Annotated in this window: 49 protein-coding genes, 2 pseudogenes and 1 riboswitch (1 of these 52 running past the window's edge); of the genes and pseudogenes, 37 read left to right on the forward strand and 14 right to left on the reverse strand. The window is 71.9% G+C overall.

Annotation, left to right across the window (positions count from 1 at the left end):
- From ACWD01_RS27730 to gcvT, 3 genes and pseudogenes are all read right to left on the reverse strand, one after another.
- Window positions 1-170, reverse strand: a pseudogene (locus ACWD01_RS27730) (serine hydroxymethyltransferase); the annotation flags it as partial.
- A gap of 59 nt (window positions 171-229) precedes the next feature.
- Complete coding sequence (gene gcvH, locus ACWD01_RS27735) at window positions 230-604, reverse strand: glycine cleavage system protein GcvH (protein ID WP_356892811.1); 375 nt, start codon at window positions 602-604, stop codon at window positions 230-232.
- 78 nt (window positions 605-682) lie between these two features.
- On the reverse strand, window positions 683-1,807 hold the full coding sequence (gene gcvT / locus ACWD01_RS27740) for a glycine cleavage system aminomethyltransferase GcvT (protein ID WP_451165528.1): 1,125 nt from the start codon (window positions 1,805-1,807) through the stop codon (window positions 683-685).
- Window positions 1,808-1,955: 148 nt separating this feature from the next.
- Window positions 1,956-2,052: riboswitch (glycine riboswitch) on the reverse strand.
- 144 nt (window positions 2,053-2,196) lie between these two features.
- Here gcvT and ACWD01_RS27745 point away from each other — a divergent pair.
- The 10 genes from ACWD01_RS27745 (at window position 2,197) to ACWD01_RS27790 (ending at window position 12,711) form a co-directional block, all read left to right on the forward strand.
- Complete coding sequence (locus ACWD01_RS27745) at window positions 2,197-2,886, forward strand: AAA family ATPase (protein ID WP_451165529.1); 690 nt, start codon at window positions 2,197-2,199, stop codon at window positions 2,884-2,886.
- Window positions 2,887-3,161: 275 nt separating this feature from the next.
- Window positions 3,162-3,941 (forward strand): enhanced serine sensitivity protein SseB, encoded by a 780-nt coding sequence (locus ACWD01_RS27750; RefSeq protein WP_451165530.1) that lies wholly within the window; start codon window positions 3,162-3,164, stop codon window positions 3,939-3,941.
- 162 nt (window positions 3,942-4,103) lie between these two features.
- Entirely contained in the window at window positions 4,104-4,895 is a 792-nt protein-coding gene (locus ACWD01_RS27755) for an enhanced serine sensitivity protein SseB C-terminal domain-containing protein (protein WP_451165531.1), read from the forward strand.
- A 212-nt stretch (window positions 4,896-5,107) separates the two neighbouring features.
- A complete protein-coding gene (locus ACWD01_RS27760) occupies window positions 5,108-6,775 on the forward strand; it encodes an ABC transporter substrate-binding protein (protein ID WP_451165532.1) in 1,668 nt (555 codons plus the stop codon).
- Window positions 6,776-6,861: 86 nt separating this feature from the next.
- Complete coding sequence (locus tag ACWD01_RS27765) at window positions 6,862-7,866, forward strand: ABC transporter permease (protein ID WP_451165533.1); 1,005 nt, start codon at window positions 6,862-6,864, stop codon at window positions 7,864-7,866.
- 10 nt (window positions 7,867-7,876) lie between these two features.
- The gene (locus tag ACWD01_RS27770) at window positions 7,877-8,830 is read left to right on the forward strand and encodes an ABC transporter permease (protein WP_356892957.1); all 954 of its coding nucleotides are present in this window, start codon (window positions 7,877-7,879) and stop codon (window positions 8,828-8,830) included.
- A 6-nt stretch (window positions 8,831-8,836) separates the two neighbouring features.
- Entirely contained in the window at window positions 8,837-9,835 is a 999-nt protein-coding gene (locus ACWD01_RS27775; protein WP_451165534.1) for an ABC transporter ATP-binding protein, read from the forward strand.
- Window positions 9,832-11,115 carry an ABC transporter ATP-binding protein gene (locus ACWD01_RS27780; protein ID WP_451165535.1) on the forward strand — a complete coding sequence of 428 codons (1,284 nt, stop codon included), beginning with the start codon at window positions 9,832-9,834 and terminating at the stop codon, window positions 11,113-11,115. The genes ACWD01_RS27775 and ACWD01_RS27780 overlap by 4 nt, the downstream gene beginning before the upstream one ends.
- Window positions 11,116-11,161: 46 nt before the next feature.
- Window positions 11,162-11,836 (forward strand): trimeric intracellular cation channel family protein, encoded by a 675-nt coding sequence (locus ACWD01_RS27785; protein ID WP_451165536.1) that lies wholly within the window; start codon window positions 11,162-11,164, stop codon window positions 11,834-11,836.
- A gap of 26 nt (window positions 11,837-11,862) precedes the next feature.
- The gene (locus tag ACWD01_RS27790) at window positions 11,863-12,711 is read left to right on the forward strand and encodes a thioesterase family protein (RefSeq protein ID WP_451165537.1); all 849 of its coding nucleotides are present in this window, start codon (window positions 11,863-11,865) and stop codon (window positions 12,709-12,711) included.
- Between the two features lie 51 nt (window positions 12,712-12,762).
- Here the strand turns inward: ACWD01_RS27790 and ACWD01_RS27795 are convergent, their stop codons facing one another.
- Window positions 12,763-13,335 carry a TIGR03086 family metal-binding protein gene (locus tag ACWD01_RS27795; RefSeq protein ID WP_451165538.1) on the reverse strand — a complete coding sequence of 191 codons (573 nt, stop codon included), beginning with the start codon at window positions 13,333-13,335 and terminating at the stop codon, window positions 12,763-12,765.
- A gap of 163 nt (window positions 13,336-13,498) precedes the next feature.
- On the opposite strand from ACWD01_RS27795, the gene ACWD01_RS27800 reads away from it, so the two are divergent.
- Window positions 13,499-14,530: a helix-turn-helix transcriptional regulator gene (locus ACWD01_RS27800; RefSeq protein ID WP_451165539.1), complete on the forward strand. Its 1,032-nt coding sequence runs from the start codon at window positions 13,499-13,501 to the stop codon at window positions 14,528-14,530.
- Here the strand turns inward: ACWD01_RS27800 and ACWD01_RS27805 are convergent.
- On the reverse strand, window positions 14,489-15,103 hold the full coding sequence (locus ACWD01_RS27805; protein WP_451165540.1) for a TetR family transcriptional regulator: 615 nt from the start codon (window positions 15,101-15,103) through the stop codon (window positions 14,489-14,491). The genes ACWD01_RS27800 and ACWD01_RS27805 overlap by 42 nt on opposite strands.
- Window positions 15,104-15,209: 106 nt before the next feature.
- Between ACWD01_RS27805 and ACWD01_RS27810 the strand changes: the two genes are divergently transcribed.
- The 3 genes from ACWD01_RS27810 to ACWD01_RS27820 all read left to right on the forward strand — a co-directional run bounded on the left by ACWD01_RS27810 (window position 15,210) and on the right by ACWD01_RS27820 (window position 17,091).
- A complete protein-coding gene (locus tag ACWD01_RS27810; RefSeq protein WP_356892837.1) occupies window positions 15,210-15,365 on the forward strand; it encodes a hypothetical protein in 156 nt (51 codons plus the stop codon).
- Between the two features lie 44 nt (window positions 15,366-15,409).
- Window positions 15,410-15,817: a hypothetical protein gene (locus ACWD01_RS27815; RefSeq protein WP_451165541.1), complete on the forward strand. Its 408-nt coding sequence runs from the start codon at window positions 15,410-15,412 to the stop codon at window positions 15,815-15,817.
- 110 nt (window positions 15,818-15,927) lie between these two features.
- Window positions 15,928-17,091 carry a cysteine desulfurase family protein gene (locus tag ACWD01_RS27820; RefSeq protein WP_451165542.1) on the forward strand — a complete coding sequence of 388 codons (1,164 nt, stop codon included), beginning with the start codon at window positions 15,928-15,930 and terminating at the stop codon, window positions 17,089-17,091.
- 63 nt (window positions 17,092-17,154) lie between these two features.
- Here the strand turns inward: ACWD01_RS27820 and ACWD01_RS27825 are convergent, their stop codons facing one another.
- Window positions 17,155-17,817 (reverse strand): DUF1326 domain-containing protein, encoded by a 663-nt coding sequence (locus ACWD01_RS27825; protein ID WP_451165543.1) that lies wholly within the window; start codon window positions 17,815-17,817, stop codon window positions 17,155-17,157.
- 177 nt (window positions 17,818-17,994) lie between these two features.
- Between ACWD01_RS27825 and ACWD01_RS27830 the strand changes: the two genes are divergently transcribed.
- Entirely contained in the window at window positions 17,995-18,801 is an 807-nt protein-coding gene (locus ACWD01_RS27830; RefSeq protein ID WP_451165595.1) for a DUF2182 domain-containing protein, read from the forward strand.
- 15 nt (window positions 18,802-18,816) lie between these two features.
- On the opposite strand, the gene ACWD01_RS27835 is transcribed toward ACWD01_RS27830, so the two are convergent.
- Window positions 18,817-19,512 (reverse strand): N-acetylmuramoyl-L-alanine amidase, encoded by a 696-nt coding sequence (locus ACWD01_RS27835; protein ID WP_451165544.1) that lies wholly within the window; start codon window positions 19,510-19,512, stop codon window positions 18,817-18,819.
- A 61-nt stretch (window positions 19,513-19,573) separates the two neighbouring features.
- Here ACWD01_RS27835 and mnmA point away from each other — a divergent pair, with 61 nt between their 5' ends.
- Entirely contained in the window at window positions 19,574-20,701 is a 1,128-nt protein-coding gene (gene mnmA, locus ACWD01_RS27840; protein ID WP_451165545.1) for a tRNA 2-thiouridine(34) synthase MnmA, read from the forward strand.
- A 28-nt stretch (window positions 20,702-20,729) separates the two neighbouring features.
- On the opposite strand, the gene ACWD01_RS27845 is transcribed toward mnmA, so the two are convergent.
- Both ACWD01_RS27845 and ACWD01_RS27850 read right to left on the reverse strand, forming a co-directional pair.
- On the reverse strand, window positions 20,730-22,544 hold the full coding sequence (locus tag ACWD01_RS27845; protein WP_451165546.1) for a hypothetical protein: 1,815 nt from the start codon (window positions 22,542-22,544) through the stop codon (window positions 20,730-20,732).
- Window positions 22,545-22,650: 106 nt separating this feature from the next.
- Window positions 22,651-23,446: pseudogene (locus ACWD01_RS27850) on the reverse strand (alpha/beta fold hydrolase).
- A gap of 90 nt (window positions 23,447-23,536) precedes the next feature.
- On the opposite strand from ACWD01_RS27850, the gene ACWD01_RS27855 reads away from it, so the two are divergent.
- From ACWD01_RS27855 to ACWD01_RS27900, 10 genes are all read left to right on the forward strand, one after another.
- Window positions 23,537-24,076, forward strand: coding sequence for an LOG family protein (locus ACWD01_RS27855; protein ID WP_451165547.1), 540 nt, complete (start codon window positions 23,537-23,539; stop codon window positions 24,074-24,076).
- 16 nt (window positions 24,077-24,092) lie between these two features.
- Window positions 24,093-24,782, forward strand: a complete 690-nt coding sequence (locus ACWD01_RS27860; protein WP_451165548.1) for an SDR family oxidoreductase — start codon at window positions 24,093-24,095, stop codon at window positions 24,780-24,782.
- 516 nt (window positions 24,783-25,298) lie between these two features.
- A complete protein-coding gene (locus tag ACWD01_RS27865) occupies window positions 25,299-26,312 on the forward strand; it encodes a methionine synthase (RefSeq protein ID WP_451165549.1) in 1,014 nt (337 codons plus the stop codon).
- Window positions 26,313-26,342: 30 nt separating this feature from the next.
- Window positions 26,343-28,523, forward strand: coding sequence for an NAD-dependent DNA ligase LigA (gene ligA / locus ACWD01_RS27870; RefSeq protein WP_451165550.1), 2,181 nt, complete (start codon window positions 26,343-26,345; stop codon window positions 28,521-28,523).
- A gap of 315 nt (window positions 28,524-28,838) precedes the next feature.
- Window positions 28,839-30,965 (forward strand): putative bifunctional diguanylate cyclase/phosphodiesterase, encoded by a 2,127-nt coding sequence (locus tag ACWD01_RS27875; RefSeq protein ID WP_451165551.1) that lies wholly within the window; start codon window positions 28,839-28,841, stop codon window positions 30,963-30,965.
- A gap of 280 nt (window positions 30,966-31,245) precedes the next feature.
- Window positions 31,246-31,542: an Asp-tRNA(Asn)/Glu-tRNA(Gln) amidotransferase subunit GatC gene (gene gatC, locus ACWD01_RS27880; RefSeq protein WP_356892861.1), complete on the forward strand. Its 297-nt coding sequence runs from the start codon at window positions 31,246-31,248 to the stop codon at window positions 31,540-31,542.
- A gap of 6 nt (window positions 31,543-31,548) precedes the next feature.
- Entirely contained in the window at window positions 31,549-33,045 is a 1,497-nt protein-coding gene (gatA, locus tag ACWD01_RS27885; protein WP_451165552.1) for an Asp-tRNA(Asn)/Glu-tRNA(Gln) amidotransferase subunit GatA, read from the forward strand.
- Window positions 33,042-33,284 (forward strand): hypothetical protein, encoded by a 243-nt coding sequence (locus ACWD01_RS27890; protein ID WP_451165553.1) that lies wholly within the window; start codon window positions 33,042-33,044, stop codon window positions 33,282-33,284. Before gatA ends, ACWD01_RS27890 begins: the two co-directional genes overlap by 4 nt.
- 16 nt (window positions 33,285-33,300) lie before the next feature.
- Window positions 33,301-34,812: an Asp-tRNA(Asn)/Glu-tRNA(Gln) amidotransferase subunit GatB gene (gene gatB, locus ACWD01_RS27895; RefSeq protein WP_451165554.1), complete on the forward strand. Its 1,512-nt coding sequence runs from the start codon at window positions 33,301-33,303 to the stop codon at window positions 34,810-34,812.
- Window positions 34,813-34,943: 131 nt separating this feature from the next.
- A complete protein-coding gene (locus ACWD01_RS27900) occupies window positions 34,944-35,228 on the forward strand; it encodes a hypothetical protein (RefSeq protein WP_451165555.1) in 285 nt (94 codons plus the stop codon).
- A 663-nt stretch (window positions 35,229-35,891) separates the two neighbouring features.
- On the opposite strand, the gene ACWD01_RS27905 is transcribed toward ACWD01_RS27900, so the two are convergent.
- Entirely contained in the window at window positions 35,892-36,791 is a 900-nt protein-coding gene (locus tag ACWD01_RS27905; protein ID WP_451165556.1) for a hypothetical protein, read from the reverse strand.
- Between the two features lie 324 nt (window positions 36,792-37,115).
- Between ACWD01_RS27905 and ACWD01_RS27910 the strand changes: the two genes are divergently transcribed.
- The 4 genes from ACWD01_RS27910 to ACWD01_RS27925 all read left to right on the forward strand — a co-directional run bounded on the left by ACWD01_RS27910 (window position 37,116) and on the right by ACWD01_RS27925 (window position 43,144).
- Entirely contained in the window at window positions 37,116-39,272 is a 2,157-nt protein-coding gene (locus tag ACWD01_RS27910) for a phosphocholine-specific phospholipase C (protein ID WP_451165557.1), read from the forward strand.
- 161 nt (window positions 39,273-39,433) lie between these two features.
- Complete coding sequence (locus ACWD01_RS27915; RefSeq protein ID WP_451165558.1) at window positions 39,434-41,644, forward strand: MMPL family transporter; 2,211 nt, start codon at window positions 39,434-39,436, stop codon at window positions 41,642-41,644.
- 27 nt (window positions 41,645-41,671) lie between these two features.
- On the forward strand, window positions 41,672-42,232 hold the full coding sequence (locus ACWD01_RS27920) for a GNAT family N-acetyltransferase (protein WP_451165559.1): 561 nt from the start codon (window positions 41,672-41,674) through the stop codon (window positions 42,230-42,232).
- A 144-nt stretch (window positions 42,233-42,376) separates the two neighbouring features.
- Window positions 42,377-43,144 carry a GNAT family N-acetyltransferase gene (locus ACWD01_RS27925; RefSeq protein WP_451165560.1) on the forward strand — a complete coding sequence of 256 codons (768 nt, stop codon included), beginning with the start codon at window positions 42,377-42,379 and terminating at the stop codon, window positions 43,142-43,144.
- Here the strand turns inward: ACWD01_RS27925 and ACWD01_RS27930 are convergent.
- Entirely contained in the window at window positions 43,132-44,160 is a 1,029-nt protein-coding gene (locus ACWD01_RS27930) for an ArsR/SmtB family transcription factor (RefSeq protein ID WP_451165561.1), read from the reverse strand. The genes ACWD01_RS27925 and ACWD01_RS27930 overlap by 13 nt on opposite strands.
- Window positions 44,161-44,221: 61 nt before the next feature.
- Here ACWD01_RS27930 and ACWD01_RS27935 point away from each other — a divergent pair, with 61 nt between their 5' ends.
- Window positions 44,222-45,481 carry an MFS transporter gene (locus tag ACWD01_RS27935; RefSeq protein ID WP_451165562.1) on the forward strand — a complete coding sequence of 420 codons (1,260 nt, stop codon included), beginning with the start codon at window positions 44,222-44,224 and terminating at the stop codon, window positions 45,479-45,481.
- Between the two features lie 261 nt (window positions 45,482-45,742).
- Here ACWD01_RS27935 and ACWD01_RS27940 read toward each other — a convergent pair whose 3' ends face one another.
- From ACWD01_RS27940 to ACWD01_RS27950, 3 genes are all read right to left on the reverse strand, one after another.
- Window positions 45,743-46,072 carry a DUF6191 domain-containing protein gene (locus tag ACWD01_RS27940; RefSeq protein ID WP_451165563.1) on the reverse strand — a complete coding sequence of 110 codons (330 nt, stop codon included), beginning with the start codon at window positions 46,070-46,072 and terminating at the stop codon, window positions 45,743-45,745.
- 14 nt (window positions 46,073-46,086) lie between these two features.
- Window positions 46,087-47,226, reverse strand: a complete 1,140-nt coding sequence (locus ACWD01_RS27945) for a PQQ-dependent sugar dehydrogenase (protein ID WP_451165596.1) — start codon at window positions 47,224-47,226, stop codon at window positions 46,087-46,089.
- 195 nt (window positions 47,227-47,421) lie between these two features.
- Entirely contained in the window at window positions 47,422-48,420 is a 999-nt protein-coding gene (locus ACWD01_RS27950) for an aldo/keto reductase (RefSeq protein WP_451165564.1), read from the reverse strand.
- Window positions 48,421-48,507: 87 nt separating this feature from the next.
- Between ACWD01_RS27950 and ACWD01_RS27955 the strand changes: the two genes are divergently transcribed.
- The 6 genes from ACWD01_RS27955 to serA all read left to right on the forward strand — a co-directional run.
- Window positions 48,508-49,446: a 2-hydroxyacid dehydrogenase gene (locus tag ACWD01_RS27955; protein WP_451165597.1), complete on the forward strand. Its 939-nt coding sequence runs from the start codon at window positions 48,508-48,510 to the stop codon at window positions 49,444-49,446.
- A gap of 463 nt (window positions 49,447-49,909) precedes the next feature.
- Entirely contained in the window at window positions 49,910-52,720 is a 2,811-nt protein-coding gene (locus ACWD01_RS27960) for a putative bifunctional diguanylate cyclase/phosphodiesterase (protein ID WP_451165598.1), read from the forward strand.
- Window positions 52,721-52,939: 219 nt separating this feature from the next.
- On the forward strand, window positions 52,940-54,793 hold the full coding sequence (locus ACWD01_RS27965; protein ID WP_356892885.1) for an acetolactate synthase large subunit: 1,854 nt from the start codon (window positions 52,940-52,942) through the stop codon (window positions 54,791-54,793).
- A gap of 18 nt (window positions 54,794-54,811) precedes the next feature.
- Window positions 54,812-55,336 carry an acetolactate synthase small subunit gene (ilvN, locus tag ACWD01_RS27970; protein ID WP_100109313.1) on the forward strand — a complete coding sequence of 175 codons (525 nt, stop codon included), beginning with the start codon at window positions 54,812-54,814 and terminating at the stop codon, window positions 55,334-55,336.
- A 66-nt stretch (window positions 55,337-55,402) separates the two neighbouring features.
- Window positions 55,403-56,455, forward strand: a complete 1,053-nt coding sequence (ilvC, locus tag ACWD01_RS27975; RefSeq protein WP_451165565.1) for a ketol-acid reductoisomerase — start codon at window positions 55,403-55,405, stop codon at window positions 56,453-56,455.
- A 239-nt stretch (window positions 56,456-56,694) separates the two neighbouring features.
- Window positions 56,695-57,374, forward strand: the beginning of a protein-coding gene (gene serA, locus ACWD01_RS27980) for a phosphoglycerate dehydrogenase (protein ID WP_451165566.1). Its footprint extends 913 nt past the window's final position; the window shows 680 of its 1,593 coding nt (coding positions 1-680); the start codon lies at window positions 56,695-56,697; its stop codon lies beyond the right edge, outside the window.

Consider the following 57,374-nt stretch of genomic DNA (forward strand, 5'->3'; position numbering starts at 1 on the left):
TCGGCGTACTTGTTGGTGAGGACGGAGCCCTGGGCCTCCATGACCGCGACCGGAGCGAAGTTCTCCGAGGCGATCATCTCGAGGGTGGACTGCTGGCGGTGGAGCTCGGCGTCGACAGCGGCGGCGACGTCCGGGTCCAGCTCGTGGAGAGGGGTGTTGAGAAGCGACATCACTCGGTCCCTAAGGTCTTAGGTCAGCGCGTGGGTCAGTGCCTGGGGCGGCGCTTGGGTCAGCCGGCGAATTCGGTGTACTCGTCCGCGGAGAGCAGGTCGTCCTGCTCCTCGCTGACACGCACCTTGAAGAGCCAGCCGCCCTCGAACGGGGCGGAGTTCACCAGCGACGGGTCGTTCACGACGTCCTCGTTGGCCTCGGTGACCTCACCGCTGACCGGGGAGTACAGATCGCTGACCGACTTGGTGGACTCGAGCTCGCCGCAGGTCTCGCCCGCGGTCACGGTGGCACCGACCTCGGGGAGCTGGACGTACACCACGTCGCCGAGCGCGTTCGCCGCGTGCTCCGTGATGCCGACCGTCGACACGCCGTCCTCGGCGGCCGACAGCCACTCGTGCTCCTTGCTGTAGCGCAGCTGCTGGGGGTTGCTCATGACCTGAATTCTCCTGTACGCGGGGGAGTGCTGGTGAACGGGGAGAGGGTGCGGACGATCACTTCCGGACCCGGATGATCACTTCTGGCGCTTGTAGAACGGCAGCGCGACGACGTCGTACGGCTCGTGGGTGCCGCGGATGTCGACGGCCACGCCCTCGGTGCCGGGCGCGGCGTGGGCCGCGTCGACGTACGCCATCGCGATCGGCTTGCCGAGGGTGGGGCTCGGGGCGCCCGAGGTGACCTCGCCGATCACCGTGCCGTCCGCCACCACCGGCATACCGGCACGGGGGACGCGGCGGCCCTGGGCGATGAGGCCCACGAGCTTGCGCGGCGGCGCCGTCTCGGCGCGCTTCGCGGCGGCCGTGAGTGCCTCACGGCCGACGAAGTCGCCCTCCTTCTCGAACTTCACGACCCGGCCGAGGCCGGCGTCGAACGGGGTGAGCGCGGTGGTCAGCTCGTGCCCGTACAGCGGCATGCCCGCCTCCAGGCGCAGCGTGTCGCGGCAGGAGAGGCCGCAGGGGATCAGACCGGCGGGCGCGCCCGCCTCCGTCAGCGCCTGCCAGAGCTTCTCGGCGTGCTGCGGCTCGACGAACAGCTCGAAGCCGTCCTCGCCGGTGTAGCCGGTACGGGCGATCAGCGCCGGGACGCCCGCGACCGTGCCGGGCAGGCCCGCGTAGTACTTCAGACCGTCCAGGTCGGCGTCGGTCAGCGACTGGAGGGTGCCGGGGGACTCGGGGCCCTGGACGGCGATCAGCGCGTACGCGTCACGGTCGTCGCGGACGGTGGCGTCGAAGCCCTCGGCGCGCTCGGTGAGGGCGTCGAGCACGATCTGGGCGTTGCCGGCGTTGGCGACGACCATGTAGTCGGGGGTCTCGCTCTCGCCGAGGCGGTAGACGATCAGGTCGTCGAGGATGCCGCCGTCGGCCCGGCAGATCATCGTGTACCGGGCGCGGCCGGGGCCGACCGTGGAGATGTTGCCGACCAGCGCGTAGTTCAGCAGGTCGACCGCCTGCGGGCCGGTGACGGTGATCTCTCCCATGTGGGAGAGGTCGAAGAGGCCGGCCTTGGTGCGGACCGCGGTGTGCTCGTCGCGCTCACTGCCGTAGCGCAGCGGCATGTCCCAGCCGGCGAAATCGGTCATGGTCGCGCCCAGCGACCTGTGCAGGGCGTCGAGTGCGGTCAGACGGGGGACGTTGCTCATAGGTGTGGCTCCCAGGGCATGGCTGCGAGGACAATCCTCCCCATCTGTCATCGGAACCTGAGAGGTTCGCCCCGACCACGCGTACGGGTAGTCGTGACTTGCACCTTGGGTGGAGTCCGCTCGACGCGGCTCGCTTTTCAGATCTGCCTCGTCGCGCGCGGTACGGGGCCTGAGAGATTCAAGGGAGGAACTTGCTCCTTCGGCGCCCGCCACACAGGTGGCAGGGACTCTCCCGCGCGGATTCAAGCGGCCGGTATGGAGTTGGCGCGCACATCATTGCACGCATCGGGGAAGAGTGGAGCGAGAGGCGCCCTGAAATCGCTTGAGCCGTATTACCAGTTCTTTACACTTCATGGGCAAGGGTGTGGGATGACCCGAAGGGGGAGGGGATGACGTTGCCGCCGACCGGTGCATACGCCGCCACGACCGCGGGGGTGCCGGCGCCGCCGGGTATGTCCGCCGTCCCGTCCCAGGCGGGGGCCGCGCTGCCCCTCGCGCCCGCCGCGCCGCCCGTCCTGCGCGATCTGCGCGAGCGCGCCGGGCGCAGTCCGCACAGCCTGGTCTTCGCCGCCGGCGACGTGGTCGTCGTCTCCGGCCTCCCGGGCAGCGGCAAATCCACGCTGATGCGGCGCGCGGCGCAGGGCCTCGGCATCGACTCCCAGGACACCCGCGACCGGTGGGACGCCCGTGCGCCCCGCTTCCTGCCGTACGCCGTCTACCGCCCGCTCGTCCGGCTGGCCCACTACGCCGGGCTGTGGCACGCGCTGCGGTCCGGCGAGAGCGTCGTCGTGCACGACTGCGGTACGCAGGCGTGGGTCCGGCGCTGGATCGCGCGCGAGACGCGGCGGCGGGGCACGTCGCTGCACCTGGTGCTGCTGGACGTGACCCCGCAGGTCGCGAGAGCGGGCCAGCGGGAGCGGGGGCGCGGCGTCTCGGGTTACGCCTTCGCCCGCCACCGCCGCGCCGTGTCCCGCCTGGTCGTGGACGCGGAGGCGGGGCGGCTGCCGTGGGGGTGCGCGTCGGCGGTCCTGCTGGACCGGGAGGCGGCGGGGGTGTTGGGGCGGCTGGGGTTCGAGTGACGGTGGGTGGGCGGCGGGTGGCCGCTGCCCGGACCCGGTACCGCGCTCCGCGCGGTGGCCTCAAACGCCGGCCGGGCTGGATTCTCCAGCCTCGCCGGCGTTGAGGCGCGGGGGTCCGGGGGCGGAGCCCCCACGCGGCGGAGCCGCAAATCCGGTACAGCGGGAAGGGGCGGGTAGGGGACAAGCCCGCCGCAGGCGCACCCGCACACGTGCCGGCCACGCGCCCGGCGCTAAGGTCGGGCCCGGCGTACCGCACCGTACGAAGGACGACCCGCATGGAGACACCCGCCCCCGCCTGGCCCGCCAACGAGCTCGAAGAGGTGCTCGCCGCCTCGCTCGGCAACCCCGCGGCCGGTGGCCGCCTCGTCGAGGTGCTCGGGCGCAGCCCGGTATGGATTCCGCTTCCGAACGGCGGCGGGCCCGACAGCCGTGACCTCGATCTGCCGACCATGGACATCGGCGGCGCCGCCTTCGTCCCGGTCTTCAGTTCGGAGCAGCAGTTCCTCCAGTGCGTCGGCGCGCACATGTCGTTCACCGTCGCCCCCGCCAGGGACTTCGCCCGCGGTCTGCCGCCGCAGCTCGGCATCGCCGTCAACCCGGGCGGCGCCGTCGGCGTGCCGCTGCCGCCGCCCGCCGTCGCCGAACTGTGCCGGGCCGGGCGGACGCCGCTTGGGGGCACCTCCCATGCCGGAGGCTATGGGGGAGGTACGGCGTCCGGCGGCCGGGTCCGGCTCTTCGAGCCGGACTGGAAGGAGGAGCCGGTCGATTTCCTCTCCGCCGCCGCGGGCGAGTTCGAGAGCACCGGCGTCGTCGTGACCGCCCGCCGCGCGCTCGCCTCCGTCGAGGGCGACGCGCCGGCGCTGTTCATCGGCGTCCAGCTCTCGTCGTGGGAGGGCGCCGACCGCAACGCTCCCATGGACGCGCTCGGCCGGGCCCTCGGCCGGGTCCAGCTCCCGTGGCCCGTCAACCTGGTGCTTCTCGACGTTGCGCAGGACCCGGTGGGCGACTGGATGCTGGAGCGCGTACGGCCGTTCTACGAGCGACAGCACGCGTAGTGGCCAAGTCTTTGCCGACGCGGCCGATTAAGCTGGTTTGATGGCCTGACCAGCCTGACAGCGGCCGTGCGAAACGGTGCGTGAGCCGGCGCGTGAACCGGTGGGCGGGACAGCAGTCGGGACGGTGGGCGAAACGGTGGGAACGAAGAGGGGCGGAACAGGGTGAGTGCGTCAGGCACCGCGGCGGCCGGGCAGGTCGAGCACATGCTGCGCCAGGTGACTCCGGGCCGCTACGACGCGTACGAGGCGCTGCTGCATGCCCTCGCCGACCCCTCGGGCGGCCGGATCTGGATGCTGCTGTGGCACGGGGAGCCGGGCTCGCCGGACGCCCAGTACGGGAACATGGAGGTCGACGGCGTCTGCTACGCGCCGTGCGTCACCTCCGCCCAGGAACTCGCCGTCTCCGGCTGGAACCGCGCGCACGAGGTCACCAGCGGCCGCGACATCGCCCGCGCCCTCTACCCGGACCGCTGGGGGATCTGGCTCAACCCGCACGCGCCCGGCGGCGGCGTCGGCATCCCGTGGCTGGATCTGCGCCGTATCGCCACGGGCCTGGACCGGATGCCCGCCGGACCGCTGCGGCTGACCGAGCCGGCGATCGAGATCCCGCAGTTCTACGCCCTGCTGACGCAGAACGCGCACCGCACCTCCGCCGTCCGCTCCCTGCGGCGCGCCTGGGTGCAGCCGTCGATCGGGCCCGCGTACCTCGCGATCGGCCTGGACCTCTACGACGCCGCCCCGCAGTCGGTCGACGCGGTGCGCGCGATGATGCGGCAGTCCGTCGCCGCGGTCCCGGACGGCCTGCCGGTGTCGACGGTGGCCATGTCCGACGAGTACGACCCGGTCACCATGTGGATGCGGGTCAACGCGCGCCCCTTCTACGACCGCGACGCCCACGCAGGCGCCCCGGCGGCCGGCGGCGGCTACGGCTATCCGCCGCCGCACACCCGCTGAGCTGCGACGCGGCGGCGGATGTCGGTCAAGAACTCCGTCCGATGTCAAGGGTGTTAACTCGCCGAGTGAGGATGTCCCGTATCTGCCCGGTTTGTTGAGTGTCCGGGTCTCGAGTAGGTATCACCGTTATCCGGACTGTTCTCCCAGGTGTCTCCCGTCTGTAGTGTTCGGCCGTCAAGACCTCTCCCACGGCGGAACCTCGGGGTGGACCCATGCGAATATTCAAGTCCGGAGCTGTCCGGGCGATCACGGCGGCGGTGGCCGTCGGCCTGATCGCCACCGGCTGCGCCAGCGAGCGGAGCGAAGGGGACAAGGGGGGCGACAAGGACACCTTCGTGTTCGCGGGCGCCGGTGACCCCGGTTCCCTCGATCCCGCCCTCGCGGCTGACGGTGAGACCTTCAGGGTCACCCGTCAGGCCTTCGAGGCGCTGCTCGAGCACGAGTCGGGAGGCAGCGAGCTCACCGGCGGCCTCGCCGAGAAGTGGTCGAGCAACCCCGAAGGCACTGTCTGGACGTTCAACCTGCGCAAGGGTGTGAAGTTCCACGACGGAGAGGCGTTCAACGCCGACGCTGTCTGCGCGAACTACGACCACTGGTTCAACTGGAAGGGCACCTACCAGTCGAGCGCGGTCTCCTATTACTGGCAGGCCATCATGGGCGGCTTCGCCAAGAACGAGGACAAGGAAGCCCCCAAGCCGAACTACAAGTCCTGCACGGCCAAGGACGAGAACACGGCGGTCATCGAGGTCAACGAGCCCTCGGCGAACCTGCCCGGCGGCTTCTCCCTCCAGGCGCTGGCGATCCACTCGCCGAAGGCCATCAAGGAGTACGAGAAGCAGGACGCGACCGCCAAGGGCGACGCGATCACGTACCCCAAGTACAGCCAGGAGGCCGGCACGGTCGCCGGCACCGGCCCGTACAAGATCGTGAAGTGGAACAAGGGCAACAAGGAAGTCACCCTTGAGCGCTTCGACGACTACTGGGGCGAGAAGGCCCACATCAAGAATCTGGTCTTCCGCACGATCGACACCGACTCCGGCCGCCGCCAGGCGCTGCAGGCCGGGGACATCGACGGCTACGACCTGGTCGCGCCCGCCGATGTGAAGACGCTCGAGGACGCGGGCTTCGAGGTCCCGACCCGTGACGTCTTCAACATCTTCTACGTCGGTATGACGCAGTCGGCCAACCCGGCGCTGAAGAAGCTCGAGGTCCGGCAGGCCATCTCGCACGCCATCGACCGTGAGGGCATCGTCAAGACGCAGCTGCCCGAGGGCGGCAAGGTCGCGACCCAGTTCATGCCCGACACGGTCGCCGGCTTCTCCGACAAGGTGAAGACCTACCCGTTCGACACGAACAAGGCGAAGGACCTCCTCAAGAAGGCCGGTGAGGAGAAGCTCAAGATCGAGTTCTGCTACCCGACCGAGGTCACCCGCCCGTACATGCCCGCCCCGCAGGACATGTTCGAGCGCATGAAGGCCGACCTGGAGAAGGCCGGCATCACGGTCACGCCGAAGTCCATGAAGTGGGCCCCGGACTACATCGACGCCACCGAGGCCGGCTCCTGCGCCCTGCACATGCTCGGCTGGACCGGTGACTTCAACGACGGCTACAACTTCATCGGCACCTGGTTCGCCGGGCACGACACGCAGTGGGGCTTCAAGGACAAGAAGGTCTTCGACGCGGTGAACGCCGCCTCGAAGATCACCGACCCCGCGGGTCGCACGGACGCCTACAAGAAGGCCAACGAGGTGATCATGGAGTTCGTCCCGGGTGTCCCGATCTCGTCCTCCCCGCCGGCCATCGCGTTCGCCAAGAACGTGAACCCGCCGAAGGTCTCCCCGCTGACGCAGGAGAACTTCGCCGAGGTCTCCTTCAAGTAATCGAAACCCCTGCGGGTCCGCCCGGCCACAGAACCTCGGTGGCCGGGCGGACCCGCATCGACGCACGTGAGAAAGGGGCATGCGGGGTGCTGCGACTCGTCGTACGAAGACTGCTACAGCTCATACCCACCCTGCTCGGCCTGTCGGTTCTGCTCTTCCTCTGGCTGAACCGGCTGCCCGGCGGACCCGCCTCAGCGATCCTGGGCGAGCGGGCGACCGAAGCCGAAGTGGCACGCATCAACCGGGCCCTCGGGCTCGACGAACCCGTCTACGTCCAGTACTGGCGCTTCATCAAGCGCATCTTCGAACTGGACCTGGGAACCTCGGTCCAGACCGGTCAGCCGGTGTGGGAGGAATTCACGACGCGGTTCCCCGCCACAGTGGAACTCAGCATCGCCGCGATCCTCATTGCCATCGTTGTCGGCATCCCGCTCGGCTACCTCGCGGCCAGGCGCCGCGGCGGCTGGCTCGACGTCGCCGCGGTCTCCGGATCGCTGATCGGCATCTGTATCCCGGTGTTCTTCCTCGCGCTGATGCTCAAGGCCGTCTTCGCCGTGGAACTGGGCATCTTCCCCAGCTACGGGCGGCTGTCGACCGGTCTCAACGCCACCGACATCACCGGATTCGCCATCCTGGACGGTCTGCTGACGGGTGAACTCGACGCCGTCTGGGACGCGATCACCCACCTGATCCTGCCCGCCATCGCACTCGCCTCCATCCCGCTCGCCGTCATCGTCCGCATGACCCGCGCCAGCGTCCTGGAAGTGCTCGGCGAGGACTACGTCCGCACCGCCGAGTCCAAGGGCCTCCACAAGAGCGTCGTCCGCGGCCGGCACGTGCTGCGCAACGCGCTGCTGCCGGTGGTCACCGCCGTCGGTCTGCTGACCGGAAGTCTGCTGTCCGGTGCGGTGCTGACCGAGTCGGTCTTCTCCTTCAACGGCATCGGCAATTTCATCCGCACCTCGATCGACGCCCGCGATTACCCGGTGCTCGTCGGGTTCATCCTCTTCATCGCGATGGTGTACGTCCTCATCAACCTGCTGGTCGACCTCGCGTACAGCATCATCGACCCGAGAGTGCGGGTGCACTGACGTGACGACCATGACGAAGAAGGCCGACAAGATCGATCGGCTCGCGGAGTTGATGCAGACGTCGGAGGTCACCAGCGGCGCGAGCCTGTGGCGCGAGGCCATGCGGCGGCTGCGCGCCAGCAAGATGGCGATCATCGGCGCCGTCATCATCGCGCTGTTCGTACTGCTGGCGCTCATCGGACCGTGGCTCGCCCCGCACAGCCCGTCCGCCCAGCTGTGGCGCAGTGAAGTCTTCGCCAACAAGGGCGAGTTCGTCGGCGCGCGCGGCGAGAACTGGTTCGGCCTCGACCACCTCGGCCGGGACATGTTCTCCCGGATCCTGGTCGGCGCCCGGCAGACCCTGCTGGTCGGCATCGTGTCGATGCTCATCGGTCTGATCGTCGGCGCCCTCGTCGGCGTGCTCTCCGGCGCCGCCGCGACCCTCGGCGGCCGGACCGGGCAGCGCATCGACACCGTGGTCATGCGCTTCACCGATATCATGCTGTCGCTGCCGTCGCTGCTGCTGGCGGTCTCGATCGCCGCGGTGATGGGCCAGTCGCTGACCACCGTGATGATCGCCGTCGGTGTCGTACAGATCCCGATCTTCGCGCGACTGCTGCGCGGTTCGATGCTGGTGCAGGGCGGGAGCGACTACGTCCTCGCGGCCAAGGCGCTCGGCATCCGCAAGAAGCGGATCGTGCTGACGCAGATCCTGCCGAACTCGCTCAGCCCGGTGATCGTCCAGGCGACGCTCAGCCTCGCCACCGCGATCATCGAGGCCGCGGCCCTGTCCTACCTGGGCCTTGGCAACCCCGACCCGGCGACCCCGGAGTGGGGCGTCATGCTCGCCCAGGCCGAACGGTTCTTCGACAACGAGCCCATGATGGCGGCCTACCCCGCCATCGGCATCATCATCACCGCCCTCGGCTTCACCCTGCTCGGCGAGGCCATGCGCGAAGCCCTCGACCCGAAGCTGCGAGGCTGAAGTCCCATGGCACTGCTCTCAGTTGAAGAACTCAGCGTCACCTTCACCGCGAAGGGCCGCAAGGACGCGACGGCCGTGGACGGCGTCTCCTTCGACGTCGACCAGGGACAGGTCGTGGGCCTCGTCGGCGAGTCCGGCTGCGGCAAGTCCGTCACGTCGCTCGCCCTGATGGGGCTGCTCCCGCGCAAGGGCGTGAAGATCGGCGGACGTGCCGACTTCGACGGCCAGGACCTGCTCGGCATGAACGAGCGCAAGTTGCGCGACATGCGCGGCAGCCAGCTCGCGATGATCTTCCAGGACCCGCTGTCCTCGCTGAACCCGGTCATCCCCATCGGGATCCAGGTCACCGAGATCCTCGAGCGGCACCGCGGCATGAAGGGAGAGGCCGCCCGCAAGGAGGCCGTCACCCTGCTGGACCGGGTCGGCATCCCCGACCCGGACCGCCGGCTCAAGGAGTACCCGCACCAGCTGTCCGGCGGTATGCGCCAGCGCGCGCTCATCGCCATGGCGGTCGCCTGCGCGCCCCGGCTGCTGATCGCGGACGAGCCGACGACCGCGCTGGACGTGACCATCCAGGCGCAGATCCTCGAACTCCTCAAGGAACTGGTCGACCAGGAGGGCACCGCCCTGCTGATGATCACCCACGACCTGGGTGTCGTGGCCGGCCTCTGCGACCAGGTCAACGTCCTGTACGCGGGCCGGGCCGTGGAGTCCGCGGGCCGCCGCGAGCTGTTCGCGCACCCCACCCACCCGTACGCGCACGGACTGCTCGGCTCCATCCCGAGGCTCGACGCGCCGCGCGGTGAGGTGCTCACTCCCATCCGCGGATCCATCAACGACCGGATCGCCTGGGCCGACGGCTGCGCCTTCGCGCCCCGCTGCGACCGGTACACGATGGAGTGCCTGACCGGCACACCCGAACTGACCGAACCACGCGCGGCCGGACACCAGGTCCGGTGCGTCAACCCGGTCCTTCCCAAGTCCAAGGCGGAGGTCTCGGCATGAGTCTGCTCGAACTCGACGGCGTGAAGGTCCACTTCCCCGTCAAGAAGGGCATCATCTTCGACCGCACGGTCGGCCACGTCTACGCGGTCGACGGCGTCTCGCTCAAGGTCGAGGCCGGCCAGACGTACGGGCTGGTGGGCGAGTCGGGCTGCGGCAAGACGACGCTCGGCCGCAGCGTGCTGCGGCTGGTGGACATCACCGACGGCGAGGTCGTCTTCGACGGGACCGACCTGGCGAAGCTGCCCGAGGAGGAGATGCGCCGGTTCCGCCGGCGGCTGCAGATGGTCTTCCAGGACCCGCTCGGCAGCCTCAACCCGCGGCAGAACATCGAGTCGATCCTCAGCGAGGGCATGGCCGCGCACGGGATCGGCAAGGACCAGGACGAGCGCCGGGAGAAGATCAAGGCGATCCTCGCCAAGGTCGGCCTGCCCACCAACGCGCTCTCCCGCTACCCGCACGAGTTCTCCGGCGGTCAGCGCCAGCGCATCGGCATCGCCCGCGCGCTGGTCCTCGAGCCCGACGTGATCATCTGCGACGAGCCGGTCTCCGCGCTCGACGTGTCGGTGCAGGCGCAGGTGATCAACCTGCTGGAGGAGCTCCAGGAGTCGCTGGGCCTGACCTACCTCGTCATCGCCCACGACCTCGCCGTCGTCCGCCACATCTCGGACGTCATCGGCGTCATGTACCTGGGCTCGCTGGTGGAGGAGGCACCGAGCGACGCGCTGTACGCGGGGCCGAAGCACCCGTACACCAAGGCGCTGATGTCGGCGGTGCCGGTGCCCGACCCGGAGGTCGAGGACCGGCGCGAGCGCATCCTGCTCCAGGGTGACCTGCCCTCCCCGGCGAACCCGCCGACGGGCTGCCGCTTCCACACCCGCTGCCCCTGGGCGCAGGACAAGTGCGCGGTCGAGCGTCCCGTGCTGACGGACGTCGGCGACGGGCACAAGGTGGCCTGCCACTTCACGGCCGAGATCGAGGCCGGCACGATCGGGATGACGCGGGAGACCGGTATCGAGGCCGTCACGCGGACCGAGGAGGTCGCGGCGGAAGGCCCCGACGAGCCGAAGGCGGAGGTGCCGGCGCAGGCGTCCGGCGAGGACGCGTCGGCGACGGCGTCGGTGGCCGCTTCGGACGAGGACAGGGCCGAGGCCGAGGAGACCGCTCAGGCGGCCGCTTCCGACGAGGACAAGGCCGAGGTCGAGGTCGATGAGCCGGCAGCGGCGGACGACGACGCTCCGCAGTCGGACGCCTCCGTCAAGGAGTCGAGCACGACCGCCTGACGGACCGCCGCGCAGCTTGGAGCACCGGGCGTTGTAGAACTGTCCGGTGCTCCAAGAACTGTTCACGCCCTCCGTCCAGCATGCTCTCGAGATCGTCGGAATCTTCGTCTTCGCGATCTCGGGAGCGCTGCTCGCCGTACGGAAGAACTTCGACGTCTTCGGCATGGCCGTCCTCGCCGAGGTCACGGCGCTCGGCGGCGGTCTGCTGCGTGACCTGATCATCGGGGCCGTACCGCCCGCCGCCTTCACCGATCTCGGGTACTTCGTCACGCCGCTGGTCGCGACGGGCCTGGTGTTCTTCCTCCATCCGCACGTCGAGCGGATCCAGGTGGCCGTCAACGTCTTCGACGCGGCCGGCCTCGGCCTGTTCTGCGTCTCGGGCGCGACCAAGGCGCACCAGTACGGCCTCGGGCTCACCGCTTCGGCGACCCTGGGACTCGCCACGGCCGTCGGCGGTGGCGTACTGCGCGACGTGCTCGCCAACGAGGTGCCGTCGCTGCTGCGCTGGGACCGCGATCTGTACGCGGTGCCCGCGATGGTGGGCGCGACGATGGTGGTGCTGTGCATCCGGTTCGACGTGCTGAACCCGGCGACGAGCGGACTGGCCGCGGCGACCGCCTTTCTGCTGCGGCTGCTGGCCATGCGCTACCACTGGCGGGCGCCGAGGGCGTGGAACCGGCGCTCGGAGGCCAGTGACGACGAGCACAAAGCTACCGCTTAGTAGTTGCCTGTTGTACCGTGTCGCCCATGGCAGAAGCATTGGTTCGGGCGACCGTCGGCAACAGTGAGTTCGACCGCGACACGGCGGTCTCCCTGCGTGAGACGGGTGTCTACGACGCGGAGCTCTCGGCGGGCTGGACGATCATCCACGCCGTCAACGGCGGCTATCTGCTGGCGCTCATGGGCCGGGCGCTCGGCGACGCGCTGCCGCACCCCGACCCGTTCTCGGTGTCGGCGCACTACCTCACCGCCTCGCAGCCCGGGCCCGCCGTCATCCGCACGGAGACGATACGCACCGGCCGCACGCTCTCCACCGGCCAGGCGTCCCTCTTCCAGTACGCGGAGGACGGCACCGAGGTCGAGCGCATCCGGGTGCTCGCGACGTACGGCGATCTCGACGCCCTCCCGGACGACGTCCGCACCACCGCCGAGCCGCCGGCGATCCCGCCGATCGAGCGCTGCCTCGGGCCGGCCGACGGGCAGCCGCAGATCCCCGGCAGCTCAGCGATCACCGAGCGGCTGGACATCAAGCTGGACCCGGCGACGGTCGGCTGGGCGGTCGGCGCACCGTCGGGCAAGGGCGAGATGCGCGGCTGGTTCGGTCTGGCGGACGGCCGTGACGCGGACCCGCTGTCGCTGCTGCTGACGGTGGACGCCCTGCCGCCGACCTCGTTCGAGCTGGGCCTCTCCGGCTGGACCCCGACCGTCGAGCTGACCACTCACATCCGCTGCCGCCCGGCGCCGGGCCCGCTGCGCGTCTCGATCACGACACGGAACCTGGCGGGCGGCTTCCTGGAGGAGGACGCGGACGTCTGGGACTCCGCGGACCGCCTGGTCGCCCAGTCCCGCCAGCTGGCCAAGGCTCCCCGGAGCTGACGAGTCCCGCCCCGGGGCGCCGTACCCGACGGCCCGCACTGCCGGGCCGGCTCACACGTCGCGCCCCAGCCACGCCGCCAGCCGGTCGTAGGCGTCCGCGTCCGCGGGGGCCTCGCGCACGGCCGCGAACGGCACCTCCTCGCCACGGCGGTCCGCGGGCAGCGCCTGGGCGGCCAGCGGCAGGACGGCGAGCGCCAGCTCCTCGTCCAGCGGCTTGCGGTGCCCGAGCGCCTTGGACAGGTCCCAGGTGTGGGCCAGTGTCTCCATGACGTACCCGCCGACCACCGCACCGCCCGGTACGCGGCCCCACGGCACCGTGTACTCCCCGGCGAGTTTCGCGTCGTCCGCCCAGGCCGCGGTCGCCTGCCGCAGGACGTCCTCGAAGGCGGCGCTCCAGCCGTCGTCCGCCACGCCGTCCCCGCGGAGGGGTACCGCCATGCCGTCGCCGCCCTCCCCGACCACGGCGAACCGGCGGGTGACGCCCACGACATGGGAGATCAGCTGCCGTACGTCGTACTCGGTGCACGGCGTCGGCAGGACCAGCTCGTCGGGGGTGACGGTCCCCAGCAGGCCCGCGAACTGGGCGGCGGTGCGGGCGTACAGGGGGCGTGGGTCGTTGGTCATGTGCGACTCCTTCGGTCCGGGCGGGGTCCGTGCGACGGCTGCGTACGACGGTTCCGCGTGACGATTGCGTACGACGGTTCCGTGCGGCGTTTCCGTGCGACGGTGACGGGCGGCACGATGCCCGGATAACCTGACATCCCCCGTCAGGTTTACCGGAGGGCCCGTGAAGTCCGACCGGCTGCTGTCGATCCTGCTGCTCCTGCAGACCCGCGGCCTCGTCCCCGCCTCCGAACTCGCCGAGCGGCTCGAGGTGTCCGTACGCACGGTGTACCGGGACGTCGAGGCGCTGTCGGCCGCCGGCGTCCCCGTGTACGCCGAGCGCGGCCGGCACGGCGGCATCGCGCTGCTGCCCGGTTACCGCACCGATGTCACCGGGCTGACGGCGGACGAGTCGCGGGCGCTGTTCGTCCTCGCCGCCCAGGGTGCCCACCGCGCCCTCGGGCTCGACGAGGCGCTGGGCTCCGCGCTGCGCAAGGTCATGGCGGCGCTGCCGGAACCGCACCGGCCCGCCGCCGAGTTGACCAGCCGTCGCGTCCTCGTCGACCCGGACCGGTGGATGGTGGCCCCCGGCGCGGCGGTCGAACTGGACACGCTCAGCGCCGCCGTCTTCGCCGACCGCCGCCTGGTGCTGCGCTACCGGCACAGCGGCACCACCCGGCCGCGCGGGTACACCGTCGACCCGTACGGCCTCGTGGTGAAGGCGGGAGTCTGGTATCTGGTGGCGGATCACCGGGGCGCGCCGCGGCTGTTCCGTGCCGACCGGGTGCGCTCCGCGCGGATGACCGACGGGTCCGTGCGCCGTCGGCCCGGGTGCGAACTGGCCGATGTGTGGGAGGTGTTGCGCCGCCAGGTCGAGGAGCGTCCGGCCGGGATGCGGGTCACCGTGCTGGTGCGGGACGACTGGCTGGACCTGTTCCTGCGCATCCAGGCGGCCCAGGTGGCGGGCGCCCCCCAGCCGCGCGGCGACGGCTGGTCGAAGGTGCCGCTGCGGCTGCCCGCCGAGGGGGCGGTGCGGTCCCTGCTCGCGTTCGGCGAGAGCGTCGAGGTGCTGGAACCGGCAGGGGCGCGCGAGACCCTCGCGACGGCGGCCGCCGCCGTCGTGGACCTGTACCGGGGCGGTGGGGGCGGGGCCGTGCCGCCGGACGCCCGGCGGTCAGTCCAGCCAGTGGCGGCGCCCCAGGCTGATCAGCCGTAGCTGGCGCCGCGCGGTGCGGGCCACCCGCTCCTCGCCCTCCGGGCCGGCCTCCAGGAAGGCGTAGCCCGCGGCCATCATGTGGTCGACGTACACGCCGGCCAGCATCCGCAGGTCCTCCTCCGCCCAGCCGGCCGACTCGGGCTCGTCGGCGAAGGCCTGTGTCACCTCGTCGGTGAACCGCCGCAGCTGCTCGGCTATCGCCGCACGCACCGGGGCGACACCGCCGTGCCGTTCGCGCGCGACGAAGCGCACATGGAGCGGCGAGGTGTGGACCAGTTCGGCGATCAGGCCGACCGCGTGGTCGATGCGCTGCTCGTCGCCGTCCTCGTGGAGCGCCCGGCCGATCGGTACGTGGAGACTGCCGAGCGTCTCGTCCACCAGGGCCACCCCGAGGTCGGCCATGTCCCTGAAGTGCCGGTAGAACGCGGTCGGGGCGACGCCCACGGCCCGGGTGACCTCCCGCAGCCCCAGGCTGCTCAGGCTCTGGTCCTCCAGCAGCCGGAGCGCCGCATCGAGCAGGGCCTGGCGGGTCTTCTGCTTCTGGGCCTGCCGGACGCCCACCGTGTGACTCATGACATTCAGTAAACAACCGTTCTCCGGAGAAGGGAAGAGTAGACTCAACGGTCAGTGAACACTCGTACCGACAAGTGTTCACCGAGAAGTCGCCGAAAGGATGACGATGATCGCCCTCGTAGCAGCGCTTCTTCTGATGGGAATCATGCTGGGCGCCGTGGTCCAACTTCCCACGTCCGTCTCGCTGGTGGCCGCGTCCGCCATCGGCTGCTGGCTGCTCGTCTTCGCCGTGCGCGAGCGTGGCCGCGCCCGCCGCGACTGAACCGCCCGCACGATCCCCGTACCGGCACCGGAAGGAGAGACGTCATGCAACTCGCCGAACTCGTATGTCCACCGCGCCGCGGTGGCGACCGCACAGCAGCCGCGTCCCGCACCGAGAACCCCGACGGGACGCCCGCTGCCGCGCACGGCCGGGCCGACCGCCCGGCGAAGGACCGCACCGCGACCGGCGCGGTGAGCAGCGCCGCGGAGGTACGGCGCAAGGACGCCGACGGCATGGCCGTCGCCGCGTTCGTGCTCGGCCTCGTCGGGCTGCTCGTGATGAACATCGTGCTCGGCCCGGCCGCCGTCGTGCTCGCGGCCCTCGCCCTGCGGCGCGGCACCACCCGCCGTGGCCGCGCCCTGTTCGGCCTCGCCCTCGGCGTCGCCGATCTCGTCGTGCTCGCCGTGCTCGTGACCGTCAACGGGGCGGTCGTCTGGAGCTTCGGCGGCTGACTTGGCCGACGCCCGCCGGGACCGAGCCGCTCCCGGCGCACCCCGGGCGCGCGTGTGCACCCCTGCGCCGCCTCCGTGCCCCCACCGGGCCTCGTAGAATCGGGGCCACCATGGCTTACCTCGACCACGCCGCGACGACTCCGATGCTGCCGGAGGCGATCGAGGCGATGACCGCCCAGCTCGCCGTCACCGGCAACGCCTCCTCCCTGCACGCCGCCGGGCGCCGGGCCCGCCGTACCGTCGAGGAGGCTCGCGAAGCCCTCGCGGAAGCCCTCGGCGCCAGGCCCAGCGAGGTGGTCTTCACCTCGGGCGGCACCGAGGCCGACAACCTCGCCGTCAAGGGCCTGTACTGGGCCCGCCGCGACGCCGACCCCGCCCGGACCCGCGTCCTGGCCTCCCCCGTCGAACACCACGCCGTCCTCGACGCGGTGGACTGGCTCGGCGAACACGAGGGCGCGACCGTCGAGTACCTGCCGGTCGACTCCTACGGCCGGGTCCACCCCGAGGCGCTGCGCGAGGCCGTCGCACGGAACCCGGACGACGTCGCCCTCGCCACCGTCATGTGGGCCAACAACGAGATCGGCACGGTCCTGCCGGTCCGTGAACTCGCCGACGTAGCCGCCGAGTTCGGCGTCCCGCTGCACGCCGACGCGGTCCAGGCGTTCGGCCAGACCGACGTCGGCTTCGCCGCGTCGGGGCTCGCCGCGATGACCGTGTCCAGCCACAAGATCGGCGGCCCGTACGGCATCGGCGCCCTGCTGCTCGGCCGCCAGTACAGCCCGGTCCCGGTGCTGCACGGCGGCGGCCAGGAACGCCACGTACGCTCCGGCACCCTCGACGCGCCGGCCATAGCCGCCTTCGCGGTGGCCGGCCGGCTGGCCGCCGAGCGCCGGGAGGACTTCGCCCGCGACATCGGCGGCCTGCGCGACGACCTCGTACGCGCCGTGCTCACCGCCGTCCCCGACGCGATCCTCGGCGGCGACCCGGTCGACCGGCTGCCCGCCAACGCGCACTTCACCTTCCCCGGCTGCGAGGGCGACTCCCTGCTCCTGCTGCTCGACGCGCAGGGCATCGAGTGCTCCACCGGCTCCGCGTGCACCGCGGGCGTCGCCCAGCCGAGCCACGTCCTCCTCGCCACCGGCACCCCGCCCGACCTCGCCCGCGGCACCCTGCGCTTCAGCCTCGGCCACACCTCCACCAAGGCCGACGTGGACGCCGTCGCCCAGGCCATCGGCCCGGCGGTCGAACGGGCGCGTACGGCGGGCCTGAGCTAGCGGCGCCCCGGCCCGCGCCCTGTCCCGGGCCGGGTGCACCGCGCCCTGTCCCGGGCCGGATGTTCAGTCGGGCCCCGCCCAGTCGAAGGTGATGTGCTTGCTGGACTGCCCCTCGCGGCTCCACTGGAACCCGTAGGCGTCGGCCCGGTCGGCCGTCGCGCGGCCCCAGGTCGAGACCTGGCCCGGCCCCGTCTCGGAGCCCGGCAGGTTCGTGGTCTGGACGCGCGCACCCTCCGGGGTGGTCGGGCCGGTGAGCGCCTCCGCGCGAGCCTCGACGCGGCCGGGCACACCGGCGCTCCAGGAGCCCAGGTCGTCGTCGATCCGGAATTCGACGGGGGCGAACTCCATGCCTCGCATCTCCATGCCGGCGACCTTCACGAATTCGCTGGGCCAGCCGCCCGCCTGGCCACCGAAAATGGTCCCGATGGCTTCGCGCTGCCCGTCGTCCGCCCGCTCGTCGACGAAGATCGCGGCGTACGCGTCGGAGTGCTCGCCCCAGACGTTGCCGACGAATGAGCCGAGCATCAGTACGTTGAGGCCGTCGAGCGAGACGTCTCCGTAGCTGCCCTCACGAATGTGCCAGACCAGGACTCCGTCGCAGTCGCCGAACGTGGGCGGCTGCGCGAAGGAGCACGGGCACGGGATGTTGCACTTGCAGGTGTCGAACCAGTCGCCCGCGAGATGCCAACGGGGAACGGTCTGCGGTGTCTGGGCCGTGTCAGTCATGTTCGGACCTCCTCCACCTCCTTTCCATCGTGCACCCGCCCTTGCTTCCGGGCCAGGGCGGCAGGTGCAGCGCACGCGGTGCCGTGCTGTCCTGGAAGGAGACCTCCTGTCCAGGCGGCCCCGCCGTGGAGGAGCCTCGTGAACCGCTCTCGGACGACCACCGCGCACCACCGGCGGATGCCCGCCGTGCCGCCGCTGCGCAGGGGGAACCTGCTGCCGCCCCGGGTGCTCGTGACCGCATGGTCCCTGCTCGTGCTGATCGCCGTCCTCGCATGGGTGCTCACCGTCGGGCAGGCGGGCGGCATGGGGATCGAGCCGGGAACGATGGGGCTGGGCATCCCGCTGTTCCTGCTGCTGTGGCTGGTGATGATGGCCGCCATGATGCTGCCGTCGGTCGCTCCGGTGGCGATCACCTGGGCGCGGTGGATCGGCCGGCGCTCGACGGGCGTGGCACGCGCGGCACGGACGGCCGCGTTCACCGGGGGCTACCTGTTCGTCTGGACGGCGTTCGGGCTGCTCGCGTACGGGGCCCTCGCCGCCACCGGAGACCTCGTACACGAGCACCCCGGCGCGGGGCGCTGGATCGGCTTCACCGCGTTCCTGCTGGCCGGGCTCCAGCAGCTCGGGCCGCTGAAGAACGTGTGCCTGCGGCACTGCCGCGCCCCGATGAGCCAGCTGATGGCCTACGCGCAGTTCAGGCCGTGGGCCCGGGACTTCCGCGTGGGGGCGCACCACGGGCTGTACTGCGTGGGCTGCTGCTGGGGGCTGATGGTCGTGCTCGTCCCGCTCGGTGTCATGAACATCGCGGCGATGGCGGCAGTGGCGGCGGTGATCTTCGTCGAGAAACTGTGGCGGCTGGGGCCCGTGTTCTCCACCTTGGTCGGGGTCGTCCTCCTGGTGTTCGCCGGTCTCGCACCGTTCCAGGACTGGCTGCTGCCGGGGCTGGAGCCGTCCGACGCGCCGATGGACATGCGTATGCCCTGACGGGCCGGGCAAGCCTCAGGCGCTCGCCTCCACCGCCTCCGCCGCTCTGCGCGCCGCGGGCATCGCCGCGCTCACCAGCCTCATGTACTTCGGCCAGTCCCAGTGCGGCCCCGGGTCGGTGTGGTCCGTGCCCGGGACCTCGACGTGGCCGATGATGTGCTCGCGGTCGACGGCTATGCCGTAGCGGACGCAGATACCGGCCGTCAGCTTCGCCGACGACCGGTACATCGCGTCCGTGAAGTCCTGTGGACGGTCCACGAAGCCCTCGTGCTCGATGCCGATGCTCCGCTCGTTGTACGAGCGGTTCCCCGCGTGGAACGCGACGTCCAGCTCCCGGATCATCTGCGCCACATGACCGTCCTTGCGGATCACGTAATGCGTCGCCGCGCCGTGGCCCGGGTCCTTGAAGACCCGCAGGGCAGAGGGATAACTGCCCTGGACGACATGGATCACCACCATGTCGATGCCGTAGTCGGCGGGGCGGTCGGCGAGCCGCCAGTTCTCCCGCGACGCGGCCGTCCACTCCGCGCCCGCGTGGTCCAGCTCACCCTCCTTGCGCGGCTTGGTCATGCCCGGCAGCCGCCACCAGGCCCGCCGCAGCTCGTCCTGTGCCAGCAGGCCACCGCCCACGAGCACCACGCCGGTGCCGATCAGCACGGCCCGCCGGCTCACGCCGCGACCGCCCTCGCCGTGCTTCCTGTCGCTCCCCATGACGGTGACAACGCTTACTCACGAGCGTTCGGTTCCCCGGGGCCCGTACCCTGGTACCGCTATGACTGAGACCTCCCCGCGCCCCCTCCGTGTCCTTGCCGCCATGTCGGGCGGAGTCGACTCCGCCGTCGCCGCCGCCCGCGCCGCAGAGGCCGGCCACGACGTCACCGGCGTGCACCTGGCCCTCTCCGCGAACCCGCAGTCGTTCCGGACCGGAGCGCGCGGCTGCTGCACCATCGAGGACTCGCGCGACGCCCGCCGCGCCGCGGACGTCATCGGCATCCCGTTCTACGTGTGGGACCTGGCCGAACGCTTCCGCGAGGACGTGGTCGAGGACTTCGTCGCCGAGTACGAGGCGGGCCGCACGCCCAACCCGTGCCTGCGCTGCAACGAGAAGATCAAGTTCGCGGCGCTGCTCGACAAGGCGCTCGCGCTCGGCTTCGACGCCGTGTGCACCGGTCACTACGCCACGGTCGTGACGGGCGAGGACGGCACGCGCGAGCTGCACCGCGCCAGCGACATGGCCAAGGACCAGTCGTACGTCCTGGGCGTGCTCGACGAGAAGCAGCTCGCGCACGCGATGTTCCCGCTCGGCGACACGCTGACCACCAAGGACGAGATCCGGGCCGAGGCCGAGCGGCGCGGGCTGGCGGTCGCCAAGAAGCCCGACAGCCACGACATCTGCTTCATCGCCGACGGCGACACCCAGGGCTTCCTCACGAACCGCCTCGGCCGCGCGGAGGGCGACATCGTCGACGAGGGCGGCGCGAAGCTCGGCACCCACGACGGCGCGTACGGCTTCACCATCGGCCAGCGCAAGGGCCTGCGCATCGGCCACCCCGCCCCCGACGGCAAGCCGCGCTACGTGCTGGACATCTCCCCGGTGGACAACACCGTGACCGTCGGCCCGGCGGAGGCGCTGGACGTCACCGCCCTGACCGCGATCAAGCCCCGCTGGTGCGGCACGGCCCCGACGGGCCCCGGCACGTACACGGCTCAGCTCCGCGCCCACGGCGGCGAGACGCCGGTCACGGCTGAGCTCGTCGACGGCTCGGAGCTGCGGGTCTCCTTCGGCGAGCCGGTGCGCGGCGTGGCCCCGGGCCAGGCGATCGTGCTCTACGACGGCACCCGCGTGGTCGGCTCCGCGACGATCGCGACGACGACCCGCCGGGCGGCCGCGGTCGCGTGACCGCGGCACGGACCCGGCCAGGGGCGCTTCAACGCGGGCGTTCTCGCTCCGGCCACGCGTAGCCGAGCGCCTCGGCGTGCTCGCGGGAGCCGCCGATGAGCTCCGCGTACGACTTCGGGTCCTCTGCGGCCAGGCGCCGCAGCGCCGCCGCGGCGCGGTCGACGGGGGGTGTGCCGTCGTCGGGAAGACGCCACGTGAACTGCAGCCACGGCCCGGCCCTGTCCTTGCGCCCGGCGGCGAGCCCCGGCCAGAAGGTGAACGACAGGACCGTCGTGTCCGGGTCCCGGAAGTCCGTGCCGATCCACCCCTTCGCGGCGTCCCACCGGGTGAGGAGATCACGCTCGCGCAGCCCTGACGCGATCAGCCGGGCCGTGTCGCGGGCCGGCCAGGACCAGGCGCGGTCGTTCGTGGCCCGGTCGATCTCGGCGTCGTAGGCGGCGGCGTCGAAGCGGTACGCGGGGAGCGCGACGCCTCGGGACGCGCCGCGCCAGCCGTCCCAGACGACCTCGCCGCCCTCGCGGCGGACGGTCACGTACAGAGCGCCGCAGCAGCCCTCGGTGCAGTACGCCTCGGCGAGTTGCACCTCCTGGGGGTCCGCCGTGGCCCGCAGCGAACCGTTGTCGAGCAGTGCCTCGGGGCAGTGGCCGGGCCCGTTGCCGAACGCCTCGGGCGCCAGTGGGCGTCCGTCCACGAGGAACCGGGTCTCCACGATGTCCGGGTCCGCCGGATCGCGCGCCACCACCTCGATCCGCAGCGGGAACGTCTCCGGTACGGCGGCGAACGGCTGCCGGGCGGTGCGGCGCAGCCAGCGCAGCCGTTGGAGCCCGGCGGCGTCGACCGGGTCGGGGGCCGTCAGGACGGCGGCCCACCCGGACGTCGCGAGCAGCGTGTCCAGGGCGCCGAGCAGGGCCGCGCGCTGCCCGGGCCGCCAGTCCAGGAGCATGGAGGGGCCGCTGTGCAGGTCGAGCGCGAGCGACAGCAGAGTGGCGTAGTGGTCGAGGGACGGGGCGAGGCAGGAAGCCCGCGCGACGACCGCGTCATAAACGGTGACGGCGTCCGGGTAGTTGCGGATCTCCGGCTCGTAGTTCCGCAGGCTCGTCATCCGGGTCAGCAGCCGTGCGCTCTGCGCCAGGATCTTCGGGTCGTCCGGCGTCCGGCGCAGGAGGTCCGGGAGGCGGACGCTCTGGGCGATCCGCCGCGCCGTCGTGGACCCCATCGGGCTGATGGGCAGGTCGAGCAGCCGGTTCCGCGCCGCTTCGTCGTCTCCGGTCATCAGTGCGTCGGTCAACGGGCGCAGCTCCTCCTGGCGTTGGCGGCGGCCGAGCCACAGCAGGGCCGCGGCCGGGGCGTCGATGCTGTCGAGTGCGCCGATCGCGGCAGCGGTGAAACCGGGCAGCAGGCCCAGCGTCTTGAGGAAGGGCACGTCCTCCGCCTCGCCGAAGCGGGTGAGCAGGGCGATGCCGGTGCCGACGGCGTACGCGGTGGCGCCCGTACGGGTGAGATGACGGGCCAGGGCCCTGGCCCGTGCCACGTCGGGAACGGTCATCTCCCGTACGGCGGCGTGGACGTGACCGGTCCTCACCCGAAGGTCGCGCAGGCGCCGCGCGGTCTCTTCCGCCGCCCTTGCGGTGTCCGGCTCGGTCAGCACGGACTCGAGCACGTCCCGCGCCGCATTCCGGGACTCCCGCCAGGGGCGCCGGGGGCGTTGCTCGCGGTCCGCGGCGGGTGCTCTGACGGTCGTTCGGGGCGGCGGGCCGTCGGGGTCCGCGCGGTCGAGGCGCAGGGCCTGTTCGTACAGGGAAAGGCCGGGAGTGAGCGCGGTGCGCTCGTCCTCGGCGCTCACCAGGTGAGGCGGGACTCGATTCGGTGGGTCATACGGGGATCATGGCACGCTCGATCCCCGTACGGTCAAAGGCTTTTCGTCGGTGCCGGGTTGTGTGGTCCGCGGGTCAGGGGCCGAAGAAGCCCGCCAGGGCCGACGCCAGGACGTGCGGAGCCACCTCGTGGGTCTGGCCCGTCAGGGTGCGGTGGCGGCCGCGGGGGAGCGCGCGGGAGACGGCGCGGGCGGCGTCCCGCATCCCGGCGGGGCCGGCGCCGCCGTCGACGACCATCACCGGGACGGGGACCGTGGCGAGCAGGCCCGTCGGCACCATGCCGTCGCCCATCACCTCGTGGTCGTACGCCAGAGTGTGCGCGAGCGCCTCCATGCCGGACCACATCGGCAGCAGCCGCAGCCCGGACAGCGCCTGCGGGGGCATGCCGACCGCATCGAGGAACGCTGCGAGCGCGTCGCCCCGCCGGCCCCGGGCCGGCAGCTCCCTCATCCGCCGGACATACCGGGTGTTCCGGTCCGGGCCGCCGGGTCGGTCTCGAACGGGGGCTCGTAGAGCGCGAGCCGGGTGATCGGCAGCCCGGCCGCCGCGGCGCGCAGCGCGAGCGCGGCGCCGGAGGACGTGCCGTGGACGGCGGCGCTGCCGCCCGCCGCCGCGATGACGGCGGCCAGGTCCTCGATCTCGCGCTCCACCGCGTACGGCAGGGAGTCGCCGCTCGCGCCGCGGCCCCGGCGGTCGTAGGTGAACACCGTGAAGTGCGGCGACAGCAGCTCCGCCGGCGGGCCTCCGACGCGGACGTGCACAGCGCGCCGCTCACCAGCACCAACGGGGCGCCGTCGCCCCGGTGTTCGTACGCGATGAGGGTGCCGTCCGCGGATTCGGCCTTCTTCACAGCCATGCTCGCGGTGTCCATAAGAGGGGTGACCGGACCGGTCGCGGGAACTCATCGCTCGCGGCGGAGAAGAGTTTCGGGGTGTCGGTGGCCGCCCGTACCGTGGGATCCATGAACATCTGCGTCTTCCTCTCGGCCGCCGACCTCGACGAGTGCTACACCCGCCCCGCACGTGAATTCGCCGAGCTGATCGGCAAGGGCGGGCACACGCTGGTGTGGGGCGGCTCCGAGAGCGGGCTCATGAAGGTGGTGGCGGACGGCGTGCAGGAGGCCGGCGGCCGGCTCGTCGGGGTGTCCGTGGAGTTCCTCCAGGCCAAGGCGCGGGCGAACGCGGACGAGATGGTGGTTGCCAAGGATCTCGCCGAGCGCAAGGCGCTGCTGCTCGCCAAGTCCGACGCGGTCGTGATCATGGTCGGCGGTACGGGGACGCTCGACGAGGCGACCGAGATCCTGGAGCTGAAGAAGCACGGCCACCACGACAAGCCGGTCGTCCTGCTCAACGCCGCCGGGTTCTACGACGGTCTGAAGCAGCAGTTCCAGCGGATGGAGGACGAGGGGTTCCTGCCGCTGCCGCTCACCGAGCTGGTCTTCTTCGCCGAGGACGGCGCGGGCGCGATGGCCTACCTCGAGGAGATGGCCGGCGTGCAGTAGTGCGAGCATGGCGGGCATGACCACGCATCTGATCACCGGCGCAGGATCCGGCATCGGCGCGGCCGTCGCGCGCCGTCTGCACGAGCGGGGCGACGACCTCGTCCTCGTGGCGCGCGACGCGGGCCGGGCCAAGGAGTTCGAGGCGCGGTACCCGGGAGCCGGCACCGTCGTCGCCGACCTGGCGAACCCCGACCGGATCTCCTGGGCCCTCGGACACCAGTCCATGCCCGAGAGCGTCGACTCGCTGCTGCACATCGCCGGCATCGTCGACCTCGGCCCGATCGCCGAGCTGCGCCCCAAGACCTGGCACCAGCAGCTCAACGTGAACCTGATCGCCCCGGCCGAGCTGACCCGGCTGTTCCTGCCCCAACTGCGGGCCGCCCGGGGCCACGTGGTCTTCGTCAACTCGGGCGCCGGCCTCAACGCCCACGCGGAGTGGGGCGCGTACGCGGCGTCCAAGCACGGTCTCAAGGCGCTCGCCGACTCGCTGCGCCACGAGGAGCACGCGAACGGCGTGCGGGTGACGTCCGTCTACCCGGGGCGCACGGCGAGCCCGATGCAGGCCAAGGTCCACTCGCAGGAGGGCAAGGAATACGACCCCTCCCGCTGGATCGACCCCGAGTCGGTCGCCACGGCGATCCTCACGGCCGTCGACCTCCCGCGCGACGCCGAAATCAACGACCTGACGGTCCGCCCGGGCCGCTGACGCACGGGGCCGGGCTGGGCTTTGCGGCGGCCCGGGCGGCCGCCGCGACCGGGTAGGCCGGACCTGGCCGGCCGGTTGCCGCTGCGGGCCGGACCCCTGGCGTCCGTATCGTCCGCTCCGCACTCCTGGCCGGCGTGCGCCTTGTTGACGCGCCGGCTCCACAGCCAGGCCGCCCCGTGCGGGCTGCCGAACCCGGCCGCCGCGACGGGGTGGCCGGTGCCCGCCGCCGCTGCCGAGCCGGACTCGGCATGCGCCGCGTCGCGACCCGTCGCCGGGCCGCGACGGGCCGCACTGCGGACACCGACCCCGCACGCACCATGCCCGGCCGGGCCTTCGGCGGTGTGCACCACTGGCTGTCGCCGGCGGGGCCCCGCGCCGGCCCTCGGCGTCCGGCGCGGCGGAGGCTGCCGCGCAGGGCCCCCGGCGTCCGGCGCCGGGCCGTGGCGGGCCGACCCCGCGCCCCGGCCGCGCCGGTCTGGTCACGCCGGGCTCGCCCGGCCCACGTACGCTTCCCGCGTGAGCGAGAAGAACGAGTTTCCCTGGGGCCCCGCCACCGGTGTGGGGTCCATGCCCGGCGTTGACGCGCGTGAAGCTGCGAGGACGGTCACCGGGACGTTCGAGGAGTTCGCGCATCTGACCGAGCTGCCCGCCCGTGGACCCGGCGCGGACATGATCGGCCGGACGATCGGGCTGCTCGTCGAGATGTACGCGCATGTGGAGCCGAGCGGCTGGCGGATCAGCGACCGGCCCGGCCGGGACACCCGCCGGGCCCGGTCCTGGATGGGCGAGGACCTCGACGCGCTGGAGGAGTTCACCCAGGGCTACGAGGGCCCGCTGAAGGTGCAGGCGGTCGGGCCGTGGACGCTTGCCGCCGCGCTGGAGCGGCGGGGCGGCGAGGCGGTCCTCGGCGATCACGGCGCCTGCCGTGACCTCACGTCCTCCCTCGCCGAAGGGCTGCGCGACCATCTCGCGGAGGTGCGCCGCCGGGTGCCGGGCGCCCACGTCGTGCTCCAGCTCGACGAGCCGTCCCTGACCGCCGTGCTGAGCGGGCAGGTCAGGACCGCCAGCGGCTACCGCACGTACCGCGCCGTGGACCGGCAGGCCGTCGAGGCCGGGCTGCGGGAGGTCATGGCCGTGGCGGACGGCCCGGTGGTCGTGCACTCCTGCGCGCCCGACGTGCCGTTCGCGCTGCTGCGCCGCGCCGGCGTGCAGGGGATCTCCTTCGACTTCGATCTCCTCACCGAGCGTGACGAGGAGTTGATCGGCGAGGCGGTGGAGGCCGGGACCAAGCTCTTCGCGGGCGTCGTCCCCTCGACCGACGCCGCGTCGGCGGGATTGTCGGTGGGCGCCGATATCGTCAAGGGTGTACGGACACTGTGGCGCAGGCTGGGGCTGTATCCGGGGACTCTCGCCGAGTCGCTGGTGATCACTCCGACGTGCGGGCTCGCGGGCGCCTCGCCCGCGTACGCGCGTGCGGCCCTCGCCCACTGCGTCCGTGCCGCGACATCACTCGCGGACAACCCTGAGTAACGGGTGCGCGGACAACGGGAGGACGAAACGGTGGCCGGCGAACAGCAGACGACCCTGCCCGCACAGGCACGGGAGCAGCACGCGCTCCTCGCGGAGCAGATCGAGGAGCACCGCTTCCGGTACTACGTGAAGGACAGCCCCGTCGTCTCCGACGCGGAGTTCGACAGGCTGCTCCGCGAGCTGGAAGAGCTCGAGGAGCGGTATCCGGAGCTGCGTACGCCCGACTCGCCGACCCAGAAGGTCGCGGGGGACTACGAGACGGAGCTGTCCAAGGTCGAGCACCGCGAGCGGATGCTCTCCCTGGACAACGCGTTCGACGACGAGGTGCTCGCCGCCTGGGCGGACCGTGTCGCCCGCGAGGTGGGCGCCCCCGGGTTCCACTTCCTGTGCGAGCTCAAGGTCGACGGCGTCGCGGTCAACCTCACGTACGAGAAGGGGCGGCTGACCCGCGCGGCGACCCGCGGCGACGGCCGCGTCGGCGAGGACGTCACGCCGAACGTGCGCACGATCGCCGGCATCCCCGACCGGCTGAGGGGCGATCGCATCCCGGATCTCGTGGAGATCCGCGGCGAGGTCTACTTCCCCATGGAGCAGTTCAAGGAGCTCAACGCCCGCCGTGTGGAGGCCGGTGAGCAGCCGTACGCCAACCCGCGGAACTCCGCCTCCGGTTCGCTGCGCCAGAAGGACCCCAGGGTCACCGCCAGGCTGCCGCTCCACATGGTGGTGCACGGCATCGGGGCCCGGGAGGGCCTGACCATCGACCGCCTCTCGCAGGCGTACGACCTGCTGCGCGAGTGGGGCCTGCCCACGGCGAAGCACAACAAGGTGGTCGGCTCCCTGGAGGAGGTGCGCGAGTTCATCGCGTACTTCGGCGAGCACCGGCACTCGGTGGAGCACGAGATCGACGGCGCCGTCGTCAAGCTCGACGAGATCCCGCTGCAGGGCCGCCTCGGCTCCACGGCCCGGGCCCCGCGCTGGGCCATCGCCTGGAAGTACGCCCCGGAGGAGGTCAACACCAAGCTGATCAACATCCGGGTCGGCGTCGGCCGCACCGGCCGCGTCACGCCGTACGCACAGGTGGAGCCGGTGACGGTGGCCGGCTCCGAGGTGGAGTTCGCCACCCTGCACAACCAGGACGTGGTCAAGGCCAAGGGCGTCCTCATCGGCGACACGGTGGTGCTGCGCAAGGCCGGTGACGTCATCCCGGAGATCCTCAGTCCGGTGGTGGACAAGCGGGACGGCAGCGAGCGGGAGTTCGTCATGCCGGCCGAGTGCCCCGAGTGCGGGACGGCGCTGCGCGCGATGAAGGAGGGGGACATCGACCTGCGGTGCCCCAACGCCCGCTCGTGCCCGGCGCAGTTGCGGGAGCGGGTCTCCTATCTCGCCGGACGGGAGTGTCTGGACATCGACCACTTCGGCGAGGTGGTCGCCGCCGCGCTGACCCGGCCCCTGGAGCCCGCCGAGCCGCCGCTGAAGGACGAGGGCGACCTGTTCGACCTGACCATCGAGCAGTTGCTGCCCATCAAGGCGTACGTCCTCGACCAGGACAGCGGGCTGCCCAAGCGCGACCCGAAGACGGGCGAGGAGAAGGTCGCCACGGTCTTCGCGAACAAGCAGGGCGAGCCGAAGACCAACGCGCTCAAGATGCTCGCCGGGATCGAGGCCGCCAAACAGGCGCCGCTGGCCCGGTTCATCAACGGCCTGTCCATCCGTCATGTCGGCCCCGTCGCGGCCCGGACGCTCGCCCGCGAGTTCCGCTCCCTCGAGCGGATCGAGCAGGCGACGGAGGAGGAGCTGGCGGCCACCGAGGGCGTGGGGCCGATCATCGCCGCCGCGCTCAAGCAGTGGTTCGCGGAGGACTGGCACCAGGAGATCCTGCGCAAGTGGCGTGCCGCCGGCGTCCGGTTGGAGGAGGCGTCCGGCGAGGACGAGGGCCCCCGGCCGCTCGCGGGACTGACCGTCGTCGTCACCGGCACGCTCGAGAACCACACCAGGGATGGCGCAAAAGAGGCGCTTCAGAGCCTCGGCGCGAAAGTGGCCGGTTCCGTATCGAAGAAGACGAGCTTCGTGGTGGTCGGTGACAACCCCGGTTCGAAGTACGACAAGGCCGTGCAGTTGAAGGTACCGGTTTTGGACGAGACGGGCTTCGCCGTTCTGCTCGAACAGGGACCGGATGCGGCTCGTGAGGCTGCTGTGACTGAGGAGACGTGACAAAAGGGGCTCGGACGGGCGCTTCACGGGGGCGCGCGAAGAGCGCCAACACCCCACGAGGGTCGGTATCCGGACGCCGTCCGGGCCTCAGGAACGCCTGGTACGGGTCACCCGTTCAGCGCATACCAGATGGTTAAGGGTGGCCGGGTCGCATTCGGGCAAGAGCTGTAGAGCGCTGCCTGTACGAGCCTCCTGCGGCCTACTGTTGAGATGCGCGCCTGTCGTGCACGGCTGCGTGGTGGGAATTCAGTCGTGGTGGCACGACAACGGGAGCCATCGCGAGGGCAGGCACCGCCGGCTGTGAGAGGGACGGGAATGAAACCGACCGAGAGCGCCGCCCCGGTCTCACGGCCGCGTGCACTGGCGGCCCTGGCGGGCCGGGTCGGCCTGCCCGCCGCCGTCGTGGCGTGCGCCGCGCTCCTGCTCGCCACCGGCGCCGTGCAGACCGTCGCCGAGGGCCACGCGCTCTTCCCCGCGGGGACCGTCGGCTGGTCGCTCGCCCTGCTCACCGGGATCATCGTCGGCCACCTCGTCGCCCTCGGCCGCGACCGCTGGTGGGGCGGTACCGGCTCCGGGGCCGCGCTGACGCTCGCCACGCTGCTGCTGTACGGCTGGGTGCCGGCCGGTCTCGTCAGCCTCGCCGTCGTCGCACTCGTCGGCACGGCCTGCCGCAACCGCTGGCGACAGGGCGTGCTGCACGGCGCCGTCGACGTCCTCGGCATCGGCGCGGCCGCGCTCGCCCTCGCCCTGTTCGGCGTCGTCCCCAGCGTCGAGCGGCCCTGGGACCCGCTCGGCTGGGAACTCGAGGCCGCGCCCGAGGTGATGGTCGCCGCGGCGGCGTATCTCGGCGTCACCCGGCTGCTGCTCTGGTACGTGCTGGCGCCCCAGGGCGGCGGGCTGCCGACCGTTGCCCGCACGGCCCTGCTCAGACAGGGGCTCGTCGCCGTCGCGCTCGTCGGCATCGCGCCGCTGATCTGCGTCGTCGCCGTCGCCATGCCGCTGCTGCTGCCCCTGTTCGCCGTGGCGCTCATCGCGCTCGACTCGACGCTGTGGATCGCCAGGGCCCGGGCGGAGGAGCAGCTGCGCGACCCGCTCACGGGGCTGCCCAACCGTCAGTGGCTGCTGGAGCGCACCTGGTCCGCGCTCGAGGACGCGGAGAGCAGCGGCGCGCGTTCCGCACTCGTACTGATCGACCTCGACCGTTTCCGGTCGGTCAACGACACCCTCGGGCACCTCGCGGGCGACCGGCTCCTGCTCCAGATCGCCGAGCGGCTGCGGCAGGCGCTGCCGCGCGGCGCGGAGGCCGCCCGGCTCGGCGGCGACGAGTTCGCCGTACTGCTGCCGACGGCCGACTCCACGACCTCCGCGCAGCGCATCGCCCGGCACCTCGTGTCCGAACTGTCCTCGCCCCTCGACCTCGACGGGCTCACCCTCGTCCTGGAGGCCAGCGCCGGACTCGCCGTCTTCCCCGACCACGCGCTGGACGCCGAAGGGCTGCTGCGCCGCGCCGACGTGGCGATGTACCAGGCCAAGCGCGACCGCACGGGCGTCGAGGTGTACGAGTCCAAGCGCGACAGCAACACCCCCGACCGGCTCGGGCTGCTGGGCGACCTGCGCCGGGCGCTGGACGCCGGCGACGTCGAGCTCCACTACCAGCCCAAGGTCCGCTTCGACGGGCACGTCGCCGGCCTCGAAGCCCTCGTCCGCTGGGTCCACCCCGAGCGCGGGCGGGTCCCCCCGGACGAGTTCATCGCGATCGCCGAGTCCTCCGGGCTGATGCCGCACCTGACCGAGTACGTCCTGGAGACCGCCCTCGGGCAGGTCGCGAAGTGGCGTGCGCAGGGCCTCGAAGTGCCGGTCGCCGTCAACGTCTCACCGCGCGACGTCCACACGCCCGGCTTCGCAGGCGCCGTCGCCGCGCGGCTCGCCCGGCACGGGGTCCCGCCGGGCGCGCTCCAGCTGGAGATAACGGAGCACGTGCTGCTGGAGGACCCGCAGCGCGCCGCGGACACGCTGGCCGGTCTCGCCGACCACGGCGTCAAGATGTCGCTCGACGACTTCGGCACGGGCTACTCGTCCCTGGTGCACCTGCGCCGGCTGCCGGTCAGCGAGCTGAAGATCGACCGGTCCTTTGTGGCCCGGCTCGCGTTCGACAACGAGGACGCGGAGATCGTCCGCTGCACCGTCGACCTGGCGCACTCGCTCGGCCTGCTGGTGGTCGCGGAGGGCGTCGAGGACGACGAGACCTGGGAGCGTCTGCGGGACCTGCGCTGCGACGCGGTGCAGGGCTGGCTGGTCGCCGCGGCGATGCCGCCGCAGGAGACGACGGCATGGCTGCTGGCCCGCGGCGAGCGCGGCTGGCACCGCCCCGCCCTCCCGGCCGGCGAGCTCCCCCCACCGCAGCCCCACGCCAACCGCACCCCGGGCCGCGCGGTGACGTAGCCCCTGCCGGGGCCGCTCTCGCCGCCGGGTGCGCGTCCGGCCGGCCCCGCCAGGGGGCGCGGGCAGCCGCCGCCCGGGCGGGCCTGTGTCCGGCTTCGGAGCCGGGCGGGTGGCAGGGCGGTGCGGTGCCGAGCGGGGGTTCGCGGGGCCGTCCGGGCAGGGGTGCGAGGGGGTCGGGACCGGTGGTCGGGGAGGGCGAAGGCAAACCGTTTCACGGTCGGCGGCGCCAGCCCCATAGGATTGGGCCAAAACCATCGCACTCACCCCAGAGGATCGCTGCATGCCTGGCATCACGCGCGAGGAGGTCGCCCACCTCGCTCGGCTGGCGCGTCTGGAGCTGTCCGGCGAAGAGCTCGACCACTTCGCCGGACAGCTCGACGACATCATCGGCGCGGTCGCCCGCGTCTCCGAGGTCGCCGACCAAGACGTACCCCCGACCTCCCACCCGCTGCCGCTGACCAACGTCATGCGCGCGGACGAGGTCCGTCCGTCGCTCACCCCCGCGCAGGCACTCTCCGGCGCCCCGGCCCAGGAACAGCAGCGTTTCAAGGTGCCGCAGATCCTGGGGGAGGACTAACCCGTCATGACGGAAAGCATCATCAAGCTCACCGCCGCCGAGATCGCCGCGAAGATCGCCGCCGGCGAACTCACCGCCGTCGAGGTCACCGAGGCGCACCTGGCCCGTATCGAGGCCGTCGACGAGAAGGTCCACGCCTTCCTGCACATCGACCGTGAGGGCGCCCTCGCGCAGGCCCGCGCCGTCGACGAGAAGCGGGCGAAGGGCGAGAAGCTCGGCCCGCTCGCCGGCGTGCCGCTCGCGCTGAAGGACATCTTCACCACCGAGGGCATCCCGACCACCGTCGGTTCGAAGATCCTCGAGGGCTGGATCCCGCCCTACGACGCGACGGTCACCCAGCGTCTCAAGGCCGCCGACGTGGTCATCCTCGGCAAGACCAACATGGACGAGTTCGCCATGGGGTCCTCCACCGAGAACAGCGCGTACGGCCCGACGGGCAACCCCTGGGACCTGACCCGTATCCCGGGCGGCTCCGGCGGCGGCTCCAGCGCCGCGCTGGCCTCCTACGAGGCGCCGCTCGCCATCGGCACGGACACCGGCGGCTCCATCCGCCAGCCCGCCGCCGTCACCGCCACGGTCGGCGTCAAGCCGACGTACGGCGGCGTGTCGCGGTACGGCATGGTCGCGTTCAGCAGCAGCCTCGACCAGGGCGGGCCCTGCGCCCGTACCGTCCTCGACGCCGCCCTGCTCCACGAGGTCATCGCCGGGCACGACCCGCTGGACTCGACGTCCATCGACGCCCCCGTCCCGCCGGTCGTCGAGGCCGCGCGCAACGGCAGCGTCCAGGGGATGCGCGTCGGCATCGTCAAGCAGTTCCGCGGCGAGGGCTACCAGGCCGGTGTCGTGCAGCGCTTCGACGAGTCGGTCGAGCTGCTGAAGGAGCTCGGCGCCGAGATCGTCGAGCTGGACTGCCCGTCGTTCGACCTCGCGCTCTCCGCGTACTACCTCATCGCGCCGTCCGAGTGCTCCTCGAACCTCGCCCGCTTCGACGCCATGCGGTACGGCCTGCGGGTCGGCGACGACGGCACCAAGTCGGCGGAGGACGTGACCGCGCTGACCCGCGAGGCCGGCTTCGGCGACGAGGTCAAGCGCCGCATCATGCTCGGTACGTACGCGCTCAGCTCCGGCTACTACGACGCGTACTACGGCTCCGCGCAGAAGGTCCGCACCCTCATCACGCGGGACTTCGAGAAGGCCTTCGAGCAGGTCGACGTGATCGTCTCCCCGACGACGCCGACCACCGCCTTCCCGATCGGCGAGCGCGCCGACGACCCGATGGCGATGTACCTCGCGGACCTGTGCACCATCCCGACCAACCTGGCCGGCAACGCGGCCATGTCGCTGCCCTGCGGTCTCGCACCGGAGGACGGCCTGCCCGTCGGCCTGCAGATCATCGCCCCGGCCATGAAGGACGACCGGCTCTACAAGGTCGGTGCCGCCGTCGAGGCCGCCTTCGTGGAACGCTGGGGCCACCCGCTGCTCGAGGAGGCTCCGTCACTATGAGCGCCATGGCAAAGAAGGCCAAGAACTTCAAGAAGTCCAGGACCGGGCTGTACGTGTCGCTGGGCACCACCGCGTTCGGTGCGATCAGCGTCGCCAAGCAGGCCAAACTGGCCCGCGAGGACGGCGACATGCTGCGCCTGGCCGACGCCGTCGTGTCCGCCGCGGCGATCGTCACCGGCCTGGCCATCCTCTACCGCGAGCTGAAGCGGCTCGGCGACGACGACGTTCTGCTGGGCTGAGAGGGAAAGTTTCATCGTGACCGTCACTGAACTGGTGTCGTACGAGGACGCCCTCGCGTCCTACGACCCCGTCATGGGCCTCGAGGTCCATGTCGAACTCGGCACCAAGACCAAGATGTTCTGCGGGTGCTCCACCGAGCTGGGCGCCGAGCCCAACTCGCAGACCTGCCCCACCTGCCTCGGCATGCCGGGCTCGCTCCCGGTCGTCAACGCGGTCGCCGTCGAGTCCGCCGTCAAGATCGGCCTCGCGCTGCACTGCGAGATCGCCGAATGGTGCCGCTTCGCCCGGAAGAACTACTTCTATCCGGACATGCCGAAGAACTTCCAGACCTCGCAGTACGACGAGCCGATCGCCTTCAACGGCTATCTGGACGTCCAGCTCGAGGACGGCGAGATCTTCCGCGTGGAGATCGAGCGCGCCCACATGGAGGAGGACACCGGCAAGTCGACCCACGTCGGCGGTGCCACCGGCCGTATCCACGGCGCGTCCCACTCCCTGCTGGACTACAACCGGGCCGGCATCCCGCTGATCGAGATCGTCACCAAGCCGATCGAGGGCGCCGGCGAGCGCGCCCCCGAGGTCGCCAAGGCGTACGTCGCCGAGCTGCGCGAACTCATCAAGGCGCTCGGGGTGTCCGAGGCCCGGATGGAGATGGGCCAGATGCGCTGCGACGTGAACCTGTCGCTGCGCCCCCACGGCACCGAGAAGTTCGGCACGCGCTCCGAGACGAAGAACGTCAACTCGCTGCGCAGCGTCGAGCGTGCGGCGCGGTACGAGATCCAGCGCCACGGCGCGGTGCTCTCGTCCGGCGGCACGATCGTGCAGGAGACCCGTCACTTCCACGAGGAGGACGGCTCCACCACCTCCGGCCGGGTCAAGGAGGAGGCGGAGGACTACCGCTACTTCCCCGAGCCCGACCTGGTCCCGGTCGCGCCCACGCGCGAGTGGGTCGAGGAGCTGCGCGGCACGCTGCCGGAGCTGCCGCGGGTGCGGCGCAACCGGCTCCGTGAGGAGTGGGGCGTCTCCGAGCACGACATGCAGTCGATCCTCAACGCGGGCGCGGTCGACCTGATCGTCGCCACGATCGAGGCCGGCGCGGAGGCGCCCGCCGCCCGCAAGTGGTGGATGGGCGAACTGGCGCGCAGCGCCAACGAGTCGGGCAGGGCACTGGACCAGCTCGCGATCACCCCGGTGCAGGTCGCCCGGGTGACCGCGCTGGTCAAGGAGGGCTCGCTCAACGACAAGCTGGCCCGCTTGTGTCTCGAGGGCGTGCTCGCCGGCGAGGGCGACCCGGACACGGTCGTCGAGAAGCGCGGCCTCAAGGTCGTCTCCGACGAGGGTGCGCTGGGCGCGGCCGTCGACGAGGCCATCGCGGGCAACCCGGCGATCGCGGACAAGATCCGCGGCGGCAAGGTCGCGGCGGCGGGCGCGCTGGTGGGCGCGGTCATGAAGACCACGCGCGGCCAGGCGGACGCGGCCCGCGTCAAGGAGCTGATCCTCGAGAAGCTCGGCGTGACCGAGGGCTGACGGCCCGACGTTCCACGAGGGGCGGCGCGCACCGAAGGGTGCGCGCCGCCCCTTCGTCGTCACCGGGGGCGCGTTTCTCGTACGGGTGGACGGCACCGTGACCGATCACCCGGGCGCGCCGTTGTCATCGCATGACCCAAGCACAGCGTGTCCTCGCCGCTCTCGCCCTCGCCACCGGCGCCTCCGCGCTCGCAGCGCCCGCTGCGAGCGCCGCCTCTCCGCTTCCCACCGGGACGCTGTCCGTCATGGACACGGTCGACACCCTCGCGGGCGGCTCCGTCGACCCGGAGCACCGCGAGCAGATGCCGAGCGCGTCCCAGCAACTGTCCGGCCTCAACCGGCTGGCCGGAGTGCCCCACGACCTCGACCCGCTGACCAGTCAGCTGGCACCGGTGACGGGCCTGCTCGGGGCGTAGCGCCCGGGCCTGGCGGCGCCCGCGTGGCGGGGGTGGGCCGGTCTTGTCGGGGCGCTGCCCCGAGCCCCGCGCCTCAATGGCCGCCGGGGCTGGGTGTGGCGGTCTTGTCGGGGCGCTGCCCCGAGCCCCGCGCCTCAATGGCCGCCGGGGCTGGGTGTGGCGGTCTTGTCGGGGCTCCGCCCCGAGCCCCGCGCCTCAAACGCCGGCGGGGCTGGGTTGGCCCGGTCCGGTGCCTCGAGTGCTGGCGGGGCTTGAGTTGCCGGCGGCTGGTTGCCGCGCAGCGGCATTTTCAGCCCGGCCTGGGGGTACCTCCCACGGCCGCCAGGCCGTAGGGGGAGATTGAGGCCACCGCGCGGAGCGCGGTACCGGGCCCGGGCGAAGCCCGGCCCGCCCCGCCCACCGGGCGGCACGGGGTCCGGGGCCTGCCCCGCCACGCGGCGGAGCCGTCCGGTACAGCGGGAAGGGGCGGGCAGGAGACGCCCCCTGGGCCCAGCCCGCGGCCTACCCGAGCACGAACACCGCCCCGTGCTCCGCGCGGACGCGGGCCCGGGCGTGCGCCGTGGTCAGTGGCGCAGGCCCGGTCCGGCGGCATCGCCGGCGGATGCGTACACGAGCGTCGGGGCCGCCGGCAGGCGCGTACGCGGTCGGCGGCCCGGTGGTCCGTCAGTGGCGGATGCCCAGGCCCGGGAGCCACAGTTCGCCGCGGTCCTTGCAGCTCACGTCCCGTGCCCGCAGTTCCTCCGGCGCCCTGGTGCCGCGGGCGTACAGCTCGGTGACGACGAGGGCGGCAAGGGCCACGGCGGACTCGCGTCCCGGGTCGGGGAAGTCGGTCTGCCACCAGCCGCGGTCCCGGCTCTGCCACCCGCGCGACAGCATCATCCGGGCCCGGTCGTCGTTGTTCTCCCCGTCGCGGTCGTCGATCGAGGCGTGCAGGCCGTCCTCGACGCTGTAGGACACGAGGAGTTGGCGCCCCCGGTCGGCGGAGCTGGTCAGGCAGAAGCTGGCCCAGTCGGTTCCCACCTGCACCGCCAGCTGCTCCACCCAGGCGCCGAGGAGCAGCTCCAGCCCGTACTGGAACTGCGCCAGGTCCGCGGCAAGCCGGCTGCCGGGGCCCGCCGTCGGCCGTTCGCCGGGGCCGCTGCGGTCCAACTGCCAGACGTAGGGCAGGAACGCCTGGTCGTACGGCTGGCCGCCCGACCAGGGGCCGCGCCATTCGAAGGCGCGCTGCTCCTCGGCCTCCAGGGTCAGCGTGTCGTGGACCGACAGTCCCACCTGCTGCGCGTCCCCGGCGAGCAGCAGGATGCGGTGGCCGTCGCGCCAGCGCACGCTCGGGCCGGCCGCCGAGCCGCCGTACAGCGTCGGCTCGCCGATCCGGGCCACGATCGCGTCGTACACCACCTGGAGCGCGCCGCGCCGCCCGGCCGGGGTCGTGCCCGGCTCGTGGACGAGAACGGGCACGGGGGCGCGGCCCAGATGCGGGCCGGGCGCGTCATGGAGCATACGGGCGAACTCCGCGGCGTCCGCGGGTGTCAGGGCCGTCTCGTGTATCCCCCTGTATTCCATGTCGGCCATCGTGCCAGCCGGCGCCCACAATTCCTCCGGACTTGGGGACCACGGCCGATTCCCGTCGCCCGGGGCCGATCGGGCCCCTGTGCCGGGACCGGCGCGGGGGAGCGACGCCCGGCGCGGCCCTGATCCGCCGCGCACACGGACCGATCGCGCCCGGGCGGGGAACCGCGGCTGACGCCCGACCGGACTTCCGCCACGGCCTCTTGGACGTTCACCACGCGGATGTCACCAGGTCTTCTCACCGCCATCCGCCCTGGCTACCGTCCCAGCCGAGCAATGGATCGATGACGATCGTTTGCCGTCGACGGGAGGTCGGTTGTGTCACCGGAGATTTCGCGCAGAAGAGTGCTCGCGCTCGGGACCGGCGCAGTCGGCGCCGCCACGGCCGGTTCGCTGCTGCCGCCGTCCCTGAGGGCCGCGCTCGCCGCCGAACCGCCGAGCGGCGGGCTGCGCGCGGTCAGGCATGTGGTGATCCTCATGCAGGAGAACCGGTCCTTCGACCACTACTTCGGGACACTGCGCGGCGTCCGCGGCTTCGGTGACCGCAACGCCGTCGAACTCCCCACCGGCAGGCCCGTCCACGAGCAGCCCGCGCCCGGCGGCGGGGCGGTCCTGCCGTTCCCCGTGCGCGACGCCGCGGAGGCGCAGCGGAAGGACCTCCAGTACATCGGCGATCTCGACCACTCCTGGGGCGGCGGCGCGCGGGCCTGGCGCGACGGCTGGATGGACGGCTGGGTCTCCGCGAAGACCGCCGCGACCATGGCGTACTACGATCGCCGCGACCTGCCGCTGCACTACGAGCTCGCCGACACCTTCACCGTCTGCGACGCCTACCACTCGTCCGTCCACACCTCGACGAACCCGAACCGCAACCACCTGTGGAGCGGCTGGACCGGGTACGAGGCCGACGGCAGCCGCGCCGTCACGAACGCGGCGTACGCGGAGGGCACCCACCCCGGCTACCCGTGGCCGACGTACGCGGAGCGTCTGGAGAAGGACGGGCGGAGCTGGAAGACGTACACGGAGTGGGAGAACTTCACCGACAACAGCATCGAGTTCTTCGCGAGCTTCAAGAAGATCGCCCGCAAGGCACTGGCCAGGACCGGTGACGCGGGGGCCGGGGACTTCACGTACCTGGAGGCCTTCTACGCGAAGGTCCGCGCCACCCCGGACCCGGAGGAGCGGGCCGCGCTGCTGGCCGCGCTCGAGGAGGGTGTCGCGACGCTGACGCCCGGCGAGCGGTCGCTGTTCGAACGCGGACTGCGGCGCGTGGAGAGCGGCACCCTCGCCGACAGCTTCCGCGCCGACGTCGCCGCCGGCCGGCTCCCCGAGGTCTCGTACCTGGTGCCGTCCGCCGTCGACTCCGAGCACCCGGGCGCCTCCTCGCCGGTCGCCTCGGCCTCCCTGATGTACAAGATCCTCGACGCCCTCGCCTCGCACCCCGAGGTCTGGCGGCACACCGTCGTCCTGATCAACTACGACGAGAACGACGGCTTCTTCGACCACGTCCCGCCGCCCGTCCCGCCCGCGGACGACAGCGACGAGCGCTGGCAGGGGCTCCCGACGGGCCTGGGCATCCGCGTCCCGATGCTCGTCGTCTCCCCCTGGTCCGTCGGCGGCTTTGTGTGTTCGGAGGTCTTCGACCACACCTCCGTGATCCGGCTGCTGGAGAAGTGGACCGGCGTCGAGGAGCCCAACATCACGCCGTGGCGGCGTACCGTCACCGGCGACCTGACGTCCGCCTTCGACTTCGGCCGCGCGGAGCCGCAGCCCGAGGTGGAGCGGCCGGGGGAGATCCCGCCCTTCACGGGCCGCTGGCGGCCGCAGCCGCCGGCGGTGCAGTCGATGCCCGTCCAGGAACCGGGCACCCGGCCCGCCCGTCCCCTTCCGTACCAGCCCGACGCCGACGCCACGGTCTCCGCGGACGCGGTCACCGTCGCGCTCCGCAACAGCGGCCGGGCGAGCGCGCACTTCGCGCTCTACCCGTACGCCGGGGAGTTCGAGGTCCCGCAGCACCGCGATGCAAGGGGCAGCGCTCAATGGAGGGTGCCCCTCACCGGTGACGCCTACCGGTTCACGATCACCGGCCCCAACGGCTTCCGCCGGGAGTTCGCCGGGCCCGCCGGTGGTGCGGCGGAGGTCGCCTCCGCCGTCGACCACCACGACCGCGATCTGCATCTGACCCTGCGCAACAACGGCAGCGCGCCGCTCACCTTCACGGTGCGGCCGCTGGGCTATGTCGAGGAGGCCGATCTGCACGGCTGGACGCGCCGCGTCACGGTCAAGGCGGGCCGCAGCCGCACGGTCGTCCACTCGGCGGCCGACGCGCACGGCTGGTACGACATCGAGGTGACCGCCGAAGGGGTGGAGCCGGACCGGCAGCCGGATTCGCACCCGGATTCGCGGCCCGAACCGGGCTTCCGGCGCCGCCTGATGGGCCACATCGAGAACGGCCGGGCGAGCGTCTCCGGGTGACGAGCGGCGGTCCAGGACGGTCGGTGGGCACGCCATGTGAGTAACACCACGAATGGGACAAAGGATCACGATTGGCTGCCAGAGTGTTTCCTTGCAGGTCATGAGTTCTTTGCGGGCTGTTCCCGACCAAAGATCCGCGAACCACCCAGGGAGCCGGTCCGTTGGCAGCAATCGCCCGGTGGTGCGTCAGCCACCGCCTCGTCGTCGTTCTGCTCTGGCTCGTCACCCTGGGCGGGGCCGCGGCCGCGGCAGGCGTCGCGGGAACCGCGTACTCCAACGACTACAAGGTCCCGGGCACCGAATCCGGCCGTGCCACCGTGGTGCTCCAGGAGGGCTTCGACGGGCGGGGCGGGGACAGCGACACCATCGTCTGGCACACGGAGCGGGGCAGCGTCAGGGACCCCGACGTCGAGAAGCGCATGTCGGCGATGCTCGACGACATCGACGCACTCGACGGCATCGCCCTCGTCGTGAGCCCGTACGGCAGCGACGGCGCACCGCAGATCAGCGCCGACTCACGGACCGCCTTCGCCCACGTCACCTACGACCACCGGGTCAGGGACATCCCGCCGGCCCAGGCGCAGGCCGTCGTGGACACCGCGAGAGCGGCCACCGCCGACGGGGTCGCGGTCGAGGTCGGCGGCGGCGCCGTCGCCATGACGGAGGCACCCGGCGGCCATCTCGCCGAGATGGTCGGCGTGGGCGTCGCGGGCGTCGTCCTCTTCCTCGTCTTCGGCTCCCTCGCCGCGAGCGCGCTGCCCATCGCCACCGCGCTGGTCTCCGTCGGCACCGCCTACGCGGGCACGGTGCTCCTCGGCCATGTGATGACCGTCGCCGACTTCGCCCCCATGCTGGGCCTGCTGGTCGGCCTCGGCGTCGGCATCGACTACGCGCTGTTCATCGTCACCAGACACCGCCAGGGGCTCAAACGCGGCCTGCCCGTGGACCTGGCCGTGCGCGAGGCCGTGACCACCACCGGCCGTGCCGTCGTCTTCGCGGGCGCCACCGTCTGCATCGCCCTCCTCGGCATGCTGATCCTGCGGCTCGGCTTCCTGAACGGCGTCGCGATCGCCGCCTCCCTCACCGTCGTCCTCACCGTCGCCGCCTCCGTGACGCTGCTGCCCGCCCTGCTGTCGCTGATCGGCATGCGCGCGCTCAGCCGCCGCGAACGGCGCCGACTGGCCGAGCGGGGGCCGCAGCCCGAGCCGCCGACCGGCTTCGCCGCCCGCTGGTCCGCCTTCGTCGAACGCCGGCCCAAACTGCTGGGCGCCCTCGCCGCGGCCGCCATGCTGGTGCTCGCCCTGCCGACGTTCTCCCTCCACCTCGGCACCTCCGACCAGGGCAACGGCCCCGAGACCGCCACCACCCGGCAGGCGTACGACCTGCTCGCCGAAGGCTTCGGCCCCGGCGTCAACGGGCCGCTCACACTCGTCGCCGGACTGGAGGGCCCGGACGACCACGTGGCCATGGACCGGCTCCGCGGCGACCTCCAGGACACCGAGGGCGTCTCGTCCGTCGGCCCGGTCGTCTACAACGGCAGCGGCGACACGGCGCTGCTCTCCGTCGTCCCCGAGACCGCACCCCAGTCGAAGGCGACGAGCGAGCTCGTCGACCGGCTGCGCACCGAGGTCCTGCCCGTCGCGGAGAACGGCACCTCGCTCCAGGTGCACGTCGGCGGCGTCACCGCGAGCTACGACGACTTCGCCGAGGTCATCGTCGGCAAGCTGCCGCTGTTCATCGGCGTCGTGATCACCCTCGGGTGCCTGCTGCTGCTCCTCGCCTTCCGCTCCGTCGGCATTCCGCTGAAGGCCGCGGCGATGAACGTGCTCGCCGTCGCGTCCGCCTTCGGCGTCGTCGTGGCGATCTTCCAGTGGGGCTGGGGGAGCGAGCTGCTGGGCCTCGGCAGGGCGGGCCCCATCGAACCGTTCCTGCCCGTGATCATGGTCTCGGTCCTCTTCGGGCTCTCCATGGACTACCAGGTCTTCCTGGTCAGCCGGATGTACGAGGAGTGGCTGGAGACCGGCGACAACCGACGTGCCGTACGGGTCGGACTCGCGGAGACCGGCCGGGTGATCAACTCCGCGGCCGTCATCATGATCTCGGTGTTCCTCGCCTTCGTGCTCAGCGGCGACCGGGTCATCGCCATGTTCGGCATCGGCCTGGCGGCCGCGGTGGCACTGGACGCGTTCGTCCTGCGGACCCTGCTGGTGCCCGCGCTGATGCACCTGCTCGGCGGGGCGAACTGGTGGCTGCCGCGCGGTCTCGACCGGATGCTCCCGCGCATCAGCATCGAAAAGCCGGCGTCCCGCGAGGCCGCGCATGCGAGGATCCCGCGGGGGCGCGTGCGCGAGGACGGCGAGCTCGTGCCCTAGCAGTCGGCAGGCCGTCGAAGGAGAAGCGTGTACGCGACAGACCTCGGTGACGACGGAGCGCAACTGTGCCCGCTGGAACCCTGGCAGGCACAGGAGTTCTTCGACCACATCGAACGCGGCCGTGAGTACATCGGCCGCCACGTGGGCCTGCCGGACATCGTCAAGGACGTCGACGCCGCCCGCGGCTTCCTCCAGCGCTACGCCGACAAGGCGGCCACCGACACCGGCCGCATCTACGGCATCCGGCTGGCGGGCACCCTTGTCGGCGGCGTCATGTTCCGCACCATGGACGTGGAACAGGGCACCTGCGAGGTGGGCTGCTGGCTCGAACCCTCGGCGTCCGGCCGCGGCCTGGTCACCCGCGCGGTGACGGCCATCGTCGACTGGGCGGTCGACGTACGCGGCATTCACCGCGTCGAATGGCTCGTCGCCCCCGCCAACCAGCCGAGCATCAACGTCGCCAAGCGCCTCGGCATGACCCACGAGGGCACTCGACGCGAGGTCTACGTGTACCGCGGCGAGCGCCAGGACGAGCAGACATGGTCGGTCCTGGCCCCGGAGTGGCGCGAACGGCGGGCGCAGGGGTAGTCGGGGGCTGAGTCGCTGGGCCGGGCCCTCAGTGTGGCCGAAAACCGGTCGGGTCGGGCGCTGGGGCTGCGGAGGCCCTGCAGAGCGTCGGCCAGGGGCGGAAAACCGCTGGTGGACGGGGGTCTTCGGTGTTGGAATGCGCGGATGGAACCACAGGATCACGCGGACGTTCTCGGCCTCTTCGACCGGCAGTTGCGGCGCGGCGCCGACCCCGGCGAACGGGACGGGGACGTCGTACGGCAGTCCGGCGACGGCGGGGAGTGGAACGGGGTCGTCTGGTCCTCGCTGCGGGCGGAGACGGCCGACGCCGCGATCGACCGGCAGGTGCGGCACTTCTCCGCGCTCGGCCGGCCCTTCGAGTGGAAGCTCTACAGCTACGACACCCCCGACGACCTCGGGGCACGGCTGCGCGCCGCCGGGTTCGTGCCGGAGGCGGAGGAGACGGTGATGGTCGGCGAGGCGGCGCGGATGGCCGGCGACGTCGAACTGCCCGATGGCGTACGGCTGGAGCCGGTGACCGGTCCGGCCGGCGTCGAGCTCGTGGTGCAGGTGCACGAACAGGCCTTCGGTACCAGCGGTGACCGGCTGCGCGAGCAGCTGCTCGTCCAACTGGCCAAGGAAGCCGACACGATCGACATCACCCTCGCCATGGCCGGCGACCTCCCGGTGTGCTCCGCCCGCATGGAGCGGTACCCGGGCACCGACTTCGCCGGCCTCTGGGGCGGCGGCACCCTCGCCGCCTGGCGCGGCCGCGGCATCTACCGCGCCCTGGTCGCCCACCGGGCCCGGCTCGCCGTCGCCAAGGGCATCCGGTATCTCCAGGTGGACGCCTCCGACGACAGCCGTCCGATCCTCGACCGGCTCGGCTTCACGGCGCTGTGCACCACGACGCCGTACGTCTACGAGCCCTGAGCCGCGATCGGGTCCGGGCCCTGGGCCCGGACCAGCACGTCACCGGCGGTGGTGCGGTAGTAGAGCACCGACCGTCCCGCGCGCCGGCGGCGCACCAGCCCCGCGTCCAGCAGCACCTTGAGATGGCGGCCCACCGAGCCGAGGCCCTGGCCCGTCACCGCCACCAGGTGCGTGGTGCTCAGCGGGGCGTCGAGCAGCACCAGCACGTCCGCCCGACCGGCACCCAGCAGCCTGGCCAGCGCCTCCGGGGCGGCGGCCCGGCCCGGCTCCGCCAGCGCGCCCGAGCACGGGTACACCACGGCGTACCGGTGCACGGCCCCGTCCGGCCCGGGCCGGTCCGTGGAGATCCAGCCCATGCGCGGCGTGACCGGTACGAACAGCAGTTGCGCGCCCATCAGCCGACGGGGCGGATAGGCGCGGGTGTTGACCTGCAGCCGGTTGCCGCCCAGCCACCGCATCTCCGGATGCATGTCGTCCAGTGCGGCCGCCCAGCCCGCCCGGCTCAACCGGTCGGTGCGCGCCACCACATCGGCCTCGACGACACGCCGCCGCCGCGCCCAGGACGGCGCCACCGTCTCCCGCCACACCCATCGCAGCAGGCCCGCGACGCGTTCCGGCAGGTCGTCGCGGCGCAGCGCCGCGGGAAGCGGCCCCCGGTGCGCGACCTCCAGATCGGCGAGCGCCGTGCCGGCCGGCGTCTCCTTGATCCGTGCCAGCTCCTCGTCGAACGCCGCCTCGCCCTGCCGCGCCACACCCTCAGGGAGTGGCACCGGCGTCACGAAGTCGGCGATCCACCGGTGTCTGCCCAGCGCCACCGGCACCAGCAGCTCGGTGACCGGGTCGGCGGCCAGCCGCTCCCGGTAGGCCGGCCGGTGAGTGTCCAGCCAGCGGCGCTCCGCGGGGTGGGCGGCGGTGCCGCTCTCCAGCAGCATCAGGGCCGCCGCCGTCTCCAGCAGCGGGGACGCGACGAAGCGGCTGTTCGCGAGCGTGTCCGCGTTGACTTCCCACCAGCCCAATGGTTTCGCCTCCCCGCGAAACATTAACGTCCCCCAGGCGGCGCTGCGGAAGCTGCTGCGCATGCGCACGTACCAAGAGCTCTTCAGAACACCGGAGTTCGTCCCGCTGCTCGCGGCGTCCGCCGCGCACGTGGGGGCACTGACGGTGAGCGGCCTGGCCCTGGGCACCCTGGTGTACGACGCGACGGGATCGCCTCTTCTCGCCGCGCTCAGCATGTTCGGCCCACTGCTGGCGCAGATGGCCGGGGCGAGCCTCCTGCTGTCGGCGGCCGACCGCCTGCCGCCGCGCACCGCGACCGTCGGGCTGGCGCTCTGCTTCGCCGTCGGCACCGCGACCCTCGCCCTGCCCGGCCTGCCGATCGCCGCGGTCTTCCTGATCCTCGCGGTGCAGGGCATGCTCGGCTCCATCGGCGGCGGCGTACGGTACGGGCTCCTCACCGAAATTCTTCCCGCCGACGGCTACCTGCTCGGCCGGTCGGTCCTCAACATGTGCGCGGGCACCCTGCAGATCTGCGGCTACGCCCTCGGCGGCGTCCTGGTCGCCGTGGTGTCGCCACGCGGCGCGCTGCTCACCGGCGCGGCCCTGTACGTGGTCGCCGCGGCCGTCGCACGCTGCGGCCTGGCCGGGCGGCCGCCGCGCGCCAAGGGCCGTCCGTCGGCGGCGGAGACCTGGCGGACCAACGGCCGCCTGTGGTCGTCGCGCCCCCGGCGCCACGTCTACCTCGCCCTGTGGGTCCCCAACGGTCTCGTCGTCGGCGCCGAGTCCCTCTTCGTCTCCTACGCGCCCCGCCACGCCGGTCTGCTGTTCGCCTTCGCCGCGGTGGGCATGCTCGCCGGTGACACCCTGACCGGCCGCTTCCTGCCGGCGCGGTGGCGCGAACGGTTCGGCGCGCCGCCACTGCTGCTGATGCTCGCCCTCCCGTACCTCGTCTTCGCCCTGCGTCCGCCGCTGCCCGTGGCGCTCGCCGCCGTGACCGTCGCATCGATCGGGTTCTCCGCGAGCCTGCTGCTCCAGGAACGGCTGATGGCCCTGACGCCGGGCGAACTGAGCGGGCACGCCTTCGGGTTGCACTCCTCCGGGATGCTCACCATGCAGGGCGTCGCGGCGGCGATCGCGGGCGGCATCGCGCAGTTCACCTCCCCCGCGACGGCGATGACCGTGATGGCGGGCGGGTCGGCCGCGGTCACGCTGGCCCTGGCCCCGCGCCTCAGGCGCGCCCGGTCGGCCGCGGCAGACGTCGCGCCGGGGCCGACGGGGGAATCGGGACCGGAGGCGGAACCGGGCTCGGAGGCTGACCTGCGGCCCACGGACCGGGCCTGAGGTCTGCTTTGGTGAGGTTGAGGTGGAGGCCGGGCGCCGCCGTCCGACCGGGCCGGACAGAACCCCGGCGGCCCACCGTCGGGGCTACGCCGGGGCCGTCGCCCCGCCTGCGTCGCCCGCCTGCGTCGCCCCGCCGCTCCGAGCGGGGCGTCCGGCGCGTTGTGGGGCCACGGTGTCCGCCAGGTGCACGGTCGGGCGGCTTCGGCTGCCCCAGACACCGGGGCCGGGCTTGCCCGCCCCTGCCGCTTCCTCGGGGCCGGCCTACGGCCGGGCTGCCGCCCCGTTCCCGTCGCCGTCCCCGCCTGCGTCGCGCGTCCGCCCGGGGCCGGGCCGCCCCGGCGCGTCGTCGTCCGTGGCGTCCGCCGCCTGCCCGGGCCGGGGCTCACGGCCCGGTGCCCCGCCGCCTCCGGCGGCGTCCGCGTCCGCCCGCGGTGTCTGCGCGCGGACCGTGACCTTGCCCGAGGCGAGGTCTATCGGGCCGCGGCCCGGGTCGCCGTCCGCCGTGTCGACTCGCGTCAGCGCGAGACGGTTGCGCTCGTCGTCGGTGTGCTTGCGGCCCGGCGCGAATATCTCCTCGAAGGCGTTGAACACGGGGCCACCACCTCCTATCGCACCTCCAGCTGGAGGATCTTGTCGTCACCCGCCTCGGGCGTGCCCCGGCCGTCCGTCTCGCTGGTGACGAGCCAGAGCTTGTTGCCGCCCGCGGAGACGACCGTGCGCAGGCGGCCGTGCTCCTCCTCCAGGAACGGCTGGGGGTCCGCGGAAGGTTCCGCGCCGGCCAGCGGGATGCGCCAGAGCCGCTCGCCCCGCAGCCCCGCCATCCAGATCGAGCCCTCGGCGTAGGCGATGCCGCTCGGAGAGGCTTCCGTCGTCTTCCACTGGGCCACCGGGTCGACGAATTCGGACCCGCCGCCCTTGCCCTCTGCCTCTGGCCAGCCGTAGTTCTTGCCGGGCTCGATCAGATTCAGCTCGTCCCAGGTGTTCTGCCCGAACTCCGCCGCCCACAGGCGCTTCTCGGAGTCCCAGGCGAGCCCCTGCACATTGCGGTGGCCGTACGAGTAGACGACGGAGTCGGCCTCCGGGTTGCCGTGGACCGGCTCTCCGTCCGGGGTCATGCGGAGGATCTTGCCGCCGAGGGACTCCTTGTCCTGGGCGAGTCCCGTGTCGCCCGTCTCGCCCGTGCCCGCGTACAGCATCTTGTCCGGACCGAAGGCAATCCTGCCGCCGTTGTGGATGACGCCCTTGGGGATGCCGCGCAGCACCGTGTCGGGCGCGCCGAGCTGCTGGCCGGCCGGCTTCTGCTCGTCGTACAGCAGGCGGGCGATGCGGTTGTCGGAGGCGGTGGTGAAGTAGGCGTAGATCTGGTGGTCGGAGGCGAAGGAGGGGGACAGGGCAAGGCCCATCAGGCCGCCCTCCCCGCCCGGTTCCACCCCCGGCACGGAACCGACCTCGGTCTTCTTGCCGCTCGCCGCGTCGATCCGGGTGATCGTGCCCTCGTCGCGCGAGGAGACCAGCAGGTCGCCGCCCGGCAGAGCGGCCACGCCCCAGGGCGTGTCCAGGTCCTCGGTCAGGGTGGAGACGACCTTCACCGAGCCCTTCGCGGGCGGGCCGGCAGGGCTCGGCGCGCTGTTCGGGGCCGTGGCCGACGGGGCGGCGTCCTTGGAGGTGCCGGGCGTCCCGCCGGCCGGGCCGTTCTCGCCGCCGGACGAGCACCCGGCCGCGAAGAGGAGCACGAGGGCGGCCATCACGGCCGTCACTGCAGGACGGTGCACGGTTCTGATCCCTTCGACGGCGGCGGTGCTGCTGCCTTCCTGTTCTTCTTACACCGCGACCGCCCTCCAGGTTCCCGATCTTGCCCAGAACCCGGCTCACGCGTGAGGAAACCGGATCGTGAACGCCGCGCGCCTGCCCGGACCCGCGCCCGCCGCCCCCGCCAGGACTCAGTCCCACGACCCGCGTGCCGCCGGCAGCCCCGCGATCTCCGCCAGGTCGTACGCCGTCAGTTCCAGCTCCCCGGCGCCCGCGTTCTCGACCGCCCACTCGGGCCGCTTCGTCCCCGGCACCGGCACCACGTGCCGCCCCCGGCCCAGCGCCCAGGCCAGCGCCACCCGCGCCGGCGTGGCGCCCCCGCCGTGCCGCTCGGCGATCCGGCGCAGGCCTGCCACCACGGGCTGGTTGGCCGCCATCATCTCCGCCGTGAACCGCGGATGGCGCGCGCGTACGTCGTCGGGCTCGAAGCCCTGACCGGGCGTGAGCGTCCCGGTCAGATAGCCGTTCCCGAGCGGCATCGCGGCCAGGAACCCCACGCCGCGCGCCTCGCACCAGGGCAGCAGCCGCTCCAGCGCCTCCGGGGACCACACCGACAGCTCCGCCTGTACCGCGCTGACCGGGAACACCTGCTGAATCCGCTCCAGTTGGCGGATCGTTCCCTCGTGCAGATGACCGCCCGACCGGCGGGGCGCCCGTGCACCGACGGCGCACATGCCGAGCGCGCGCACCTTTCCCGCGCCCACCAGTTCGGCCATCGCGCCCCACGTCTCCTCGACGGGGACCTCGGGGTCGGCGCGGTGGAGCTGGTACAGATCGATCACGTCGGTCTGCAGACGGCGCAGCGAGGCGTCGCAGGCGCGCTTCACATAGCCGGGGCGTCCGTTGGCGACGATGTGCTGATCGCCCACGAGCAGGCCGACCTTCGTCGAGACGAAGGCGTCCGCACGCCGCTCCTTGAGCACCCTGCCGAGCAGCAGCTCGTTGGTGAACGGCCCGTACATGTCGGCCGTGTCCAGCAGGGTCGAACCCGCGTCGAGCGCGATGTGGACGGTACGGAGCGAGCGGTCGCCGCGCTGCTGGGAGCCGCTGTAGCCCCAGCTCATCGGCATGCATCCGAGCCCCACGGCGCCCACTTCGAGGCCCGCCGCACCGATCGCCCTGCGCTCCAACTCCCCGTACCTCTCCCTCGCCCGCCCCCAAAACTAACCAATGGCCTGCCGCTGCCTTCGCATAGCCTCCTGAGCATGACTGCTGATGTGTGGCTCCCCATCCCGGCCGACGAGATCGACGGCCTCCCCTCGCCCGCCGAGACAGGTCTGAACTACCGCTTCTGGGACGGCGCCCCGGACTTTCCGGCCGACCCGGCGGACTGCGCCTTCTACGTCGTCCCCTACCTGAAGGGCATGGAGGTGGCCATACGGCCGCTCGCCGCCATGAGCTCCGTACGTGTCGTCCAGACGCTCTCCGCGGGCATCGACCATGTGGAGCCGGGGCTCGCCTCGCTGCCCGCCGGCGTGCGGCTGTGCAACGCCAAGGGCGTCCACGAGGCGTCGACCGCGGAACTCGCCCTGGCGCTGATCCTCGCCTCCCTGCGCGGCATCCCCGGATTCGTGCGCGGCCAGGACGCCGAGGAATGGCGCGCGGGCTTCTACCCGGCGCTCGCCGACAAGTCCGTGCTCATCGTCGGATACGGGTCCATCGGCGCCGCGATCGAGGACCGGCTCGCGCCCTTCGAGTGCGCGCGGGTGGCGCGCGTCGCGCGCTCCGCGCGGACAACGGAGCGCGGGGAAGTGCGCGCACTCACCGATCTTCCGGCGCTGCTTCCCGACGCCGACGTCGTGATCCTGTCCACGCCGCTGACCGAGCAGACGAAGGGCCTGGTGGGGGGCGACTTCCTGAGCCGGATGAAGGACGGGGCGCTGCTGGTCAACGTCGCCCGCGGTCCGGTCGTCGACACAAAGGCGCTGATCGCGGAGGTGGAGAGCGGCCGCATCACCGCCGCGCTCGACGTCACCGACCCGGAGCCGCTGCCCGCCGGGCACCCCCTCTGGCATCTTCCCGGTGTGCTGATCAGCCCTCACGTCGGCGGCTCCACCTCGGCGTTCATGCCCCGCGCCAAGCGGCTGCTGGCGGCCCAGATCACCGCGTTCGCGGCGGGCGACCCGCTGCGGAATGTCGTCGTGACGACCGGATAACGACCCTCGGGTGAACAGTGTCGGACACGCTCCGAAGTCACTCGAATGCACCGCGTGCCTTAATCGTCCCAGTCGGTCACGCAGAGTAGAGGGGCTATGTCCCTGAGTGACGATATTGGTGTATCGTCCCGACCTGGGGGCTGCACCGGTGAGGGGTGGTGCTGTGGCGCGAACTGATTGCCGATCAGACGTGAGGGGGGCGACGGGCGATGCAGGGCCGATGGACCGAATCGACGCGGCAGGGCGGCCGCCGACGAATCCCGCGGACTCCGCTGTGCGGAGCGACTCCACCATCCGCGATTCCGCCACCCGTGACGATGCCATCCGCGGCCCCGCCACCCGTGACGACGCCGGCCCCACCGCCGGTGAAGACGTCACCAGTGACGACGCCACCCGTGACGGCGTCCCGCGCGGCCTCGCCGCCCGCACCTCCGCGGCCGCCCGCTCACCCCTGGACCGCGCGATGACCGCGCCCGGGGCGTTCGTCCTCGGGGACGCGGTGCCGCGCGGCGGCCCGGGGGCGGCCCGTCAGCTCCTCCTGGCGTTCGTCTGCGCCGGTTACGGGGTGGGGGCGGCCTTCGGCTGGGGATCGACCCGACTGGCCCTGATCATGGGGGACTTCGGGCTCAGCCTCGCCGCCCTGATCGCCGCCGTCTCCTGCTTGCTCTACGCGCGCACGCCGGCCTGCCGCTTCCGGCCCGCGTGGCTGCTGTTCGCGCTCTCCTCCGCGATGGCGTCGGCGGGGAACGCGGTCTGGGGCTGGTACGAGGTGGTGCTGGGCCGCCCGGTGCCCAGCCCGTCCGTGGCCGACCTGTTCTTCCTCTGCTTCGCGCCGCCCGCCATCGTCGGGCTCCTGGTGCTCGCCAAACGGCCCGTGTCCAAGGCCGGGTGGGTCTGCCTCGGGCTCGACGCCTGGCTGATCGGCGGCTCGCTGCTCACCCTCTCCTGGAGCCTCGCGCTCGCCCACACCGCCCACGCGCAGGGCGAGAGCGTGGCCCCGGCGGCGCTCTCGCTCGCGTACCCGCTGCTGGACATCGTGCTGGTGAGCATGGTCCTCGCGCTGCACTTCCGCCGCTCGTCGGCCAACCGGTCGGCCGTCAACACCGCGATCGCCGGCCTGGCGCTCACCGTCCTGTGCGACGCACTGTTCACCTCGCCGCTGCTGCGCGAGAGTTACCGCTCCGGCCAGCTCCTCGACGCCGGGTGGTTCGCGGGCTCGCTGCTGCTCGCGTACGCCCCCTGGGGCGCGCGCCGGACGCCGGACGCCGCACGGCCGCCACTGGGCGTGAAACATCCGGGCCGGCCCATAGCCAGCTCCCTGTCCGCGCTCACCCCGTACCTCGCCGCGGCCGTGTGCACCCTCGGCATCCTGTACAACGTCATCGAGGGCCGCCGGGTCGACCGGGTCGTCGTGCTCACGGGATGCACCGTCGTCCTCGCCCTCGTCGTACGGCAGGGCATCATGCTGCTCGACAACATCGCCCTCACCCACGAACTGGCCCAGAAGGAGAACCACTTCCGCTCGCTGGTGCAGGGTTCGAGCGACGTCATCATGATCGCCGCGCCCTCCGGGGTGCTGCGCTACGTCTCACCCGCGGCGGCCGGGGTCTACGGGCGGGAGGCGGAGGAGCTGGTCGGCTCCGAACTGGCCGCCCTCATCCACCCGGACGACCTCGGGCGCGTCGTCCACGAGCTCCGCCGCTTCCTGGCCGCGGAACCGGCCCAGGAGCCGACCACACGCATGGAGTGCCGGTTCAGGTCCGGCTCCGGCGACTGGCTCAACGTGGAGTCGACCGTCAGCCGCCACCAGGGCGGTCTGATCCTCAACAGCCGCGACGTCACGGAACGGGTGCGCCTCCAGGCCCAGCTCCAGCACAACGCGGAGCACGACCCGCTGACCGACCTGCCCAACCGCGCCCTGTTCACCGAGCGGGTCAGGGGTGCCCTCACCGGCCGCAGGGCGGGCGACGAGGGCACCGCCGTGCTCTTCATCGACCTCGACGGTTTCAAGGGTGTCAACGACCGCCTCGGCCACCAGGCGGGCGACGAACTGCTGATTCAGGCGGCCCGGCGGCTCGCCGACTCCGTGCGGGCCGGGGACACCGCCGCCAGGCTCGGCGGAGACGAGTTCGCGGCCCTCATCGTCGGTGACGGCTGCGGCGACCGGACCGCCCGCGAGTCGCAGGTGCTGGAGATCGCCGACAGGCTGCGGCTCATGCTCTCCCAGCCGTACCGCATCGAGGGCGGCGAGGTGCGCGTCTGCGCCTCCATCGGCGTCGCCTTCGCCGAGCCGGCGATGAGCCCCACCGACCTGATGCGCAACGCGGACCTCGCCATGTACCGGGCCAAGGCCGGCGGCAAGGACCGGGTCGAGCTGTACGCGCCCCAGATGCAGGCCGAGGTGGTCCGTCGCACCGAGCTGGCCGCACGGCTGCGCAGCGCCCTGCACGAGGGCGAGTTCGCGCTGCTGCACCAGCCGGTCGTGAGCCTGGCCACCGGCCGTATCGCGGCGGTCTCCGCACAGGCCCGCTGGCGCTCCGCCCAGGGCATCCTCTTCACGCCGGCCGAGTTCCTGCGGGTCTCCGAGGAGCGCGACCGCAGCGCCGAACTCGGCCGCTGGCTGCTCGAGGAGGCCGTCGGGCAGGCCGCGGAGCGGCGCCGGCTCGGGCACGGGACAACGGTGTCGGTGCGGCTGTCCGCCCGGCTGCTGCTGGACAGATCCCTGCCGCTCGGCTCCATCGAGGCCCTGCTCACCCGGCACGGCCTGCCGTCCGGCGCACTCGTCATCGAGCTCGCGGACAGCGACCCGCGGATCTCCTTCGACGAGCTGGAACAGCGGCTGACCGCCCTGCGCAGACTGGGCGTACGGATCGCGCTGGACGGTTTCGGCAGCGGCTACGCGGCGATCAACGCGCTCCGCAGACTCCCGGTGGACGTGCTGAAACTGGACAGAGGGCTGGTCGAGGGCGTCGTCGAGTCCGCCAGGCTGCACAAGATCACCAGCGGGCTGCTCCGTATCGCAGGCGACCTCGGGATGCAGTCCGTCGCCGACGGGGTGGACGTCCCCGAGCAGGTGCTCGCGCTGCGCGCCATGGGGTGCACACACGCCCAGGGGATGGCCTTCTCGGGGCCGCTGGACGAGTATCGGCTGCGGCGCGCCCTGGTCAGGGGCGAGTACCCGGTGCCCGCGGCCCTCGCGCTGCCGGTGCTCACGGCAGGCATCCCACCCGCCCGGAACGGTTCAAATAGTGAGACGCGCGTCCCACCCACTTGACAGTGGTAGCGCGCCGGGGGGAGGGTCAATGCCATGCGCACCCGAATTCTCGTACTTGGAAAGCGCGTCGGCTAGCAGGGCCGCACAGTCAGCTCTGCGAACACCCCCGACGCGCTCCCCTCGCTTGCCTCACGGCACGAGGGGTTTTTTGTTGCACCGGCACGATGTGAATCCGTACCAAACCCTCGCGAAAACCTCAGCTTCGAGAAGAGAACGCCGATGACCGAGCAGGCCTCCGGGGCCCACCATCCGCAACCGCGGGCCCGTAGCGGCGGACAGCCGTCCGCCACCGTCGAACACGTCACGGGTGCGCAGTCCCTGATTCGCTCTCTCGAGGAAGTAGGGGCCGACACGGTGTTCGGCATCCCGGGCGGTGCGATCCTCCCGGCGTACGACCCGATGATGGACTCCTCGAAGGTCCGCCACGTCCTCGTCCGCCACGAGCAGGGCGCCGGCCACGCCGCCACCGGTTACGCGCAGGCCACCGGCAAGGTCGGCGTCTGCATGGCCACCTCCGGCCCCGGCGCCACCAACCTGGTCACCCCGATCGCCGACGCGCACATGGACTCCGTGCCGCTCGTCGCGATCACCGGTCAGGTCGCCTCCAAGGCGATCGGTACGGACGCCTTCCAGGAGGCGGACATCTGCGGCATCACCATGCCGATCACCAAGCACAACTTCCTGGTGACCCGGGCGCAGGACATCCCGCGCACCATCGCGGAGGCCTTCCACATCGCCTCCACCGGCCGCCCGGGCCCCGTCCTCGTCGACATCGCCAAGGACGCCCTCCAGGCGAAGACCACCTTCAGCTGGCCGCCGCAGACCGATCTGCCCGGCTACCGCCCGGTGACCAAGCCGCACGCCAAGCAGATCCGCGAGGCCGCCAAGCTGATCATCGGCGCCAAGCGCCCGGTCCTGTACGTCGGAGGCGGCGTCCTCAAGGCCGGCGCCACCACCGAGCTGAAGGTTCTCGCCGAGCTCACCGGAGCCCCCGTCACCACCACCCTGATGGCGCTGGGCGCGTTCCCCGACAGCCACCCGCTGCACGTGGGAATGCCGGGCATGCACGGTGCGGTCACCGCCGTCACCGCGCTGCAGAAGGCCGACCTGATCGTCGCCCTCGGAGCCCGTTTCGACGACCGTGTCACCGGCAAGCTGGACAGCTTCGCGCCGTACGCGAAGGTCGTCCACGCCGACATCGACCCGGCGGAGATCGGCAAGAACCGCACCGCCGACGTCCCGATCGTCGGCGACGCCCGCGAGGTCATCGCCGACCTGGTCCAGGCCGTCCAGGCCGAGCACAGCGACGGCAACGCCGGGGACTACAGCGCCTGGTGGAAGGACCTCAACCGCTGGCGCGAGACCTACCCGCTCGGCTACGAGCAGCCGGACGACGGCAGCCTCGCCCCGCAGCAGGTCATCCAACGCATCGGCGAACTCGCCCCGGACGACACGATCTTCGCGGCGGGCGTCGGCCAGCACCAGATGTGGGCCGCGCACTTCATCAACTACGAGAAGCCGGCCACCTGGCTGAACTCGGGCGGCGCCGGGACGATGGGCTACGCGGTCCCCGCCGCGATGGGCGCCAAGGCCGGCGCACCGGAGCGCACGGTCTGGGCGATCGACGGCGACGGCTGCTTCCAGATGACCAACCAGGAACTGGTCACCTGCGCGCTGAACAACATCCCGATCAAGGTCGCGATCATCAACAACGGCGCCCTCGGGATGGTCCGCCAGTGGCAGACCCTCTTCTACAACCAGCGCTACTCCAACACCGTGCTGCACTCCGGCCCGGATGCCACCGGCCTGGAGAAGAGCGCCGGCACCCGCGTCCCCGACTTCGTCAAGCTGTCGGAGGCCATGGGCTGCCACGCGATCCGCTGCGAGTCCCCGGACGAGCTGGACAAGGTCATCGCCGAGGCCAACGCGATCAACGACCGCCCGGTCGTCATCGACTTCATCGTCCACGAGGACGCCCAGGTGTGGCCCATGGTCGCCGCCGGCACCTCCAACGACGAGGTCATGGCCGCCCGCGGCGTCCGTCCCGACTTCGGCGACAACGAAGACGACTGAGAGAGAGCGACCAGAAACATGTCCAAGCACACGCTCTCGGTCCTGGTCGAGAACACCCCTGGCATTCTCGCCCGGATCGCCGCGCTGTTCTCCCGCCGCGGGTTCAACATCGACTCGCTCGCGGTCGGCGTCACCGAGCACCCCGACATCTCCCGCATCACCATCGTGGTGGGCGTCGAGGACCTGCCGCTCGAGCAGGTGACCAAGCAGCTCAACAAGCTCGTCAACGTTCTGAAGATCGTCGAGCTCGAGCCCGGCGCCGCGATCCAGCGCGAGCTCGTGCTGGTGAAGGTCCGCGCCGACAACGAGACCCGCTCGCAGATCGTCGAGATCGTCCAGCTCTTCCGCGCCAAGACCGTCGACGTCTCGCCCGAGGCCGTCACCATCGAGGCCACCGGATCGAGTGACAAGCTCGAGGCGATGCTGAAGATGCTCGAGCAGTTCGGCATCAAGGAGCTCGTCCAGTCCGGCACGATCGCCATAGGGCGTGGCGCCCGCTCCATCACGGACCGGTCGCTGCGCGCTCTGGACCGTTCCGCATAGCCCTCGCACCACCCCCGTTCTCGCCTGGCGAGACCGCGAATCTTTTCCCGCCGATCCCGCCGTACGGTGGGACGCAAAGCGTCATTCCAAAGACGTGCACACCAAGGAGACAACCAAGTGGCCGAGCTGTTCTACGACGACGACGCCGACCTGTCCATCATCCAGAACCGCAAGGTCGCGGTCATCGGCTACGGAAGCCAGGGCCACGCCCACGCGCTGTCGCTGCGTGACTCGGGTGTCGACGTCCGCGTCGGTCTGCACGAGGGCTCCAAGTCCAAGGCCAAGGCCGAGGAGCAGGGCCTGCGCGTGGTGACGCCCGCCGAGGCCTCCGCCGAGGCCGACGTCATCATGATCCTGGTCCCGGACCCGATCCAGGCCCAGGTCTACGAGGAGTCCGTCAAGGACAACCTGAAGGACGGCGACGCCCTGTTCTTCGGCCACGGCCTGAACATCCGCTTCGGCTTCATCAAGCCGCCGGCCGGTGTCGACGTCGCCATGGTCGCCCCGAAGGGCCCGGGCCACCTGGTCCGCCGCCAGTACGAGGAGGGCCGCGGCGTTCCGTGCATCGCCGCCGTCGAGCAGGACGCCACCGGCAAGGCCTTCGACCTGGCGCTGTCGTACGCCAAGGGCATCGGCGGCACCCGCGCGGGCGTCATCAAGACGACCTTCAAGGAAGAGACCGAGACGGACCTCTTCGGCGAGCAGGCCGTCCTCTGCGGTGGCACCGCGGCGCTGGTCAAGGCGGGCTTCGAGACCCTGACCGAGGCCGGCTACCAGCCGGAGATCGCGTACTTCGAGTGCCTCCACGAGCTGAAGCTGATCGTGGACCTCATGTACGAGGGCGGCCTGGAGAAGATGCGCTGGTCGGTCTCCGAGACCGCCGAGTGGGGCGACTACGTCACCGGCCCGCGGATCATCACGGAAGACACCAAGGCCGAGATGAAGAAGGTCCTCACCGAGATCCAGGACGGCACCTTCGCCAAGAACTGGATGGACGAGTACCACGGCGGTCTGAAGAAGTACAACGAGTACAAGACCCAGGACTCCGAGCACCTGCTGGAGACCACCGGCAAGGAGCTGCGCAAGCTCATGAGCTGGGTCGACAACGAAGAGGCGTGATCCTTCGGGTGAGGGGGCCGGTCCGCGGCCCCCTCACCCGTACGTCCGGCAGCTTCTCCACTTCGTCCAGCCACGGACGGGTGATCCTGCCGCTGAGGCGCATGACGCGCCGTGCGGCACCACTACACTCATCAACACACGCGTCAGGCCCACAGTGTCGTGCGTCTTCCACGCGGCTGACCCCCTCCACCGCTGCGGCCGTCGGGACGGCCGTCTGCACCGGACATGTGAGGACTCACGTGAGCTCGAAACCTGTCGTACTCATCGCTGAAGAGCTGTCGCCCGCCACCGTCGACGCGCTGGGCCCGGATTTCGAGATCCGGCACTGCAACGGCGCCGACCGCGCGGAGCTCATCCCCGCGATCGCCGACGTGGACGCGATTCTGGTCCGCTCGGCCACCAAGGTCGACGCGGAGGCCATCGCCGCCGCCAGGAAGCTGCGGGTCGTCGCCCGCGCCGGTGTGGGCCTGGACAACGTGGACGTCTCGTCCGCCACCAAGGCCGGCGTGATGGTCGTCAACGCGCCGACGTCCAACATCGTCACCGCCGCCGAGCTCGCCTGCGGCCTGCTCGTCGCCACCGCGCGCAACATCCCCCAGGCCAACACCGCCCTCAAGAACGGCGAGTGGAAGCGCTCGAAGTACACGGGCGTCGAGTTGAGCGAGAAGACCCTCGGCGTCGTCGGCCTCGGCCGGATCGGCGTCCTGGTCGCACAGCGCATGTCCGCCTTCGGAATGAAGGTCGTCGCCTACGACCCCTATGTGCAGCCCGCGCGCGCCGCGCAGATGGGCGTCAAGCTGCTCACGCTCGACGAGCTGCTCGAGGTCTCCGACTTCATCACCGTCCACCTGCCGAAGACGCCCGAGACGCTGGGCCTGATCGGCGACGAGGCGCTGCACAAGGTCAAGCCGGCCGTCCG

This window comes from Streptomyces sp. NPDC002835, assembly GCF_053591995.1.

Excerpts from the sequence above, each read along its gene's own strand:
- gcvH (WP_356892811.1), bottom strand. The coding sequence starts at position 604 with ATGAGCAACCCCCAGCAGCTGCGCTACAGCAAGGAGCACGAGTGGCTG.
- gcvT (WP_451165528.1), bottom strand. The coding sequence starts at position 1,807 with ATGAGCAACGTCCCCCGTCTGACCGCACTCGACGCCCTGCACAGGTCG.
- ACWD01_RS27745 (WP_451165529.1), top strand. The coding sequence starts at position 2,197 with ATGACGTTGCCGCCGACCGGTGCATACGCCGCCACGACCGCGGGGGTG.
- ACWD01_RS27750 (WP_451165530.1), top strand. The coding sequence starts at position 3,162 with ATGGAGACACCCGCCCCCGCCTGGCCCGCCAACGAGCTCGAAGAGGTG.
- ACWD01_RS27760 (WP_451165532.1), top strand. The coding sequence starts at position 5,108 with ATGCGAATATTCAAGTCCGGAGCTGTCCGGGCGATCACGGCGGCGGTG.
- ACWD01_RS27770 (WP_356892957.1), top strand. The coding sequence starts at position 7,877 with ATGACGAAGAAGGCCGACAAGATCGATCGGCTCGCGGAGTTGATGCAG.
- ACWD01_RS27775 (WP_451165534.1), top strand. The coding sequence starts at position 8,837 with ATGGCACTGCTCTCAGTTGAAGAACTCAGCGTCACCTTCACCGCGAAG.
- ACWD01_RS27780 (WP_451165535.1), top strand. The coding sequence starts at position 9,832 with ATGAGTCTGCTCGAACTCGACGGCGTGAAGGTCCACTTCCCCGTCAAG.
- ACWD01_RS27790 (WP_451165537.1), top strand. The coding sequence starts at position 11,863 with ATGGCAGAAGCATTGGTTCGGGCGACCGTCGGCAACAGTGAGTTCGAC.
- ACWD01_RS27795 (WP_451165538.1), bottom strand. The coding sequence starts at position 13,335 with ATGACCAACGACCCACGCCCCCTGTACGCCCGCACCGCCGCCCAGTTC.
- ACWD01_RS27805 (WP_451165540.1), bottom strand. The coding sequence starts at position 15,103 with ATGAGTCACACGGTGGGCGTCCGGCAGGCCCAGAAGCAGAAGACCCGC.
- ACWD01_RS27810 (WP_356892837.1), top strand. The coding sequence starts at position 15,210 with ATGATCGCCCTCGTAGCAGCGCTTCTTCTGATGGGAATCATGCTGGGC.
- ACWD01_RS27815 (WP_451165541.1), top strand. The coding sequence starts at position 15,410 with ATGCAACTCGCCGAACTCGTATGTCCACCGCGCCGCGGTGGCGACCGC.
- ACWD01_RS27820 (WP_451165542.1), top strand. The coding sequence starts at position 15,928 with ATGGCTTACCTCGACCACGCCGCGACGACTCCGATGCTGCCGGAGGCG.
- ACWD01_RS27825 (WP_451165543.1), bottom strand. The coding sequence starts at position 17,817 with ATGACTGACACGGCCCAGACACCGCAGACCGTTCCCCGTTGGCATCTC.
- ACWD01_RS27830 (WP_451165595.1), top strand. The coding sequence starts at position 17,995 with ATGCCCGCCGTGCCGCCGCTGCGCAGGGGGAACCTGCTGCCGCCCCGG.
- ACWD01_RS27835 (WP_451165544.1), bottom strand. The coding sequence starts at position 19,512 with ATGGGGAGCGACAGGAAGCACGGCGAGGGCGGTCGCGGCGTGAGCCGG.
- mnmA (WP_451165545.1), top strand. The coding sequence starts at position 19,574 with ATGACTGAGACCTCCCCGCGCCCCCTCCGTGTCCTTGCCGCCATGTCG.
- ACWD01_RS27855 (WP_451165547.1), top strand. The coding sequence starts at position 23,537 with ATGAACATCTGCGTCTTCCTCTCGGCCGCCGACCTCGACGAGTGCTAC.
- ACWD01_RS27860 (WP_451165548.1), top strand. The coding sequence starts at position 24,093 with ATGACCACGCATCTGATCACCGGCGCAGGATCCGGCATCGGCGCGGCC.
- ACWD01_RS27875 (WP_451165551.1), top strand. The coding sequence starts at position 28,839 with ATGAAACCGACCGAGAGCGCCGCCCCGGTCTCACGGCCGCGTGCACTG.
- gatC (WP_356892861.1), top strand. The coding sequence starts at position 31,246 with ATGCCTGGCATCACGCGCGAGGAGGTCGCCCACCTCGCTCGGCTGGCG.
- gatA (WP_451165552.1), top strand. The coding sequence starts at position 31,549 with ATGACGGAAAGCATCATCAAGCTCACCGCCGCCGAGATCGCCGCGAAG.
- ACWD01_RS27890 (WP_451165553.1), top strand. The coding sequence starts at position 33,042 with ATGAGCGCCATGGCAAAGAAGGCCAAGAACTTCAAGAAGTCCAGGACC.
- ACWD01_RS27900 (WP_451165555.1), top strand. The coding sequence starts at position 34,944 with ATGACCCAAGCACAGCGTGTCCTCGCCGCTCTCGCCCTCGCCACCGGC.
- ACWD01_RS27905 (WP_451165556.1), bottom strand. The coding sequence starts at position 36,791 with ATGGAATACAGGGGGATACACGAGACGGCCCTGACACCCGCGGACGCC.
- ACWD01_RS27925 (WP_451165560.1), top strand. The coding sequence starts at position 42,377 with ATGGAACCACAGGATCACGCGGACGTTCTCGGCCTCTTCGACCGGCAG.
- ACWD01_RS27935 (WP_451165562.1), top strand. The coding sequence starts at position 44,222 with ATGCGCACGTACCAAGAGCTCTTCAGAACACCGGAGTTCGTCCCGCTG.
- ACWD01_RS27945 (WP_451165596.1), bottom strand. The coding sequence starts at position 47,226 with ATGGCCGCCCTCGTGCTCCTCTTCGCGGCCGGGTGCTCGTCCGGCGGC.
- ACWD01_RS27960 (WP_451165598.1), top strand. The coding sequence starts at position 49,910 with ATGACCGCGCCCGGGGCGTTCGTCCTCGGGGACGCGGTGCCGCGCGGC.
- ACWD01_RS27965 (WP_356892885.1), top strand. The coding sequence starts at position 52,940 with ATGACCGAGCAGGCCTCCGGGGCCCACCATCCGCAACCGCGGGCCCGT.
- ilvN (WP_100109313.1), top strand. The coding sequence starts at position 54,812 with ATGTCCAAGCACACGCTCTCGGTCCTGGTCGAGAACACCCCTGGCATT.